Origin of the sequence: Pseudomonas cichorii, assembly GCF_018343775.1 — a bacterium.
In the GTDB taxonomy this organism is placed as follows: Bacteria; Pseudomonadota; Gammaproteobacteria; order Pseudomonadales; family Pseudomonadaceae; genus Aquipseudomonas; species Aquipseudomonas cichorii.
Genome location: NZ_CP074349.1, coordinates 920001 through 976975 on the forward strand (window position 1 = coordinate 920001; position 56975 = coordinate 976975).

Sequence of the window (56975 nt, forward strand, 5' to 3'; positions counted from 1 at the left end):
GCTATTTAGGTAGCGCCTCATGTATCACTGTAGGGGGTAGAGCACTGTTTCGGCTAGGGGGTCATCCCGACTTACCAAACCGATGCAAACTCCGAATACCTACAAGTGCCGAGCATGGGAGACACACGGCGGGTGCTAACGTCCGTCGTGAAAAGGGAAACAACCCAGACCGTCAGCTAAGGTCCCAAAGTCATGGTTAAGTGGGAAACGATGTGGGAAGGCTTAGACAGCTAGGAGGTTGGCTTAGAAGCAGCCACCCTTTAAAGAAAGCGTAATAGCTCACTAGTCGAGTCGGCCTGCGCGGAAGATGTAACGGGGCTCAAACCATGCACCGAAGCTACGGGTATCACCTTCTGGTGATGCGGTAGAGGAGCGTTCTGTAAGCCTGTGAAGGTGAGTTGAGAAGCTTGCTGGAGGTATCAGAAGTGCGAATGCTGACATGAGTAACGACAATGGGTGTGAAAAACACCCACGCCGAAAGACCAAGGTTTCCTGCGCAACGTTAATCGACGCAGGGTTAGTCGGTCCCTAAGGCGAGGCTGAAAAGCGTAGTCGATGGAAAACAGGTTAATATTCCTGTACTTCTGGTTATTGCGATGGAGGGACGGAGAAGGCTAGGCCAGCTTGGCGTTGGTTGTCCAAGTTTAAGGTGGTAGGCTGAGATCTTAGGTAAATCCGGGATCTTAAGGCCGAGAGCTGATGACGAGTGTTCCTAGAACACGAAGTGGTTGATGCCATGCTTCCAAGAAAAGCTTCTAAGCTTCAGGTAACCAGGAACCGTACCCCAAACCGACACAGGTGGTTGGGTAGAGAATACCAAGGCGCTTGAGAGAACTCGGGTGAAGGAACTAGGCAAAATGGCACCGTAACTTCGGGAGAAGGTGCGCCGGTGAGGGTGAAGGACTTGCTCCGTAAGCTCATGCCGGTCGAAGATACCAGGCCGCTGCGACTGTTTATTAAAAACACAGCACTCTGCAAACACGAAAGTGGACGTATAGGGTGTGACGCCTGCCCGGTGCCGGAAGGTTAATTGATGGGGTTAGCGCAAGCGAAGCTCTTGATCGAAGCCCCGGTAAACGGCGGCCGTAACTATAACGGTCCTAAGGTAGCGAAATTCCTTGTCGGGTAAGTTCCGACCTGCACGAATGGCGTAACGATGGCGGCGCTGTCTCCACCCGAGACTCAGTGAAATTGAAATCGCTGTGAAGATGCAGTGTATCCGCGGCTAGACGGAAAGACCCCGTGAACCTTTACTATAGCTTTGCACTGGACTTTGAATTTGCTTGTGTAGGATAGGTGGGAGGCTTTGAAGCGTGGACGCCAGTCTGCGTGGAGCCATCCTTGAAATACCACCCTGGCAACTTTGAGGTTCTAACTCAGGTCCGTTATCCGGATCGAGGACAGTGTATGGTGGGTAGTTTGACTGGGGCGGTCTCCTCCTAAAGAGTAACGGAGGAGTACGAAGGTGCGCTCAGACCGGTCGGAAATCGGTCGTAGAGTATAAAGGCAAAAGCGCGCTTGACTGCGAGACAGACACGTCGAGCAGGTACGAAAGTAGGTCTTAGTGATCCGGTGGTTCTGTATGGAAGGGCCATCGCTCAACGGATAAAAGGTACTCCGGGGATAACAGGCTGATACCGCCCAAGAGTTCATATCGACGGCGGTGTTTGGCACCTCGATGTCGGCTCATCACATCCTGGGGCTGAAGCCGGTCCCAAGGGTATGGCTGTTCGCCATTTAAAGTGGTACGCGAGCTGGGTTTAGAACGTCGTGAGACAGTTCGGTCCCTATCTGCCGTGGACGTTTGAGATTTGAGAGGGGCTGCTCCTAGTACGAGAGGACCGGAGTGGACGAACCTCTGGTGTTCCGGTTGTCACGCCAGTGGCATTGCCGGGTAGCTATGTTCGGAAAAGATAACCGCTGAAAGCATCTAAGCGGGAAACTTGCCTCAAGATGAGATCTCACTGGAACCTTGAGTTCCCTGAAGGGCCGTCGAAGACTACGACGTTGATAGGTGGGGTGTGTAAGTGCTGTGAGGCATTGAGCTAACCCATACTAATTGCCCGTGAGGCTTGACCATATAACACCCAAGCAATTTGCGAAGAGCGGATTGCGGTGTAGTGAAGATGACGAACCGAAAGTTTGCGCCACACACAGATTACCGAAACACCTCTATTACACACCCATTCGCGGGTACGTACCCAAGTACGCACCGGCTACCGAATTTCTTGACGACCATAGAGCATTGGAACCACCTGATCCCATCCCGAACTCAGCAGTGAAACGATGCATCGCCGATGGTAGTGTGGGGTTTCCCCATGTGAGAGTAGGTCATCGTCAAGATTCAAATTCAGAACCCCCATCTGCATATGCAGGTGGGGGTTTTGTCTTTTCATGCCTCATCCAGATTGTCGATATGCCTGAATCGCTCGACCAGGAAATCAATCAAGCTGCGAACCCGGGCCGACAGATGTAACTGCTGTGGATAGACCGCATACACATCCGCTCTAGTCGGAGTCTGGTCCTCCAGCACCAGACGCAACCGGCCGCTGCGCACATACCGGGCGATATCCCATTCGGCCCTGAGCAATATCCCATAACCCTCCAGCGCCCAGTTCAGCGCCACCTCGCCGTCATTACAGCCCAACGCTCCACGTACTTTGATGTTCTGGGTTTTCCCGCCGTTGGTAAAACTCCACACGCCATGGGGCGTTTCGTTCTGCCTGAGGAAAATGCAGTTGTGCTGCTGCAGATCTGACAAGCGCTGCGGCACCCCATGCTTTTCCAGATACAGCGGGGACGCGCATAACAAGCGGCGGTTGGATGCGATTTTGCGGGCATGAAAGGCGGCATCCGGCAGCGTGCCGAAGCGGATGCCCAGGTCAAAACCGTGTGTGGCCAGATCCAGCGGGTGATCGGTGATTTCCAGCTGTATTTCCACTTCCGGGTAACGTGAAAAGAATGCTGCCAATGCCGGCCCGATATAGCGGCGCCCGAAGCCCAGCGATGCATTGACACGAATCAGCCCCTTGGGCGTTGCCCGGCTGCTGCTCACCAACTGCTCGACCTCATCGATCTGAGTCAGGATGCGCGCCGCATGGGAGAAGTACAGCTCGCCCTCGGCAGTCAGGCTCATCGAGCGGGTTGTGCGGTTCACCAGGCGCACGCCAAACCGGGCTTCCAGTGCGCTCAGCCGTTTACTGACGGCTGGAGGTGTGATTCCAAGCTCCCGTGCCGTGGCGGCGAGGCTGCCCTGATTGGCCAGCAAGTAGAAAAAAGACAGGTCCAGAGTCTGATTCATTCGTAACTCAAGGTTATTGATGTAGTTATTTTGAGTAACTCACAGCTTTGTGCTCACTACATATACTCCGCCCACACCCTGCTGAACAGCCTGTTCGGCAGTACAACAAGAACGAATCAAGAGTGGAGTTGAACATGAGCGCATACAAGATTGCTGCAGTTCCAGGTGATGGCATCGGTGTGGAAGTGATTGCCGCAGGTGTCGAGGTTCTGCAAGCACTGTCGAAAAAGTCCGGGTTTGAAATCAATTTCAAACACTTCGACTGGAACTCCGATAACTACCTGAAAAACGGTTACTACATTCCCGAAGGCGGTCTTGAGGAACTGAAAACGTTCGACGCCATTTTCTTCGGTGCAGTCGGTGCCCTGAACGTACCTGACCATATTTCCCTCTGGGGCCTGCGTTTGCCGATCTGCCAGGGTTTCGACCAATACGCCAACGTGCGTCCTGCCCGTGTGCTCCCCGGTGTCAAAAGCCCGTTGCATAACGGCGACCAGATCGACTGGGTCGTGGTGCGGGAAAACTCCGAAGGTGAATATTCCGGTAACGGTGGCCGTGTTCACCGTGGTCTGCCGGAAGAGGTCGCTACAGAGGTGTCGGTATTCACTCGCGCGGGTGTCGAGCGTATCCACCGTTTCGCCTTTGAACTGGCACAAAGCCGTCCACGCAAGCACCTGACCATGGTCACCAAGTCCAACGCCCAGCGTCACGGCATGGTGTTGTGGGACGAGATTTTCTATGAAGTTGCCAAGGATTTCCCGGACGTCAAGATCGACAAGGAGCTGGTCGACGCCGTGACCACGCGCATGGTGCTCAAGCCTTCGACCTTGGACGTGATTGTCGCCACCAACCTGCACGCCGATATCCTGTCCGATCTGGCGGCAGCGTTGTCCGGCAGTCTGGGCATTGCGCCGACCGCCAACCTGAATCCGTCGCGCAAATTCCCTTCCATGTTCGAGCCTATCCACGGTTCTGCCTTTGACATCACCGGCAAGGGCGTTGCCAATCCGGTCGCGACCTTTTGGACCGCTGCCCTGATGCTGGAACACTTGGGCGAAGCTGCTGCGGCCAAGCAGTTGATCTCGGCCATCGAAGCCGTGACCGAAAGCGGCCTGCACACACCTGACCTCGGCGGCAACGCCACCACCCGGCAAATCACCGATGCGGTGATCGAGCTGATCAATCGTTGATTCAAAGTAGTACTGCGGCATAACGCCAGGAGGGCGATCATCGATGCGCCCCCTGGCATTTCCTGACAACAATAAAAAATCAGGGCCCCGTCATGAAAAGAATTCTCTCCAAGCTTTATGTACAAGTGCTTCTTGCCGTCATCCTCGGTGCCGTCGTCGGTGTGCTGGTTCCTGAAACCGGAACAGCGCTCAAACCCCTTGGCGATGCCTTCATCAAACTGATCAAGATGCTGCTTGCGCCGGTGATCTTCCTGACCGTCGTGACCGGCATTGCCCGTATGGAAAACATGAAAGAGTTGGGGCGCGTCGGTTTCCGCGCCCTGATCTATTTCGAGGTGGTATCGACCCTCGCTCTGGTCCTGGGCCTGATCGTCGTCGATGTCTTCAAGCCCGGAGCTGGCATGAACATCGATCCGGCCACGCTGGACACCTCCAGCCTCGCCACTTACACCACCGCAGCCAAACACGCGACGTTCATGGACTTTGTCATGAACATCATCCCCGACACCATCGTGGATGCCTTCGCCAAGGGCAATGTGCTGCAAATCCTGCTGTTCTCGGTGCTGCTTGGCGTTGCCCTGGCGAATGTCGGCCCGCGTGGCAAAGCATTCGTCGACACGCTGGATAGCCTCATGCAAGGCATGTTCAAGATCGTCGGCATGGTGATGCGCCTGGCTCCCATCGGTGCTTTCGGTGCGATCGCCTTCACCATCGGCAAATATGGTTTCGGCTCGCTGTTTTCCCTGGGCAAGCTGATGGCCTGCGTCTACCTCACGTGCGCGGCTTTTGTGATCTTTGTGCTCGGTCCGATCTGCCGTTACAGCGGTTTCAGCCTGTGGAAATTCCTGCGTTTCATCAAGGAAGAGTTGTTCACAGTGCTGGGCACCAGTTCGTCGGAGTCGGTGCTACCGCAGATGATTTCCAAGATGGAGAAAGCCGGTGTTTCCAAGCCGGTGGCCGGGATGATCATTCCGTCGGGCCTGACCTTCAACCCCGATGGGCAGGCGATCTATTACACCATCGCGGCGATTTTCATTGCTCAGGCGACCAACACACCGCTGACTTTGACCGATCAGTTGATCGTGCTCGCCGTGCTGATGTTCACGTCCAAGGGCTCGGCCGGTGTGACCGGTTCCGGGTTCATTATTCTGGCCGCGACACTGGCATCGCTGGGGACCATTCCGGTGGCCGGCATGGTGTTGCTGCTGGGAGTGGATCGGTTCATGTCGGAAGCGCGGGCCATCACCAATACCATCGGCAATGGCGTCGGTACCATGGCAATCGCCAAGTGGGTGGGAGCACTGGATACGGTGAAGATGAACAAGGCGCTCAATGGTGAGCCGGAGGAGATCAAGCCTGAAGCAGCGGCAACGACAACCGGAAATGTTGTCTTGCCAGGTCTGAAAGGCGCTCCCCAGATTTAAAGGAGCACCCTTCATACTTCGGCGCTGTTATTCAGCCAGCGCCGGAGCTTCTTCCTGTTTCACTTCTTCACGACGGCGGATGTATTTCCAGTCCGCCTCGTCGATGTAGATTCCGTTCGGGCCGCTGCCGCCTTCAAGGTCGATGGCTACGTGGGCCGAGACTTGAGGTTTCACGCTCGCCAGAATCGGCACAAAGCCCAGTTGCAGGCTGGTTTCCAGCAACGCTGCCTGGTTCTTTTCATCGATGTCCGCCGCCTCATCCAGGTAGTACGGCAAGCGCACGCGACCGGCCAGATCACGGTCCATCAAGTGCAGCAACAGGTACATGTTGGTCAGCGCCTTGATGGTCATGGTCGTACCGTTGGACGCGGCACCGTCGATGTCGGTGTGGATAACCGGCTGGCCATGAACCTTGGTGATCTCGAACGCCAGCTCAAACAAGTCTTTCAACCCAAGCTGGTTGTGATTGGCCGCGACCAGTCGGGCCAGATACTCCTTGGCTTCTTCGTTCTTGTTGTCCTGCTCGGCACTTTGACTCAGGTCGAAGACGGACAGGGTTTCACCTTCTTCATACTGACCGGCGCTGTGGATGATCTGGTCGATATGCTTGAGGGCTTCCTTGTTCGGCGCAAGGACGATACGGAAGCTGGCCAGGTTGGAAACCTGCCGTTTGTTGATCTCGCGGTTGAACAGCGCCAACTGGTGTTCAAGGCTGTCGTAGTCGCTGCGGATATTGCGCAAGGTACGGGCAATGTCCGTCACCGCTGCACGACGGGCCTTGCCGAGGGTCAGGGCTTCGTCGGTGCGGTGCGCGTAGGCGTTGATCAACAGTTGCAGACGACGCTCCACGTCTTCCTCGCTGTCGAATTTGGCAACACCCTTGAGGCGGACCTGCGCATACAGCGCTTCGATCTGGCCATCGCTGCGCAGCAGGCTTTGCCAACTGTCCTGATAGTCATTGAGCAGCGGCAGCAGGTTGTCCATGGAGTCGTCTACCGGGTCCATGAACGGCGTACCGAATGGCATGTCCGCAGGCAGCAACTGACGGCGGCGCAGCGCGTCATCCAGTGTGCGTTGCTTGGCTTCCATATCGCCGATCTGCCGAGCGACCAGTTGCAGCTTGGCGGACAGTTGCTGGACGCGCTCGGTAAAGGCATCGCTGGAGCGCTTGAGTTCGTCCTGCGCCGCTTCCAGTTGTGCCAGCTCTTCATGCTTGCCGGCTTCTTCCGCGCTCAACGTCTGGCAGCGACGGAAGTCTTCCAGCGCCTTTTGAGCGTCCAGAACCTGTTGATACAAGGCTTCGGTCTGGGTCTTGCTGGCGGCACGGTCGGCAGCGACGGCCTGCTGGGTTTTCAGTTGCTTGAGCTCTTTCTCCAGACGTTCTTTCTGATCGCGCAATGCGGCGCGATCCGCCAGTGCCTGCAAGGCGGGCGGCTCGATATTCGACAGGTTGATGGACAAACCCGGCACCTGGAACTGGTCGCCCTTGAAGCCATCGAGGATGGTTTCCAGAGACTTGACCCACGCGTCGCCGTCGTCCAGCGCAATGCCTTGCTCACCCAGCGGCAGGCTGAACAGCGCGCTGTTGAACAGGCGCATCAGGCGCTCGACGTCCGGTTGCGAGAACTCTTCGCGTAGACGTGCATAGCTGTTGTTGTCGGCGTGATCGAGTTGTTGCTTGACCGACTTCAGGCGTTTTTCCAGATCCCGCAGACGCTCTTCCAGGTCCTCGGCGCTGAACTGACGGGACTGGGCCAGCGCACCGGCCAGTTCGTCGTGAGCATCCTTGGCGGCCAGCAGTTGCTGCTCCAGCACCTTGACGTCATCGACCAGCGCGAAGCGGTTCTTGAGGACCGACAGCTCGCCGATCCAGCGCTGAATGCTGCTGATCTCACGCTCCAGTCGCATCAGTTCCTGAGTGCTGTTGCGCTGATCATTCTGCATCTCGTCCTGCTGGGCACGGTAATGCTCGGCCTGGATGACCAGCTCTTCCTTGCGGGCGCTGGAGTAGTCCGACCAGGTGCCGAGCAACGAGTCCAGCAATGGCGACAGGCGATGCAGCTTGCCGCGCAGGATGTCGCGTTGCTTGACGCCAGCGGCCAGGGCTTCGACCAGCGGGCCGGCGAGTACCAGCGAGTTGTAGTCCTGTTCCATGCGCCGCACGTCGCGGAACGCTTCTTCGCAGGCGGCGATGTAATCGACGCTGCCGGAACGCAGGCTGTGCTCGAAAGCATCCAGGAACAGCTGCTTGAGCTTGGCCGCAGTGATTTCGCGCATGTGCAGCAGGTTGATGAACAGGGCGCGGAAGGTCTTGAGGCTCTGTTCGCTGGTAGAGCGCAGTGGAATCAGCGTCAGGTCCAGCGGGATCGACGTGTGGCCGCCCACCAGCAGGCGACGCAGTTCGTCCGGCTTCAGTTCGTAAGCTTTCAGGCCCTTGCTTTCCAGATTGCTGAACAGCTCTTTCTGTCGAAGGCAGGTGTCGTTCTTCTGGTAATGGCTCAGGTCCAGCTCACCGGCATAGGCGAAGAACTGGTGCCCGAAGCCGCCACCCGGGCCGCGACCGACGACGCCGATCACGTGCGGGCCGTGGGGCAGGGAAACTTCCACCAGAATGTAACTGGTGTCCGAGGCGAAGTAGAAACGGCGCGATTGCTCCAGGCTGTACTTGCCGAAGCTCATGTCCGACATGCGCGCCAGGATCGGGAACTGCAAGGCGTTGATCGAAGCACTCTTGCCCAGATTGTTTGCGCCGTAGACCGACAGCGGGTTTTCCAGCGGGAACAGACCCAGGCTGTAGCCCGCGGTGTTCAACAGGGCAAAACGGCGGATGCCATAACGTTCCTGGCTCATGCGTCCATCTCCTGTTGTTCTTCAGCAATTGCGCGTGCCAGGGCCTGCTCTTCGGTTTCTTCGGCGAACTCGGCCAGATCCAGCGGATCGTCGGTTTGTAGCAGTTTCTCGTCGCTGTCGTCATCGATCAGGATCGGTGTCGGCAGAGGCAGGTCGCTGTGCAGGCTGGCGGCCAGATCACGGTCCTGCTGCACCGACAGGCACACATCAAGGAAGCGATGCATCGGCGGCAGGAAGCGATAGATACCCACTTCTTCACTGGCAAAACCCAGTTGAGTCATGCGGCGCATGATCTTCTCTTCGAGTTCTTCCTGAGTCTGGACTTCAGCCTGCAAGAACAGGTCGCGGTATTTATCCAGCATCGAAGGCAGCTCATCGCGGCCCAGGGTGCCGCCGTCGAGCACGGCCATCGGATCGCGACCCTGGTCGGCCAGATGCTCGACGAGGATGAAGGTGAACAGCGCCAGACGCTGCGCAGTCTTGTTGACCTGTGCGGCGGCCAGCTCCGGGACGAAGTAGTAGAAACCGCGGGTATCGCAGACCAGCTCGAAACCCAGCGCCTTGAACAGCGTGCGGTACTGGTCCTGGGCATTGGAGAGTTGGGCATACAGCTCCGGGTCGCGGCGGCTGATGTGATAGCCCTTGAACAGCTCGCGAAAGATCGGCGCAAGCTGGGACATTTCGGAAAGATCAAGATGCATGAAGGGTGCTCTCGGAATTCTCTGGCTGCTCGTCTCGGGTCGAGAGCAGGGCGAAGGAGCGCAGGCTGACGCGGTGCTCCTGAGTGAAATACTCGCGACGCTCCAGGCGTTCGCGGGCGAAGCGCTTGTCACGGGACAGGCGCGAGAACCAGTACAGCAACTCGTCGGTGGCGCCGTTGGGTTCCTGCTCCAGCAGCCAGACCATCAGGTCCGGCAGCGGCAGAGCGTCTTCGCAGCGTTCGAGCATTTCCTTGACGGTACGCGGTGCCTGAGGCGGTGCGCCCTTGCGTGCAGTGCCGCTGGCCTTGGGGAATTTTGCGGGTTTGGGTTCAAAGCGGGCCAGTGCGTAGACATAAGCCTCGACCTGGCTGGCGCTGCCCAGAAACGTACTCTGCGGACGGGTGAACATCGGCATCGCCGCCTGCGGCACGGCATCCAGCCCTTTGCGGCGAATAGCCGACAAGGCCAGCGCGGCGCCACGGGTTACGGCGTTATGGCGACGGGCTTCCTCGCGCAGCGGCAGCAGCAGTTCACGCGCATGACGCAGGGTGAGCTGGGCGCTGGTCTGCATTTCCAGGATGCGCGCATGGGTGCGCAACAGCATGTCGTCGTCCACCAGATGACCAAGACGCTGCTGTTCGGTCAGCAGGCGCAACAGCACGTTCTCGACCTTGCGCACGCCTTGCTCAAATGCGCCGTCGGCGTTGACCAGCTGAATCATCGGTTCGACGTATTCGTCCCAGGTCGCGAGCACCTCGGCGTAGCGCTGGCGCAGTGGGATCTGACGGTCGCTGGTCTTGGCGCGATCGGCAACGGCCACCAGTGCCTGTTCGTCGTTGGCGAGTTTTTTCAGGACATCGCGCACGCGCATGTCCAGCAGGCGCAACTGGCGGGCCAGATCGCTGGCGTCGCGAATGTCGAAGGCATCCTGAATGTAACCGGCCAGTCGCTCCAGATGGCGCAGATAGGCTTCGATTTCCAGGCATAACCCCAGACGGTGCTCGCGGCGCAGATAGGACAGGAAGTCATGGATCTGCGCATTGAGCTCGAAACGGTTCGGGCTTTTGGCGACAGGCACCAGAATATCCAGACGAATCCACACATCCAGCAGGTTGGTGATGTCTTGCGGTGTGCTGTCCAGCTGCTGAGCGGCCAGTTGCAGACGCAGTTCGCTCAGGCTCAGCGTGCCCTGGTCGAAGTGTTCGCATAAAGGCTCGAGTAGCGCCCAGTGCTCGGCAAGGGCGCGCAGGACGCGCTTGGGTTCGATCATTGGTAGGCCGACTGTTGGCAAGTGAAAAGGAGCGATTGTACTGCATCAGCCACTGAAGATTTCACCTCCCGGCGATCAACTGCGGCGCGAATCTGCGAAGAGCGCTAGAATTGCGCGCTTAACTTATCCACAGGTGGCCGACCTTTGCTCAACGAGTCCCGTCGCCGCGCCTATTTGACTGCCATGCAGGTGGTCAACTGGCTGCCGCGCACTGAACTGCCTTTCGCTGCCCCGTCCCGTGCGGAGCTGCTTGCGCCGTTGCCGGTGGAGGTCGAAAGCATTGCGCCTGTCGTGCCTGAAACGCCGGTTGCCGCCCAATCTCCAGTGGCCCCAGGCGCCGCGCCGGTTGCGCGTCAGGCCGAGCGGCCGAAGATCGAAGTGCCTCGTCCATCCTCCGCCAGTAAAAGCGCTCCAGTGGCTGCGGCAGAAGAGACCGAGGCCACACCGACGGTCAAGGCCGTTGTCGTACCGCCACCGCGTTTCTCCTTGCAACTGCTGCGTGCCGGGCGTTGCCTGCTGCTGGTTGAGCTGCCTACCGGGCAGCCATTCCAGAGTCGCGACCCTGCTTACCTGTTGCTCAAGGACATGCTGCGCGCTGCCGGTTTGCCCGATAGCCCGCAGATTATCGGCGAGCCTGTGCGCTGGCCGCTTCTGGTTCGCGGCAACATGGATCAGGGGCCTGATGCAGCGCGTGATTTCGTGCAGGGCTTTGTTGCTGCCCGCCTTGAAGACGAACCCTGTGCCTGCCTGTGGCTGATCGGACTGCCTGCCGTGCGCTTTGCCGGTGAGGCCGAAGCCGAAGCGTTCAACCGTGAACTGCAAGTCGAAGGTCTTGGAGCCGCGTGGGCGCTGCCAGGGCTTGAATTACTGATGGACGAGCCGCATCGCAAGGCGGACGTCTGGCAAGCCATGCGTCGGCTGATGGCGCGCTGGAAATCCATAGATGAGTGACGCAATAACCTTTCGCCCGATGACCGAAGCAGATCTGGATGCGGTATTGAAGATCGAGTATGCCGCCTTCAGTCATCCCTGGACGCGAGGCATCTTTCTCGAAGGCCTGAAATCCTATGACATCTGGCTGATGTTCGAGGGCGCGCAACAAGTAGGGCATGGCGTCATTCAGGTCATCATCGATGAAGCGCACTTGCTCAACATTACCGTCAAGCCTGAGAGCCAGGGCCGCGGTCTGGGGTTGCGTTTGCTTGATCATCTGATGAAACGTGCCTACGAACTCAACGGACGTGAGTGCTTCCTGGAACTGCGCGACAGTAATCGAGCCGCCTATCGTTTGTATGAAAACTATGGTTTCAACGAGATCGGTCGGCGTCGGGATTACTACCCGGCTGTCGGAGGACGCGAGGATGCAGTCGTGATGGCCTGTACGCTGCTTGAGTAATTGCCACCGGCGCAAATAGCTCGCAAGTAGTGGCACCTTGGCGTGACTTGGCGTGTGGAGCGCGAGTCAAATCTGGGCATCATTATCGAGGCGTCATAGCATGAACGATCTACAAGACCTGATTGATAACAACGAGCGTTGGGCCGATGCGATCAAACAGGAGGACCCTGAGTTCTTCGCCAAGCTGGCTCGCCAGCAAACCCCTGAATATCTCTGGATCGGCTGCTCGGATGCACGCGTTCCCGCCAACGAGATCGTAGGCATGTTGCCTGGCGATCTGTTCGTACACCGCAACGTGGCCAACGTTGTGCTGCACACCGACCTGAACTGCCTGTCAGTCATTCAGTACGCGGTTGATGTACTGAAGGTCAAACACATCCTCGTGACCGGGCACTATGGTTGCGGTGGTGTGCGCGCTTCCATGCAGGACCGTCAGTTCGGCCTGATCGATGGCTGGCTGCGTACGATTCGCGACCTGTATTACGAAAAGCGTGAAGAGTTGGCGAAACTGCCGACCGAGGAAGAGCAGGTTGATCGCCTGTGCGAACTCAACGTGATTCAGCAGGTGGCCAACGTCGGTCATACCAGCATCGTGCAGAACGCCTGGCATCGTGGCCAGAGCCTGTCGGTGCATGGCTGCATCTACGGCATCAAGGATGGCCGCTGGAAAAGCCTGGACACGACCATCAGCGGCCCTGAGCAACTGCCGCCGCAATACCGCCTGCGTCCTCTGTAACCCCGTGGGAGCGAATTCATTCGCGAATGAATTCGCTCACGGTTAAAGCACAAACCTCTGCACCATCATGTTCAGATCCGTGGCCAGCATCGACAATGCGTTGCTGGCTACGGTGGTCTGTTGTGCGCCCGATGCCGTCTGGCTGGACAGGTCGCGAATGCTGCTCAGGTTACGGTCCACTTCACCGGCCACCTGGGCCTGTTGTTCGGCGGCGCTGGCGATCATCAGGTTGCGGTCGTTGATGGTCGTGGTCGAGCTGATGATCACCGTCAGGGCTTCACCCGTTGCTGCTGCCTGTTCCAGCGTCTGGTTGGCCTGGGTCGCGGTATGGCGCAGGGCATTTGCCGTTTCCTGAGTGCTTTGCTGAACACCGTTGATCAACCCTTCGATTTCCGTTGTCGAGGCGCTGGTGCGTTGCGCCAGAGAGCGTACTTCATCGGCGACAACCGCAAATCCGCGACCCGCTTCACCGGCCCTTGCAGCCTCAATGGCAGCGTTGAGCGCCAGCAGGTTGGTCTGGTTGGCGATGGCGCGAATCACATCGAGAATGCTGCTGATATTCTGGGTCCGTTCGGCCAGTCCTTCTGCCTGATGGGAGGAGTCCAGCACATTGCTGGTCAGTTCCTTGATCGAACTGATGGTGGCCGACAACCTGTCCCGACCTTGTGCTGCCGCGTGATTGGAAGCTTCCGATTCGGTCACGGTATTGCTGGCATTGCCTGCCACTTCCACCGCTGCCTGACTCATCTGGTTGACGGCGACGGCGGCCTGTTCGATTTCATTGTTTTGCATCTGCAGGTTGAGCGCGCTGGCCTCTGCGATGGTGCCCATTTCCTGCACGGACTGGGAAAGCTGGGTCGCTGCGGCATAAATCTGGTCGATGGTGCCGTGCAGGTTGCTGCGCATGCGCCCCAGCATCATGAGCAGTTGCGCGGGCTCGTCCTTGCCCTGAGGGATGGCCTGTTCGGTCAGGTCGCCTTCGGCGATGGTATTGGCAATGTGCAGCGCATGACGCACGGGATGGATGATGCTCACGCTCAAGCGCCACGCCAGCAAAAGGGTCAGCGCCAGGGCCAGTCCGATGGCACTCAGGGCGATGATGCGGGTCTGGTTGTAGCTGGCGCTGGCAGCTTCGACGGCAGTCGCGGCGCTTTGCTTGTTGAGTTCGCGCAGCAGTTGCACCTGCATGTCCATCAGGTCGCCCTGCAAGGACAGCATGGTGTTGGACAGCATCCGGGCTTCGTCCAGCTTGTTTTGCTCGATGAGGCCTATCTCGTCCTGAAGGCCGGGCATGAATGCGTTATAGGCTTCCTGCAAGGCGATGATCGAATCATGCTCGGTGCCAGCAGGCACACGGGCCAGATAGTCCGTGAAGCCTTTCTCGACTTCATTCTTGAGTTGTTCGACGTTGATCTTGCTGTTGATCACCGCACCAGGATCATCGGCATTGGCAATCAGGCGCGTGGTTTCGCTGCGCAGCTTCACCAGGTTGATCGCAATGGCATCGGCCATCGCAATACTGGGCAGGGCGCCGCTCTCCACGGCTTCTCCCTGATTGCGAATATCCTGCATCTGAAACAGGCAGAAAGCTCCCAGCGCAACCATCAGCAACGAGGTGATGCCGAAACACAGCACCAGGCGCGAAGTGATCTTGAAGCGGCGCAATACCGTCGTTCCGGATTGCTTGCGCAAAAAACGAGGCAGGAATTTTTTCACGGCAAACAACCCCTATAGGCGGCATTTCGAAGAGCCGTTTATAAGGCTGTTATGTGATGTCTTTATGACATCCAATGGTGTCGGGTGATTTTGGCGTCAAAAATCTGCGACATGCTCAGGACGCGCCTATTTCTTCCATCAACTCATCCAGAAACCGCTTCAATCGCGTATGCCTGACCTGCGCCATTTGCGCGCCGGTAGGGGTCTGGAAGCCATCGGCCAGATTCAGCAGTTTGGTGTGAAAGTGATCGACCGCAAAATGCTTGTCGTCATAAGGCCGATCGGCCGCCTGAGGGTCCTGCGAATCATAGAGAAAACTGCCCATCCGTCCCGATACATAAAACACGCGAGCCACGCCCACCATGCCCATGGCGTCGAGCCGGTCGGCGTCCTGCAGGATTCTGGCTTCGAGTGTCACAGGGGTAATGGCTGCCGAAAAACTGTGCGCTTCGATGGCATGGGCCACAGCGGCGATTCGTGTCTCGTCCCAACCCGTTTCGGTCAGCAGCTCCGTTGCCTTGGCCGCTGCCAGCCGTGAAGCGCTGGCGCGAAAGGGCGAATCCTTTTCGACCGAGACACAGTCATGCAGTACGGTCGCCGCCAGGAGGATTTCCTGATCCCCGCCCTCATGATTGCGAATGGCGCAGACGTTCTTCCAGACCCGCAACAAGTGAGAGATATCGTGTGAACCATCGAACCTCTTCGCTTGAGTGTGCGGGATCAGCAATCTGGCGAGGTCTTGAAAGGGAGCGAAACCGGCGTATGTCATCGATGAAATCCTGAAGAAACCTGTACAAGTAAAGCACCCTCTGCAACGGCGTTCGACAGGGTTGCAGAGCGCTATCCCCCTGAAAACGGAAAAACCCTTTATAATCCATGGTTTTTCCCCACCTTCGATGTGAGAAACGCTGTGAGCTTACCGTCCTGCCCGAAATGCAATTCCGAGTACACCTATGAAGACGGCGCCATGCTGGTCTGCCCGGAATGCGCCCATGAGTGGTCTGCTGACGGCAGCAGTGCAGAGTCTTCCGAAGATGTGAAAGTCATCAAGGATTCTACCGGCAACGTGCTGCAGGACGGCGACACCATCACCGTGATCAAGGACCTGAAGGTCAAGGGCTCTTCGTTGGTGGTCAAGGTTGGCACCAAGGTCAAGAATATCCGTCTGGTGGACGGCGACCACGATATCGACTGCAAGATCGACGGCATCGGCGCCATGAAACTGAAATCCGAGTTCGTGCGCAAGGTTTGAGTCTAGTGCTGCATCGCTTGACCTGAACGCCTCGCCGGTCGCTTCCCGACCGCGAGGCGTTTGTGTTTTAGGTTCATTTGCACCGCGCTAGGGTAGAGTGACGGCTCTTCAAGGAGAGAACCACATGCCTTCAACCCCCGCGCCTTACTTGCAGGCCGATGAGTGCGTCGTGCTGTTCGATGGCGTATGCAAACTGTGTAACGGCTGGGCGAAGTTTCTCATCCGGTACGACACTTCCCGGCGTATTCGTCTGGCCACCGTGCAGTCCACTGAAGGGCAGGCGCTGCTGAAGTGGGCGGGCTTGCCGGTCGATCAGTTCGACACCATGGCGGTGATCGTCAATGACCGCGCGTTGCTGCGCTCCGATGCCTTTCTGTACGTCATGCGACAGATGCCGGAGCCTTGGTCCTGGCTGGTCGCGTTACGCATTGTGCCGCGCCCCTTGCGCGACTGGGGATACGATCGCATTGCCTTGAACCGCTATCGCCTGTTTGGTCGTTACGACAGTTGTCTGCTGCCGACGGCCGACCATGAGCAACGCTTTCTCAAGGCCGCGGCCCGTGAGTGAGTTGCAACGCATTGCCTGGGTCGCCCGTGCCGGTCTGGCACTGATGTTCTTCTACCATGGGCTGGTGCCGAAGATCCTGTGGCTCAGCCCGGGTGAACTGGAAATGATCCAGGCCCACGGTTTTGCTGATGCGCGCTGGGTTGCCATGTTGAGTGGTGCTGCGGAAATCGGGCTGGCTGTCTGCTTGCTTTCGGGGTATTTCAAGCGAGCTTCAGTGATTATCAGTGCGGTCGTGCTCGCCGTGCTGTTGATTGATGTGGCTCTTGTCAGCCCTCACTTTCTTGTTCAGGCGTTCAATCCCGTTTCCCTGAACGGGGCCGGTCTGGCCTTGTGCGCCGTGGCCTGGCTGGCCGAGCGCCCGCAACGAAAGCCGGCAGGCTGAACGGCTACCGGCTGTCACCGCACAGGCTCACGTGTTGTGATCCATGCGATCCAGACGTAGAATTCGCGTCATCTGGTTGTATCCCCCATACCCACAATAATCCACATCGCACGCTGCGCTCGTTCATGCATTCACGGGCGGGGCGTTTTTGCGTTTGTTGCCGAAGGGGGCTGGCCTGATTTTGCGGTACAGGTGCCATGCAGGATTCATATGCATGGCGAACGGCTACTCCTTTGAGCGTTGCACATTCTTGATGAATACCCCTCCAGAGGTTCGTACCGGTAGCTGGCTTGGCGTGATTGCCCTGGCGCTGGCTGCCTTCATTTTCAATACAACCGAATTCGTGCCTATTGGCCTGTTGAGCAATATTGGCGAAAGCTTCGACATGACCACGGCGCAGGTCGGCCTGATGCTGACGATCTATGCCTGGGTCGTTTCGCTGATGTCCCTGCCGATGATGCTGATCACCCGCAACATCGAGCGGCGCAAGTTGCTGATCTGCATCTTCATGCTGTTTGTCGTGAGCCATATTCTCTCGGCCACGGCTTCAAGCTTCGGCATGTTGCTGGTCAGCCGCGTCGGGATTGCCTTCGCTCACGCGATTTTCTGGTCGATCACCGCATCGCTTGCCGTGCGCATTGCGCCGCCGGGCAAGCAGGTCCAGGCATTGGGCTTGCTGGCAACAGGCACTTCGCTGGCCATGGTGCTGGGTATTCCGTTGGGACGTGTGCTGGGCGAGGCGCTGGGGTGGCGCACGACCTTCATGGGCATTGCCGGGATTTCCGCGCTGACTGTATTGCTGCTGAGCCGCACGCTGCCGCTGTTGCCCAGCCAGAACTCCGGCTCGCTCAGAAGCCTGCCGATCCTGTTCAAGCGTCCACGGCTGGTAGCCATCTATGCATTGACCGCGACCGTCGTCACTGCGCATTTCACTGCTTACAGCTACATCGAGCCCTTTGCCCAGACCGTGGCGCACCTGAGCGGCGAGATGACGACCGTGTTGCTGCTGTTGGCTGGCGGCGCGGGGATCATCGGTTCCATCGTGTTCAGCCTGTTCAGCAGTCGCTTCCCCAATGGCCTGTTGATCGCATCCATCACATTGGTAGCGCTGTGCCTGTTGATGCTGCTGCCGTTCTCGAGTCAGGCGGCTGCGCTCGGTTCATTGAGTGTGGTGTGGGGCATGGCCATGATGTGTTTCGGGCTGCTGCTGCAGGCCAGAGTCCTGACCCTTGCGCCGGATGCTACCGACGTGGCGATGTCGCTGTTTTCGGGCATCTTCAATATCGGGATCGGCGGCGGTGCCCTGCTGGGCAGCGTGGTGAGCAGCCAGTTGGGCGTTTCAAACGTAGGGATCGTGGGTGGCCTGGTGGCCGTTGGCGGGTTACTGCTGTGCTGCGTGAGTACTTACCTTTTCAGCAAACAGGATTCTGCTGCTGCGCTGCAGGCCGACAGCAAGTGTTGACCTGATCGGGGCTGTTGAGAGATCAACAGCCCCTGCGTTTCCTTCCTCTGGACTTCAGGCCTTGAGCCTGCCCAGCCACTCCAGGGATGTTCTCCAGATACAGATCCCCATGAAGTAGGCCGACATGGCGAACCACAGCCCCATGATCATCGGCCCATTGTGTGGGTGGTTGATGATCAGCGAGGCGCTGCACAGCAGCCAGACCGTGGTGACCGCGATATTGATCGGCATGAACTTGCGCACGCGGAACGGATGCAGGAATTTCATGCGGGTCAGCGTCAGCAGCGCCAGGCCGACAATGGTCAGGAACGTGACCCAAGGCGTTGGCGACAGAATGTAAAGGCTCAGGGCGACCACGTTCCAGGCGGCCGGGAAGCCCTGGAAATAGTTGTCCTTGCTTTTCATGTCGACGTTGCAGAAGCAGAACAGCGACGAGACCAGAATGATCGAGATGCTTAACAGCAGGGTGAATTCCGGCAACGGGATATAGCGGTAAATGAACAACGCCGGGATAAAGACGTAGGTCAGATAGTCGATCACCAGATCCAGTGCCGAGCCGTCGAAGTGCGGCAGTACCGAGTGAGTGTTGACCTTGCGCGCCAGCGAGCCGTCGACGCCGTCCACGATCAGGGCGACGCCCAGCCAGAGCAGACAGGCCTTGGGCTCATTATTGAACAGTGCAATGGTTGCCAGAAACGCAAGGACTACGCCTGTGGCGGTAAAGCCGTGAGCACCCCATGCGTTAAGCCTGGCTATGCGTTGATTGGTTATCACGGGACGCTCTCCAGAAAGTAATGCGTGTCAGTGTTACAAATAAGACCTTCAGATTGTGTGAAAACGCAGCAACGCCGGGCGTAGCAGTGTTCACAAAATCTGGTAGCTACTATCGACCCGGCAATCGCCGATAAGGTTCAGCGGTGACTATCGCTCGTTTTGCCGTCATTTTCCAGAAAACTGCTGTCCGGCGAGGACCGCTCGTCCTTGTACTCTTCCGGTTCGACGAAGCAGGTGGGCGCAGAGCCATTAGCGTTGAGCTGATTGATCAGGGTCGGTTCGCCACGCTCATTGAAGAAGACCTGGCCGATACCTGCCGAATTCCATAACCGCTCACCGGCCTTGCTGTGTTGCGGCGTGCGCGGAATGACTTTCATGCGCCGACGTTTGGTGAACCAGTTGAGCGGCGAGCGCGGCGAGTAGAGCCAGCGGTTCAGGCGATCGAAGGTGTCGAGCAGGCGGCGGGGAAACTCGTTCTTGATGCCGCTGCTGGTGATCTGCCAGATGCGTGGCCCGCCGCTGCGCTTGCGAATCAGGATTTCGTAGACGAACGAATAATGCACGTCTCCGGAAAGGATGACGTAGTTCCCCGGCGTCCTGGAATGACCAAAAATGTTGAGAATGACCTGTGCGGCCCCGCGATGCGCCATCCAGTTTTCCGCATCCACCAGCAACGGATAACCGAGCCAGCTGAATACCCGCTGGATAGCCTCTATCAGCTTGACCCCGAACACGGGCGCTGGCGACACGATGATTGCGGCCTTGTGGTCGAGCAACTCTTGCTGCAGTTCGCTGAGCGCTTCCCAGTCCATCAGGCCTGAGGGCTGACTGAAGTTCCACTCACTGCGCCAGCGCCGGGTACGGGTATCGAGCACCACCAGCGCCGGGCTGGTAGGTAAAACGTAGTGCCATTGCTGGAAGTGCAGCAGTTTGTCGATCACGGCATCCTGGGTCTTGCTGGCCCAGCGATTGTCATGCTCCTTGACCTCGGTGCTCAACGCCTCGACCTGCTGGATCAGATCATCAAGCGCATCGGGGTTGTTGCCCCAGCCCTGGCACAGCAGATAGGCGAGCAGGGCGTTGCCGATGATGCGTTTGGAGAACGGATGGCCGTAGGCGCTTTCTTCCCAATTGGCCGACAGGTTCCAGTCATCGGTGATGTCGTGGTCATCGAAAATCATCATGCACGGGAGATGCGCCATCGCTCGTGCAGCGCCACCCAGGCTGTTTCTGAAATCGTCGATCAGGTGCTGCTCTCTGGCATAGCGTTCACGCTGTTCGGCGTCGAGCTTCGGCATGTCCGGTTCGATCAGCGTCCAGGGTGTTGGCGACCAGACCAGCAGATACATTGCCATGACTTCAGCCAGCGTGACCAGGTGGTTATCCGCCGAACTGCTGGTGAAAACCGGCTTGCTGACACCGCCAAAGAACCGCTCGCGCAGAGTGTCGTTGCTCTTGAGGGCTGGCAGCAGATCGGCGCGCTGGTAATAGCTGGCCGGATGCTGATAAAGATCGACGCTGTCATCGACCACCGCGCCTTCAAGCCGCTCCCCGAACAGGCCAAGGCGTTCGATCAAGGCATGGATTGCACGCAGCATGGGGCCGGCAACGTCGTCGGCGTAAACCTGATCGCCGCTCATCATCAGCAGTGCCGGGCGATCCAGCGGATCTTTGGTATCGGCCAGCAGACGATCAACACACAACAGGCCGTCAGTCGCAGGATGATGCGGTTTGCGGCATGAGCCGTGGAGCATATGGTCGATCTTGCTGCGCACCACAAAGTTCGGGCTGTCGGTTTCGGCGTACAGCAAATGAGGCGCCCAGTCGGCGATGCCGCTGTGTCGTTCGTCATCGATCAACAGGTCGTAATCGATCAATACATCCTTGGGCAGTTCGGTATCCAGCTTCACGTCAATCAGATGCACAAAGGCATGGCGTCCTACGGCGATGACCTTGCACTGCCCGGCATCAAGAGGATAGTCCGTGCAGGTTCGTGCCCCGTTGGCGTCGGTAAATTGCAAGCGCAAGGTCAGGGAAAGCGCTTGTGACCCTGTCAGCCATAGCACCAGACGGTTTGCTTCCTGACGACGCAAGAGAGGGCCAGCGAGTACAGCGGGTAGGGGTGGAAGCTTTTCGGCGGGGGGTACGGACATCCTGGGTTCAGGCTCTGACTGAATTTCGACCAGAAATGGTAACGCAGGCTGTGTGAAAAATTCCTCCAGGCGCTGTCAGGCATTCGGAACAGAATGTTTCAAAACGATACCGAAGAGCGGGCATGAAAAAGCCGATGCCAGAGGGTCTGGCATCGGCTTTTGTGGAGCGGATCAACTCGTCAGAGGTATCAGAGTGTCCATTTCAGCGAGAACATCAGGTTGCGCGGGTCGCCGTAGACGCCGCTACCGGTACCGGTCGGGATGCCCTGCCAGTATTTGGTGTCGAACACGTTATTGAAGTTGACGCGGCCATCCCAGTGCTCGTCGAACTTGTAGCCAGCCATCAGGCCGACGACGGAGTAAGCATTCTGAGTCGCGTAGCCGGTGCCGACACGGTTGAAGGTTTCGCTCTGGGCAAGAACGTCTGCACCGACGCGCCACTTGCTCAAGTCGCCTTGCAGGTTGTAGCTGGTCGCGGCCTTGAAAAGGTGCTTGGGTTGGTCCGCGGCAAACAGACGGCCTTCATTACGCTCGACGGCATCCTTGACGTACTGGCTCAGCACATAGGTGTAGGCTGCGGAGAACTGCCAGTTCGGAGTCAGGGCACCGCTGATCTCGGTGTCGATACCTTGGCTGCGAACTTCGCCAGAGGCTGCGTAGCAGTTGGTCCCAGGCCGATTGCCGGTGCAGACACTCTGATCCGGTACTTGGTAAGCACGGTTTTGCTGCGTCATGTCGAACAGAGCTACCGAGGCGTTCAGTGCACCCTCAAAGTATTCACCTTTCAGGCCGATTTCATAACTTTCACCTGTCATCGGGTCTAGCACCGAGCCGGAGGCGTTTTCTTCACTCTGCGGTTTGAAGATCTCGGTGTAGCTGGCATAGACCGAATAGGTATCGTTCAGGTCATAGATAATGCCCGCGTATGGGGTGACTTCCTGGGTGACTTTATAGTCGCCCTCGCCAGTACGGTTGTTGTAGTCATACCAGGTCAGTCGGCTGCCCAGGATGACATGCAGTGGATCGATCGGGTTGAAACGGGCCGCTGCATAAACAGCCTTTTCAGTCGATGTGTTTTTGCTTTGGTAGGCATTGCGGTCAGCCCGGGAAGGCTTGGCGATAACGCTATGGCTGAAATTATAGATATCTACGGACGGGGACGCTGACCACCAGCCGCCGACCTGATCGAATTTCTCCTGACGACGGCTCGCGCCGATGGTCAACTCATGTTCGCGTCCGAACAACTGGAACGGGCCGGAGAGGGAGCCGTCGATATTGGTCTGCACATCGGTAGTATCGTATTGGCCGGAAGACTGGGTAAATCCAGTGCTGCCACCGTAGTTCAGGTAGCTGGAAAAGGTATTGGACTCGCCCCAGATCTTCGCGGCTGCCAGCTTGGCGTTCCAGCCATTGTCGAAGCGGTGGGTCAGGTCGGTGAATACGCTGACGTTATCGCGGTCCCAATAGGCCCAGTCGTTACTCAGGAAGGTGGAGCGCGACAGGTGCAGGTTTTCGCCATTCGGGCCGGACGGCAGGCTGCCCCAGTCCGAAGTCGCATCATCGCGCTGCTTGGAGGCACCGATGCTCCAGGTGGTGGCATCGTTCAGGTCGGTTTCCAGAATGCCGTAAAAGGTCTGGCGCTGTTTGTCGCGTTCATCGACAAAACTCTTGTTGTCTTCATAAGCTGCCACAAAGCGTCCACGCACAGTGCCGGACTCGTTCAGCTTGTTGGAGGCATCGACTTCAGTGCGATAGCGATCCCAACTGCCAGCGCTGGTGGTGATGCTGACCTGCGGCGTTGCGGTAGGACGCTTACGCACCATATTCAAAGTTGCCGACGGGTTACCTGCGCCGGTCATCAGGCCAGTAGCACCGCGCACCACTTCAACGCGGTCGTAGATGGCCAGATCAGCTTCGGAAATGGTGTCTTGGGTGAAGGTTCCAAGACTGCTCGGCAAACCGTCGTACATCACATTATCGATGGTAAATCCGCGTGCCAGGAATTGCTGACGATCCTGACCGAACTTGCGCAGGGTCACGCCCGGTGCGTATTTGACGACGTCGTTGAGGTCATTCATGCCTTGGTCATCCATTCGCTGGCGCGTGATGACACTGACCGACTGAGGTGTTTCACGGATCGACAATGGCAGTTTGGTCGCTGTACTCATCGAGCCTGTGGTGTAGGACTTGGTGCCTTCGGTGGTCGCAACCCCGGCAAGGCTTGTATCGGCATTGATATTCACGTTACCCAGCGATACCGGACCTTCTGCCTGCTGCCGGAAGACCTGAGCAGAATTGCCCTGCACGGTTGCGCCGAGACCGCTACCGGCCAGCAACTGATTCAGCGCTTGCGCCGGCTCCAGATTGCCGCGTACGGCTGGCGCCTGCTTGCCTGCGACTGACTGGGCATCGAAGGTCACTTGCATGCCACTGACCTGACTCAGTTGAGTCAGAGACGACGACAGGGATTGAGATGGCAGGTTCAAGCTGACAGGAGCAGCCAGTGCAACGGCCGAAAGGCCTAGTGCCAGGGCACCGGTCAACGTGGGAATAAAGGGACGAAGCATCTCGTGATTCCTAGAGGGGCATGAAGACTTGGCAGCTTTGCGAGAGGCGTAGCGGGGGGCGCTCGACATGGCAAAGGGCAGCGTGAAGCGCAGGATTTAACAATTTTTTCACAAGTATGTAAATACAAACGATTTGCAATTGCTCCTTTATTTGTGTTCGTTTCTGCGCCGATGCCTTGCGTGCCTGATGGTGAGGCATTCTGTGATGCAAGCCTGGCTGGGTTGTGGGCCTGCTGAGGATGAAGAAGCTCAGTCTAGAGCCTTGGCTTTATCCGACAGGTGGTGGAATCAGAAGACAGTGGCTCAGGATTATCGAGCGGGTGAATTGGAGTATTCGAGGGTGTGGGAGAGGATTGCTGAACGCCAAAAACAAGAAAGCCCGCACGAGGCGGGCTTCTTGTTGAACTTGGTGGTACACAGTCATTTGAACCTGATCAGTAATATACTGAATTTAAAGTAGTTTTGTTTTTTGTGTTTTTGTAGGGATACACATGGGGATACACGGTGCCGATTGCTGGGTGGGATTTTGGACTTCCCGGATGCTGATTCTTCACGCTAAGACGCCTATTTATTCCCTCCGACGAATGGTATCTGCGGAGCCTACTTCGCTTTATTGGGCTGCCATTTTGGTACTGGCACCTGATCTGTTTTTGATCCCTGTCCTGTGACGGCGTAAACCGTGACACACGGCCATCCATTCATCTTGACAGTGTGCCTGATCCCGTTTTTCTTCAGGTTCAATATCTGGCCTGCTTTGGTACGGGCACCGGTGAGTTCGCACACTTCTTCATGGGTGAGAAATTCAATCATCAACGCTCCTCGATTATTCCTGTCCACTCCGTCGAGCAATCGGCTCCGGATCGACCGGCTTTTACGAGCAGATCGCAAAACTACCCTGCATCTGGGTAGTTTCCCAATTTCGGTATAGCGGCAGCCATCCAGATAACTCAGCCGGTTGCCAAGCAATTCCGTGGCAACCTGTGTGGAAACCTTGCCCTGGAAACTGTCGCGTGACGCACGACATGTTACACGCCCACCGGCGTAACCTTGCCCGTAACCATGGCAGCGTAACCGGCAGTGGTAACCAGGCAGATCCGTGGATACCGAGTGGATACCAGCACCCTGTATCGAGGGAGTGGTTATGTTCACCACTCCTGCAGGCGGCCAACTCGCCACCGGTTAAATGTGAGCCTCGATCACCTTTACCAGCCCAGGGCGGCACTGGCTGCCGGATCTGGCGCAGAGTGCTGATTCTGGCTGGCCAAGGTCGAGACTACCAATATTGGTAATTTCGACTCCCCAGACCAGACCAGTGAACTGAAACCCGGTGTTTCAATCTGACCCGGCTGGCAGGTCCAAATACGGGAAAATCCCGTATCTAGGCCCAGCCAACCGCATATGACTTCGGACGAATTTCGTACGGAGTCATCAACCGGACGCAATACGTACGCTTGCTCAAAAGTACGTTTCACGTTGATTTGAAATCTGTCCCCAGGACACATCTGTTCCGACGAATTTCGTTGGAACATTCCCAAATGAGTACTGGGCCTGTCCACCGCTGGTGGATGGTCCAAATCTGGACCATGGGCCTGGCCCCCCATTTCGGCATGGCAGGTGCTGGCGCTGGAAGCCTGTCGAGTCGCCGCACGTTAGAGCACGGTGCTTTAACAGTAGGTTAACGTTAAGGGGGGGGGGGAATTGAGCTCGCTAACGCCCAAGTAACGGTATGAGCGTTACCGTACATGATCTCGCGTGTACGCACGTAAAGCCTGCGTACCTCACTGCGTACCAGTTGAGTGCGTACTCCCTTGGTCGAGGAGATCGGCTGAAAATTTAGCCGATGTTTTACTGTGCCAGCGCGGGGCTGAACGATTCGTTCACTCCTGCCAACGGAGTGCTCGCGCTCGTAGGGGGTGTTGTCGCGATGTACAACGGTGTTGTCTATCTGCCCATCATCCAGCAGGACTTATTTGCCGATCGGCCAGAACTTGTCCTGCCCGGCAGGCACAGTTGGACGAGTCTTCGCGCACTCCAGACTGCGCGAAATCAGTGCGCGAAATTGAGCAGCATTCCGGCTCAGGCCGCGTCGAGCCGTTAGCCGTGCATCCGCCAGCCCGACATGAACGTGGTCCTGCGCAGCTCTGGTGCCAAGGCCTCTGTCCAGTTGTCTCCTCGATGCCTGCGCATCTTCACCGTGGACCATTTCAGCCCCAGCCTGGTCGCCCATACCATCGCTGGCATCGTCTCGCCGTTCAGGGTGACGGGAGTAGCACCAGCGCACACGGTGGGGCGCTTGGGCATGCGAGGGAATGAGAACGCTGTGTTTTCTAAGGTCACTGCTTGCATGGCCAGCCATCCGATGAGATCGAGATGGGCCGGACATTATGTGACTGGAACAGGCGCGAACCGGTGGGCTTGTATTCAGGAAGTGCGCGGCCAAGAGCACGTGAGTCTGTGAAGGTCTGCACGGCTCTGCTGCGGATGAGCAGAGTCGCGCCATGTATCAGTGAACCGGGTGAGTTTCGTACTTTGGCCCAACCTTGGTTGCCGCCTGCCACACCGCATCAGCAACGGAGATGCCCGAATCTTCCAAAGCCTTGGTCAGATCCAGGGTTTCTCTGATCGCTTCAAAGTTCGCCTCTGCGCTGGCGTCGTTCAGGAACGGATAACGCGCATAGACCTGTGCCAGGCTTTTGTCGAACTCAGCTGCCTGCATTGCTTGTGACTGTTCAGCCGCCACCTGCTGCTGATGTGCCGCGCCCTGGCGCTCGGCCATTTTCAGAAAAACTCGCTCGGCCAGATCGTCCGCCATACGGTCGACCAGCTTGTCAGCCAATTCGTTGAGTTGCGCATCAGTGAGCGCTGGCAGGGCGTTTTGGGTACGTGCTTTTTTTGCGTTGCTCATGGGTAATTCCTCGGAGTGATTTTAAGTGGTGTGCGGATCAGTTGGTCTTGCGGCGGATCGCCCAGGCGCCAGTTCCATCGGCCCGGTAGGATTCATAGCCATCTTTGATACCCGCCTCGCGTAGAGCAGCATTAGCTGCGAGCTGGGTCTGGTAGTAGCCGGTGGTAGCCGCTTGAATCTCGATCCGTCGGCGTTCTTCACGGCGCCTGGCTGGTTCGTTGCGCCGCTCTGCCACTCCGGCCCCATACTGACCAGCAGCGACCCCGGCAGCGGCAGGCGCCTCACGCCCGACCATTGCTCGCGGCAGCACGCCGTTCAGGGCGTCCAGGCCCGACGTGGAGGTCAAGGCATTGGCGAGAATGCGGTTAGACCGCTCATTGATCTTCGCGCCCGCTGCGCGTGGTAGGCGGCGAAGCAGCGTGTGCAAGATGCCTGTTGTTGCCGATCCTGGAGCGAGCGCCGCCACGGCAAGGTCTTCGATAATCCCGCTGGCATCATCCCTTTCCGCAATTCGGCGAGCAGTAGCAGAGCCCGACGTGGCGCGGCGCGTCAGTCCGGAGACTCTGAGCTCTTGATCCAGGGTCTGCGTCCACTGCTTTCGAGCAGCATCATCCGGGAGTATGGCGGCGATTTTCTTCCTGCCTTCAGGGGTTCTCAGGAAGCCAGCCACATCGGGCAATTCCCCTCGCGCATTGCCGATCTTGTCGACAATGGCCTGGAGGGCTCCGATGCGGACAGCCTCTTGTTCAGATGCGCTGAGTCGCGACACCTCTGCCGCCCATTGTTCTGAGTTCTTGCCGCTGCCCAGGATAGTCTTGCCGTCCTCGATAGCGTTCTTGTAGGCGGTGTGCCCGGCAAATGCCGCCCGCGCCTTGGCGTAGGTTGGGGCGCTCGCGTCCATGATCGAAAGGAGCTCGTTTTTGATCGCGATGATGTCTCGCGCCTTTGAGCGCTGGTTAGAACCCAGTAGCCCCTCAATTTGGTCATCAAGGTTCTGCTTGATGATGTCCAGGTCGCCAATGCGCGGCACGGTCTTGGTGGCGATCTTGCCGTCAGCACCAATCTGGGCAAATGTTCCATCGAATTGCCGGCCTTGGTTGGCTGCTTTGACCTCGGCAGCCCTGTAGGCCTTCTGCATGGCGGGTCTGGTCATTAGGCTTTCTAGTGCTTCGCTCCACGGCACCTCCTCGGCATGAGCGGCGGCATACAGCGGGGCTGCTGTGGCTGCACGTTCTCTCACCACATCCTCAGTGGCTTGGTACGCCGATTTATGGGTACCGGTGAGTTTTTGCAGAGCGGCCTCGATGCGATCGCGCTGCCCGGCCTGCCGACCAAACAGCGTGTCGGTCACGGTTGTGCGGGATTGGCCTGGTGTGTTGGCCAGCCGCTCCACCACGCCGCGCACGTTCTCTCCACCAGCGTCAGCAGGTATTGCTGTTCCTGGGTGCAGGGTGTCCAGTTCATCGAATTGGTTGCGGAATTGCTCCGGGGTGAGGTTGTCCCGTTCCAGCGCTCGGTTGAGCTGCGACTGCGCACGGACCTCTGGGCTGGACACTGCGTTTTTCACGCCCTTGACCGCGCCAATCACCCCTGGCACAGCGCCGCCTACAACCGCACCCAAAGCCGCGCCTTGCAGCGCGCCAGGCACACGGTCACCAATGTCACCTTCTGCAGTGCCCAGCCCGTACAGCCCGCCATAGGCTGCGCCAGTGGTAGCGCCTTGCACCATTGCGCGTCCAGTTGTCTGGCGGGCCGCTGCGGCGGCGCCACTTCCCGGCAGCGACATACCACCAGAGGCCAGGGCCGGAACAATGCCGCCTACTACGGCGCCTGCAACTGATGTGATTGGGTGCTGATCTTGGCCTGCCCTCAGCAGTGCCCGCTGGCTGGCAACGTTCTCGTCGTATCGCTCACTCCATGTAGGCGCAGATGATCCGTTTTCAGGGATGGGGATCAGAGGCTGAACAGCCGCATCCAGGCCGGCCAGAATCTCGTCCTGAAACCCAAACGTAATGCCGTCACCCACGCCACGAATGGCTGCTGTGCCCGCACCCTGGTTCTCCTTGGTGTCGCTGAATGGCTGGCTGTACCAAGGCTTTTCCGGCTGTGGTGCAGGTTGAGCAGTTTGACCTGCAGGCGGCGGTGTCGGTTGTCGCTGGCTGGCTGGGGTGACGATGGGGGCGGCTTCCCACGCAAAACCTTGGCCAATCTGTTGCGCTTGCTGTGCGGGCGCCTGGGGCTGCGGAGCTGGTTGCTGCCGAAGATCTGATGCCGGCGTAATGATCGGTGCGTCGTCCCAAGAGGCCATTATGGTTTCCTCCTGTGATTCCCTTGTGGGTCGATGAACTCAGCCCCCGAAGGTAGGCGGGCGAATTGCTCATCGGTCGAGATGGTGTAGACCGGTCCTTGAGAGGGTGACGGGCTGGGAACCTGCTGCTGCGCTTGGGGCGGTGTAGCGGGTGAAGCCTGCATTGTGCTGTCGAGCAACCCGTCTACGTCGAGCGCATCGAAGCCTTGGTTTGCCCTACGGTTATTGATGGTTGCTCTGCGAAGCGCCGCGGCCTGGCCGTTGTATCCGTTGATCTCCTTGATTCGCTGCTGGACGATCTTCGGATCTCGAATGTTGGTAAACAGCTCGTTCCATGCGCGTTGCGCATCCCCTTCGGTCTGGGTGCCTTTGTTTAGGCGCAGGCTCTCGTTGCGCAGCTTCTCCATGGTCGCCAGCATCGAGGCATAGTTGGCGCTGGTCTGGTCACTATCGCCGAACGCATTTCTGACCGCACTGGTGGCGTTGTCGACCAGGCCCAACTTCAGCGTTCCATCGCTGATCTGAGAGTCGATCTTGTCCAGCGCTCCGGTCATGGTCCTCACAGACCCTACGGCCTCAATGTCAGCGTCTTCCAGCTTTTGCAGGGCGGCAGGCAGGCCGCGGACGTTACGCTGGGCCTTCGCGGCTTCGGCTCTGTCCCGTTCCGATCTGGCATTTTTGGCATCGATGTCCGCTTGGATCTGCTGGCGCTTGAGGCCTTTCTCGTTGAGTGGGTCAGCCAGTCGCTGGTAGGCGGCCTGCTGCTCGGGCGTTGCATTCGGCGACGATGCCGCCTGAAATGCATCTTCCAGCCTCAGAGCCTGGCGCTGCTGCTGATCGGCAGCACGACCGGCGCGACCGGCATCGATCTGGCCTTGCGCCGAGGCAACTGCACCCTGGAGGTTCTGTGTGTTTTGTTGGCGACCCTGATCGTAGAGCGCGTCACTCAGGCTTGGTCGGCGACTGCTGTCACGAACCACGGTGAAATTCTGGTCCTGGGCGAGACGAGCATTGGCGAGGTTAAGCCGCTGGTTGTCTTGGTACTTCTGGCGCTCATCGTTTGCGCGTTGGAAGCGTGTCGAGGCCAATGCAGCATCACCGGGCTCTGCCTGGCTGAATGTGCCTATGCCATCGCCCATGTTTCTTACGGTGCCAAGATCGGCCAGGGTTCGAGGCTGATTAACTGCAGGTTGCTGTCCTGCACCAGATCGCCAGCCATCAGCCAGCGATGTCATGCGCTGAGCCTGTGGCACGTCGGGGGCAGTGAAGTTCGGGCCAACGGTGTTGATGCTTGAGGGGGCATCGCTGAATGATGCTTCGCCATTGCCTCCCACACCGGCATAGATTGCTCTCTTGCCGTCACCAATGCCTGTTGGATAAGCATCGGCAAGACTGCGCGCAGGCGAGGCAGCGGCCATTTGTTGCGCGGCGCGACCAACAGGGCCGGTAGGTGCTGGCGTTGCGACTGGTACAGGCTTCGACAGGTACTGGGGGGAGTTGGTGGCGTCGAACGAGGTCTGTTTGCGCTTCGCGTCTGCTGCCTGGACGATATCGCCGGCCAGAATCGGGTCGTAGTCTTTGCTGGTCGCCATGGGAGCGCTCCGGCTGAATGAGTGGGTGAGTCACAATTAGAGAATTTGTGACTCATGACCCGCTCACAACCGGTATCTGCGCTGATTCAGTAGGCCGCCCGTTGCGGTCGTGGGCCGCGCCGAACCTCACCCAAAGCTTCGCTCCAGCTCATGCCCCGGTAGCGCCGCATCCTGAGCGCCTGCCACTTGATGCCCTGGATAAGCGCCCACTCTTTGGCTGGCCGTGTTTGGCCCGCAAACACCACAAGAGTGCTTGCTGAGCAGAAGGGATGATTGGTGATGTGCTGCATGGTCGGCCTCCAAGCTTGTGATGGCCTGTGTATATGTGACCGGGGCGGCTTTGGAACTCAGCCTGTTCTGGCCTATATCTAAGGCGGACAGACATGACTGTGGGAGGAACAGAGGCCAAAGCCCGGCTAAGGACGGGCTTAAATTATCTTTTGCGTGCAGCTCTTTTCTTGGGAGGGCTTGGCTGCTCAGACCTAGCGGCAGCACGCTGCTCAAAAGCTCTCGGCACTACAAATATCCCTACCATACCGAGTAAGTCTAGAGTGCCAATTATGGCAGCCGCGACAGCGCTATATTGTGCAATCCATGCTGCAGCGCCTAAACCTGCGAGTGCTATACCGAAACCGAAGGTTTGCCCGATCCGATCCTTCCAAATTGCGCCTGACAAGCTTTTCGACTGCATATGATGGTAATGCGCCTGCTCTCGCACTGCCATCTCAACAATAAGGCGTCTTGTATGCTCATCGTAATTATTTAGCTGGTCGGGGTGAGGGAGCGGACCAGCATAGACTTCTTGCTGAAAGGCTATCTGAGCAACCATCTCTGGCTCTTTTTTTGCTGCGGCTGACAAAACGTTCTCTAGAATCGAGTGCTGTTCAGCAGTCAGTTCATCCCCAGATTTCAGGGATTTCATGAGTTGGGCTAACTCTTGTGAGTTGGCTTGACCCGTTTCAGGAGGCTCTGCAGTCCGCCGCATGCCCGCTATGCTTTGACGTCTCGTCGTGCTGTTCAATGGCTTTCCCTAAGTACTTCCCTGTCTCCTTCCAATAAGTGGCTATTGCCATGGAAGGACTGCTCGGTTTGGAGTGTTCCGAATAGTCACCTACTGGATACACATCCATGGCGCTGCCAATTGCACGCACCGTTCTGTTTTTCATGAAACCTGTGAGCATGTGATTCTCCTGGTCTGTCTCCATGGTTCGTTACCACATCCAGACTCATTACCTATTTCTTCCCAGAAATCGGGCGATGGATTCTATACACCTAAACATGTTCCATCAAACAAACCTAGTGAATTTACGCGCCACGAAATACGATCTCACGAAAACGTGGCGCGCTATGAACTATAGCTTAGTCGGATGCTGAGCAAAGGGGTTCCATCATTGCTTCGACTAATCGAGACGATTCTGAATGTCTATGGTTAAATACTTACGTTGGTAATGGTTTTTATCCTACAAAATCTCCTGATAGCGGCCTGTCATCCTTCATTTCTAGAGCATGGCAGGTGTCACGCGCCACGAAACGTGAGCAAGCGAAAACGTGGCGCGAACGACCGAGGCGCTCCGGTCTACCTCAGCCAATCAGATTACACAGAATGGCCTCACTCTCTGCCATGTCGTCCCGCTCGCTGCTGACCAGATACCGGAAAACTGCCAGAGCTTCGGTCTTGTTCCGGGGCCGGATCTCCGCCAGCAGGCCGAACACAAACCAGTCCCGAGCGGTTGACTCGGCCCAGCCGTCGCTTGCGTCACGGTCGACCGCGTTGCGTAGCAGATAGAGCTGGTTCCAATAGCCCAGCTCATGCAGGCAGTCGGCCAGGGTGTTGGGCATCAGATCCGGGTGCGCCTTGAACCGCTCGGCCACCTCAGCCTTGTCGAAGTCTCCGAACTTCCCCGCCCGCTCCAAGCTTTGCAGCCCCGTGATACAGAACATGTCGGGCTCAGTTTCAGCAAGCGGGTCATCAAAGCGTGCATATGCCTCCAGGTGCAAGCCACGCGCACGAGTGGAGCTTTCAGCCAGCCGCTCCAGATCGCCAAACCCGAACGACGACAGAGCGGCGAATGGATTGCCAGGATTGGTCATGACAATGAAGTCCCGGTACCGCTTTTCCAGTACATCCAGCGGCGTCTTGATCTTCTTGGCCGCCTGCATGGCCAGGTCGATCATGGCCGTCTGGCCGGTCTTGATTACGGAGTGGAGCCACAACACTGCGTCGACCTCCTTGTCACCTGTAACCCTCTGTTGCGGCGGCAGCTCCGGCACGCTGGGCAGTGTCTCGGTGCTGGACCTGATGGGCGGCAAGGTGAAGAAAGCGCGGTGGTGGGCGTTGTCGCGGCCGGCTCCCGATCTGGAAACGATCGTCTTCACCGTGCCTATGGCCAGCCCGGTCATGGCGGCAACCTCCCGGTATGAATGGCGCTTGCGCAGATCGATGACCCGTTGGCGCTGGTCTTCTGCAACCCCCTGTTTCAGCCTCTGCGCTTTGCAACCCGGTGTTTCAAAGCTCATCGGCTTGCCTCCTGCAGAGCCTCGATCACAGACTGGACGCCCGCCACGTAGCTGGGTGGTTTGCCATCCGTCGCACCGGTCAGGCGCTCGATCACTGTCGCCACCGGCATGGCGCTCAGTGATGAGGCCATATCGCAGGCCCAGGCGCGGCCCTTTAGGAACGTGTAGCGATCCGTCGGGCCGGTGGTGACGTGCCCGGTACTGCGTATCGGCGCTGGCGCAAGGGGGTGCAAAACTTTTGCAGACCCCGCGGTAAGGCGCTGGCGGGAGTTCTCCAGTGCTTGATCGGCAAGGCGGCTCAGAGGCTGGCCAGCCTCACACAGTGGCGATGGGGTGGGTACGGATTGGGTGCTCATTGGGCTGGCTCCATAGGCGTGTTTTCGTAGGTGGCGCGCAGGGCGGCGCCAGTCGGGCAGTAGCGAGCTGAGGGCGCGTAACAGCTCTGACAGGTCAGAACGTGATTCAGGTACTGGTCGCGTGCCTTGCGCCATTCAGGTGAGGCGCTGGCGGCGTTTGGGCAGGTGTTCGGAATCGGCTTTGTGCTGTCGCGTGCAGGACTTGGTGCTGGAGCGCGCCCACCAGCCACAGGCGCCGCACTACGCTCGACCAGCGCCAGCCGCGGCCGGCTTTCCTGTCTCGGTTTTCCAGCGCCAGCAGAAGTCGGCGGTAGGCTCGCCAGCAGATCGGAAAGGAGGCTCATGGCGCCACCTCGACCGATTTGCAGCTATGCCCAAATGTGCCTGTGAAAAAAAATCGGGGGAACGGGGGAACAGTGGGAACAGCCAATGTTTCCGGGGCTTTCAGACGGGGTACGTGTTCCCCATCCGAAAAAGTGGGGAACAGTGATAACCAAATATCAGGAAAGACATGCGGCTTTATATTCAAAAACATGTTTGTGTTCCCCCTGTTCCCCAAACACTTAATAAGGGGGAACAGCTCAAAGCCCCGTATTTTCTGGCTGTTCCCCCGTTCCCCCTGTTCCCCAAGAAAATAGGTTCCTGTGTATTCGGGCATTGCGGTTTGGCGTGTCATTGAGCTGCGCCCTCGGTGTCTGCCGCCTCAGCATCGACGACGTAAAGGCGCGCTGAGCCGTTGCCAGGCAAGCGGTACTTCTTGGTCTTGCGGCTCTCCCGGTCGGTGTCTCGCTTGGCCAAGACGCCAGCGGCTTCCAGCGCCTTAACCACCCGGCTCAGACCGTAGCCGTTCGCGGCCTCAACCAGTCCGGACTTGTTGAACAGATACAGCCGCTTGGTGCCGATCACTTCCCAGTACCCGGCACGGTTGAATACCTTGGTGTCGGGCATGGGGTCATCCACGTCCGAGAATCGGCTACTGCCGTGCTTGTCGATGAAGTCCAAGATGCCGGCGAGGATCTGGCGGTCTTCGGCGTTGCCGCTGCCTACTCGGTCCAGCCATTCCCCGTACAGCAGAAGGCAGTCGGCCAGGGCGCTGCCCGGCGCCCAAGGAAGCAGGCCGTACTCGATGGCCATTTCCCCGGCCAGAGCGATCACTGCGAATCGATCCGCCACCCGGCCGGCCTGGGCGTTGTCCTCGGTGAACCGGACGCGCACGCCGGCGAAGTCCTGCAGCAGCCCGGCCTTGTCGAAGTCGATCAGCAATTTCTCTACAAAAGCCGGCCCAAGGTGGCCGTGGTGGGCGCCCACTGCGACAGTCAGCGAACGGTGAAAGTCCGCGCCCAGCAGCCCGTGGAGTTCGTCGAAGGCACGGTGCCTGCGGGTGCCGGCGTTCACGTCGACCATGCGCAGCTCGGCGCCAGCGTGGGCGCTGTTACCGCTGATGGCCGCATGTTCGGACAGGGACCGTTCGCCGCTGGAGAGCGCCAGCAGTCGCCAACTCAGCTTGCCCCTGGCGCCACGGTCGCGGGTCATGGTGCCCTTGCCTTGCCCGTTGGCGAGGCTGTAAGCCATCTCCTGTACGCGCTTGGGATCGGCGCGCTTGATCTCGTCCAGCGGCAGCATGGTGTCATTGCGGCTCGATGCCTCAATCTCCAGACCACCCTTGCTCAAATCCCAAGACGCGGCGAACACTCCGGGGTCGCCCCACACTGACGAGCCGATCAGTTGCGCCAGCGACTTGCCGCTAGAACTGTCTCCCACCAGGTGAACACCGCCGCCCAGCACGCCCACCAGACTCAACAAAGGGCCGGCCAACGCGCAACCGATTGCCAAGGTCAGTACCGGGTTGCCCTCGCATTTGGCTGCGACCTCGGTTTTCCAGCCCTCCAGTTCGCCGCGGCGACTGAATAGCACTTGGGCCTGGGCACTGGCCTGATACCGCACCTTGTCACTGCCAATGGTTCGACCAGGCAGCACGAATGCCCCCGACTCATGCCACCCCGGTCTGCTGGTGGTGGCGAATACTTCGGCCGGGCGCTGATCGAGCAGGTACTCCATGAACAGGCCGCGCTTCTTGATGGCGATGATGACGCCCATGCCGAACAACTGGCGCCGGGCGTCCTCTCCGCTGCCGCCGAACACTTCCATGGGGATGATCCATTCTTTGGCGCCGCTGTCGGTCAGCAGGCGCAGCAATCGGCCCTCGCTGCCGTCGTCGCTATTGGTGGTGCGCGCAACCACGGTTACAGGAGTGGAGACCCACTCATCGACAGTGGGCCTGCCGGTGTCGTCTTCTGACTCATCGTCGCCGGCCGGGCGCTTGTAGCCGTGCCAGTACACGCCGGGCTTGAGGCGACGCCCCTTCTCATTGGTAACCCACTGCTCGTACACCGCCCAGCAGGGCCGCTCAGGCTCGACTGCTGGCGCGTCCGGGCGCAGGTTGATGACGTTGTTTTCAGGCGATGCCATGGGCTTTGCTCCATACGGCGAGATCGTTGTAATCCGTCAGGCTCAGCGGCGCATCGGCGGGCCATTCTGGGAAGGTCACGAGCGCCCCGGCAGCGGCTGCGGCGGCATTGGCGAAAGTGCGGCCGGGGTTGCCGTCGGTTTGGCGGTCGTCGTCGCCAGCGATGATGATCTGCAGGTCGGGGTACTTGGCTCGGAGCGCCAGCGCCACCGGTTTGAGATTGCCGGCGTTCATCGCGGCGGCTACGGCATAGCCGCTCTGGTGGAGCGTGGCGGCGGTGGCCCAGCCTTCGCAGATGCAAAGCGCCTGGCCTGGCACGATGACGCCCAGCGGGGAATGGCAACCCTGAATCTTGCCGCCGAACAGGAAGCGCTTGCCGCCGTCCCGGGCGATCCGCTGCAGGTTGACCAGCAGACCGTTGGCGTAGAGCGGGATCAGCAGGTCATCACCGCGCTGGCGCAGCCCGTGCGCTCGAACACCCTTGGCCACCAGATAGGGATGCGTCGGATCTGCGCGGCGAGCGCTGCCCCACCAGCGCTGTGCGACCTCTGCCGCCTGCCGCTGCCGGCGCTGGCGCTCTACCTCTCGCCGGCGCCGGGCCTCCTCGATGCGCTGGCGCACCTGCTCAGCTTCGTGCGGGTCGGCCGGCTCTCGGCTACACCAGGTGCTGGTGCCGCCTTCCTTCCAGCTACCGAACGCGCCGGATGCGATTGTGTCGAGGAACAGCACATACCAGCCGTTCTGCGAGCCTTTTCGGTCGCCCGGAACGTGGAACCGGTGAATCTCGCCATCGCCTTCGGGCAGCCAATCGAGCCGGCCAGAGGCGGCCTGCAGGGCGTCACGGAAAAGAACGGCCGCATCATTCATGGGCTACCCCCGCAAACACCCGGCAGACTTGACCGTTATTGACGGCATGCCAGTGGGTGGTGTCGTCGATCCACGCGGCAGGGCGAGACTCTACGACAGCGCCAGCACTGCGGATAACTACCCGACCGCACTCTGCATCGGCAGCCGTCAAAAATGGCCCCAGCAGCGGCTTGGGCACTTTCGGATGAACTACAAAAAACAGCTCGTTGGCTTTTTTCAGGCAAGCCGATCCCGTCGGCGCAAGTGCGCCGTTTTGAACTTTCATGTTTTTCTCCCTGGGCCTATACGGCCAGGTTGCTATTCAGCGAAATGAGTCAGGCGCGTATTTCTGATTCGCCAAGGCGTTCGGCCAGGCTCTTAACCTCGCCCTCAAGCTGGTATTTGTAGTCGTCAGTCAGATACTGAGCGGCTTCTGCGAGACGTAGAGCATTCTCCGGCCTGTTGTTTTCCAGCGCCTGAGTGATCGCCCATGCAATCGAGTTCAACCAGGAGATCTGGTAGCTCGCGCATTCCAATTGATCGCAGGCCTCACTGGCGATGCTCTCCAAGTTCTGGACGGTTTTCTTGCTCACATTGCACCTCCGAGGTCTTGAGCTTCGGTTGCGAGCAGATCGGCCCAAGCCATGGCGGTGTTCTGCATCATTACGGCGATCACCTGGGCGAGCAGCGGGGGCGTGCCTGGGCTGGCGATTACGGCAGAGCCAAGCGCCAGCAGGATCAGGATCTCTTTGAGGTCTTGAGCATCGTCTGTATTGAGGCGAGCGTCTGATTGCTGATTCATTCCGTACCTCCGACATCCGTCGCAGAATGGGCGGCGCCAAGGTTTCGATGTGGCCACAGGAAGTTTTGGCTACGAAAAGTGATCTTCTCGATCCGGCTTTCAATCTCGACAGCAAGCGGGTTTTTCCATCCGCCCAGGGCCGGTACCACTTGGGCAAACAGGATTGTCTTTAGCTCTCTGAAAGCAGCCCGGGCTTCATTCATCCGCGCCATATCTTCAGGGCTGACGAATGCATCTGAGAGAATTTCACCCTCTACTGCATGCAATAGGGGGGCAAGACGGTTCATTGCGCACCGCCTTGAATGCTGCCAGCTACAAAGGCTTCGGCCTTGTTGATACGTTCGTGGATCTGATCGCCAACAATGGCCATGCCTTTGGCGAGCCCTGATATAACAAGCTCTGACATGGGAATGTCCGAATCACCGTCGGCACCGGCCTCCAAAAGCACTGACACGGCTTGAACAAACTCCCCTGCATTCCGCATGAATGCGAACGTGTTGGATAGAGCTGCAATGTGGTTTTCGCTTATCGATGCGGAAATCTTGGGCGGCTTGGTTGTGCTCATGCGCCACCGCCTTGCTCGCTGTCGAGCTTGGTGGGCGCTACTGGCTGGCGCGACAGCTCGCTAAACTCCCGGATCGCTGCCGTGACATTGCCGAAGCAGGTATCGCTCAAGTAGTTGGACAGCCCAATCAGTCCTTCGCCGATCTCACCACGTCCATGGGTGTGCGCGAGTTGAATAGCGCGAGCCAAGGCAAGCAACCAGGTCGTCTGTTCCATAGCGCAGATGAGCTGATACTCGGCTTCAGTAGCGCAGTCTTGCAGGGTTTCGATAGGGGTGTTCATTGGGCATCTCCGTTGGCTTCAAGGGCGCGGGCGATGCTCATGTGATGGCTATAGCGAGACAGCCTTACCGACAGGCTGGAGTCGGAGCTGAGGGCTGCTATTGCCATGGCTTTATGAGCAGCCGCACGCTTGAAAAGCGTAGAAATGCAGTCAGTGAGCTTTCGGCTGATGGCTTGACCAACATTGCCAGAAAGCGCTGGCTTTGCTGTAGGAGGCGTCTTGCAGGCTTTTGTTACATGCCTGACAAGGAGTGATGACTGGGGGCGGCAAACAGTGCCGGATTTTTTGGACGGATTGAGGGCGTGTTTCATGGGTGAGGCTCCTTGTACTTAGGAACCGCCACGTTCTGCCGCCAAGCAGATAGGGTGGCGGGTTGCGCAGGATTGGCGGACCGGCGTACAAGGAGACCGGCGCACCCAAGGGTGCTCCTGCGCAACCCGCCATAACACAGGAATGCGGGCACAAAAAAAGCGCCTGCAATCGTAATGGGGGCGCTGTTGCGCCTTGTACAGTTCGGGCCGCCAAGCCCGTTCGCTGGATTTACAGCGACGGGCAGACAATACCGAGCATCAAGGTTGCTTGCAACCCCCGGTTTTAGGTTTGTGGTTTGAGGGGAGAGGTGGGCGAGGCTGGTCATGCGGCAGCACCTCCCAGCAACAGGGTGCCAGCGGATTCCATGTAGGCCAGCACCGCCGCTTTGGCCTGGCGTCCAGCTTCGCGATGGTCAGCGCCAGCCTGCAGGGATTGGCGCAGGTGGCGCTGGTAGATTGCCTGGAGCGTGGTCAGGATCAGACGCTGGCCAAGATCCAGTTCGGCGCGCTGACCGCTCGCAATACCCATGGCGGTATTCAGCGCCTTGTTGGCGTTGATGTGGAAGACGTGCTCTGGCGTGTTGCTGCCAAGATCCTTGGCCCGCTGCGCCAGCGCGGCAACCTCCTGATGCATGCTGTGGTACAGCGGCAGGTATTGGGCGTCGGTGACGCTGGCCCGGTCGCGGGCTTCGCGGAAGGCTTTCACCAAGTTGATCTTGAGGGCGCGGACCTTTGCCGTATTGCGGCTGTAGGTCAGCAGCAGGTAACACTGATCCTCGTTGAGCATGGCGAACTGTTCAGGCTGACCGCGCCCGCTGATTACTCCTGTTTCAAATCGGAGTATTCCAAACTGCTTGAAGTCGCCCGAGTATTTTTTCAGGAGCTGGGTCACGTTGTCGTGCTGATTGCCCAGTTGCCCGGCCAGCACCCGCGTATCAACACGAGCTTCACCTTTGACCATGCTCAGGGTGATGCTGGCGTTGTCGGTGCTTGTGATGTTCTTGGCAGTCATGCGGCGCTCCTTGGCTCAGCCATCAGCGTGTACATGGCGATCCCGGTGTGCTGACGGCCCCACTCATCTGTGAGGCTGATGCGGTCGGTGTGGATCTGGTAACCCCGGTTACGCAGGTCGCAGATGCGGGCACCAGGCCGGCAGATGTTCAGCTCTCGCATTGCTGTGAAGGTGTCCATAGGGCCTTGGCGCAGACGCTCAATAAACCGTTGGTTCTGGGCGTTGATGGAGGTATTCTTGAGGCCTTCGGATGTATTTGGGCTGGCCTTTGGGTCGGCCTTTTTCTTTTTCATACCTACGCCCCCTGCATCACGGTAATGCGTGCGCTCAGTACCTCGCGGCGCTCTGCTGCCGAAACGCCGTCACCCATCATCACTTGATCGATCTTGCGCAGCACTTTCAGTTCAGCGGCGCTGACCTCATCCGCGAAGCTAATTGCGACTTCGTGCTGAGCGGCAGGCTTGGCCAAGGTGCTCGGGGACAGGTGCTTTTCCAGGAAGATGGTCAGGGGAGACTTGCGCTGAAGATGCTGGCGGCTATCCCTCCAGCGGGACCATGGCAGTACCAATTCTTCTCGTATCCACAGACCTGGGCCGTAGTCGATCTCGCCGCGAATGCCTCCGAGCTCAGCAAGTTTGGCGGGGCGTCCAGTATCACCCTTGACCAGCTCCACCATGCCCATGGCGATCAATTCGCGCCAGAAGTCGTCCGGCTGAGATGTGACGTTCTCTAGGGCGAGCCACTTCGCAGGAAACTGCTTGCCCATGGCAGCAGCAAGTTGATGTAGCGAGGGCTGGGTGTCGTTGAGCCTGAAGAAGTCGGAGATAACAAACCGTTGCGACATCGCTTGCAGTACTGAGGTGTTCACCAGGTTGTTGCGTCGAGCCAGGCGGTGCTGGCCTTCGCTGGTAACAAGAATTCCTTCGTTGATCTTTTTCATCAGGCAGCCACCTCGCGCAGTGCGATGCGCTGGCGCACCCAGGCTTGAACTTCGGCGAGGACGAAGCCTACTGGCGCACCTCGGTACTTGCTGTTGCTCAGTGGTACCGGACGGGGGAATGTAGGGTCGTCTTTGAGGCGCTTATAGACGGTAGGGCGCTTGATGCCGGTAATGGCTGCAAGCTCATCCATACGGATGATTGTAGTTGCAGGGTCGTAGGCGCTGCGTGCGTCGGCGCTGGTGGGTGTTACCTGAGTGATGCTGCTCATATCTGTTTCCCGATGTGGATGAAGACGGGAGACAGCTTCCTTCAGGCGGGGTAGTGGGATGCAAAGTGGGAGAAGTGGGTTATTTTGGTCTTCGAGCGTAAGCGTCTCGGTTTTCGACGCGGACTATGCCGAGTTTGCTGGCTTCTTTCCATGCGCTGTCGAATGTGGAGTCGGTGAACCTCACAGCAGTCTGATTCAGACATTTTTCCTTGATTGCGCGTTTCCCTCCATACGGGATCGCCAATGCATCGAATCCAAGCTCCGCACATGTGGAAAGGATTTTTGTGTTTCGCGTTTGGAGTATTGACTGCGGATTACCGACAGCCGCTCGGAAGTTTTCGGGCAGGCAGCCATAGAGATCTCCCGATACGTCTTTATCGAAAAAATCCACCAGCTCTTGAGGCGTGCAGGGGAAGGTAAGATTGGACTTGTTATCTTGCCGCATTTGTTTCTGGCTTTGGGCCTTGGCCAATACCGGCTTAGCTTGGGATAGAGCTAGCGAGCTGGGTTTTACGTTTTTATCAACTGCATAAGTAGGGCCTGCTGCCTTGATCTGCTCAGCGCTCCAACCATGCTCCTCTGATTTCTCGTTGGGATGGAAAAAGACACCTGAGCTGTCAACTCGATACGCGCCGAATTGTCCTATTGCTACTTCTGTGAGCTCCAGCCAGTCATCGATATCCAAGTCATGTTTTTGAGCGAAGGCTGATGCTTGCGTGATATCCATGTATGTGAACTTCCCAAGTTATCTATAAGGCAGCATTTCTGCCCGTCGACTCATGCCGTTTTACCAAAGTCGCCTTGAATAACCACGCCACCCGCCAGCCCGTCGAGGTAGTCCGCATACCACTGCATCATGGTTGTGCGCTGGTCGAGATACTTCGCTTTGTTGTAGACGCCGCGTACACCTGGCGCTTTATGGCTGAGCTGCGCCTCGATATGGTCGGCTACGAATCCATGCTCGTTCAGCACGGTGCTGGCGATATGTCGGAAACCGTGGCCCGTTTGTCGGCCCTCGTAGCCCAAGCGGCGTAGCGCCATCAGGAACACGGTATTGCTGCGTGGCTTGCTCCTATCGCCCCGCCCAGGGAACAGGAGGGCATAAGCACCGGTCAGTGTGCGTAGCTCTGTCAGCGCTTCGATGGCCTGGCGACTAAGCGGCACCAGATGCTCCCGGCCCTTCTTGCGACCTTTGCGCTCAACCGGAACGGTCCAGATCCGCTTGTCGAAGTCGAACTCTGACCATTGGGCTTCGCGCAGTTCGCTGGGGCGTACTGAAAACAAACTAAGCAGATGCAGCCCCAGCTTCACATCGCGGGCATGGGGGTAGGATCGAATGGCGCGGAGCAGGGCGGGCAGCTCCTCGACTGAGACGTGGGCGTAGTTCTCGGCCTTGCCGGAGGACAGGAACTTGTGAACACCCTCCAGCGGGTTATTCACGGCCCGGCCTGTTACCCGAGCCAGGTCGTACACATCCTTGCAGTAGGAACGAACCCGGCTCATTTGTTCCAGGATGCCTTGCTTCTCCATGCCGCGCAGCAGCTCCATCCACTCCATAGACAGAATGCCTGTGTACTGGCGTTGGCCGAACGTAGGGAAGACGTGCCGTTCCAGCGCACCCATGATCCGCTTCGCGGTGCCGGAATCCCAAGAAGTGATGCGGGAGGCATGCCACTCCCTGGCCAAGACCTCGAAGGTATCTTGGGCGGCCTCGACCTCAATGGCCTTGCGGGCCTTCTTGGTGGCCATAGGGTTCTTGCCATCGGCCGCATCGGTGCGCAGGTCTGCAGCTTTCTGCCTGGCCAACGCCCCGCTGACTTCTGGGTAACCACCCAGTCCCAGCCAGGACCATTTTCCGTCCGGCTTTTTGTAACGGAGCTGCCACGACTTCTGGCCGTCAGGTTTCACGCGAAAGTACAGGCCGTTGGCGTCGAGCTCTCGGTACTCCTTCAGATCCGGCTCAAGACCCGCCAGAGTCGTATCGGAGAGCGGGCGGCGCTTGATTTCGGATCGTTTCACGGCTTGTATCCCTTCGGTTCAATTATTTTGAAAGGATACACGGGGGGATACACGGCGGGAAGGTATAGGGGTGAACAGATATGAACAGCCAGAAACAAGAAAACCCGCACTAGGCGGGCTTCTTGAGGTTGCTTATAGACATCAGGAGACATCTATAAACAGGTACTTGGTGGCTACACAGGGACTTGAACCCCGGACCCCAGCATTATGAATGCTATGCTCTAACCAACTGAGCTATGTAGCCAAGTGGCGCGCATTATTCGCGTAGAACGACTATGTGTCAAGCGTCGATATGAAAAATAATTTCGATTGATCAATCGGTTAGCTCGGATCTGCTGCAGCGCCTCTGTTTTCGGGGGCTTTGGAGGGTACGGCTATTTGTCTTGCGGCCTGGCTAACCTGCTCGCATTCGGTGGCGCGTGTTGGTCGAGAGCGCCTCCTGCCATTCACTTCGACTGTTTCTTCCAGTGACATGTTACGGGACTCGTTTTTCAGGCCGCTGCGAACGCCGTTTTCGAGCGGCTGATATTCGGTTTTCCGAATGCTGGAAGGTGTTTCTGTCGGTGGGGCAACTGGCGTTTTTCCTCAAAGGGAACCGCAGGGCCCGTGTTGTCCACGCAGGTCGTCCACTTTATGCGCTTTGGATAAGTTTTCTGCGTCATTTGTGGGGTTTTTCTGCAAGAAGGCCTGCTTCGGTCCAGATCTTGCTTTGTTCCGCGCAATGCACTGAGCAAGATGCTTTTCGTGCCTTTAAAACATGGACGACTTCGCGTTTCGGATAAACGAGTAGCGATGGCTATCGTCATTAAATCAATAACATGGCATTTTGCTATTTGGCTTTTTTGAAAAAGGGCATCTGCACGGGTTTACCCGGTTTTTGCAGGGTGTCACAGGGGGATGGCGGACATGAGTGGGCTTTTATCACCAGGTATGCGCCTGATGGGGCATTTTGGTTTCGCGCGTAAGTTTCAGGTCCTGTTCTTGTTGTTCATGCTGCCTCTGGTGGGCAGCGTATGGATGATTGCTCAGGATTATCGCAACAAGCTTGCGGTGATTACGGGCGAACAGTCAGGTGTGCGTCAGTTGCTGGTTCTCGATGACCTGGATTTCGAGCTATCGGCTCAGCGTGATAACGCGGCGCGCTGGAAAGCTGCCGACATTCTTCGTGAGCCCACTCCTGCCGCCAAGGCTGCGATTGCGAAGCTTGATGCGAATGTTCAGAAAATCTCCCAGGCACTTGATGCCGTAGGCGCCAAATTGGCGCAGGAAGATGCCACTGCTGAAGCCATGGAGCGTTACAGGGCATTGCAGGCGTCCGTGAAGGGCCTGGACTCTGCTTCGTTGCGCACGGTTGGCTGGTGGCCGGATGGTTATGATCGCTTTACTGCGTCACTGAGCCTGACCCAGGCCTTGCGTGAGCAGATCGCGATGGACAGCGGCCTGATCCTCGATCCCTGGCTGGAAACCTACATGCTGATGCAGCTTTCCACTCAGCAGATGCCGGATCTGATCGAGCGTATCGGCCGTATGGCCAGTATCGGCCAAACTTCCGTGGCCACGGGTCAGTTCAGTCTGCAAAGTCGTTTGCAGATGCGTGACTTGCGCAGTCGCATTGATGATGCCAAGGATCAAATGCACAAGGCGGGCAATCTGCTGTTGTCCAAGCTGCCGCCGGAGCTGGAGCCCTGGGCTGTAAAATACAAGGCGACTTCCGCGATGCTGGACGCCGAGCTGAAAGTGCTGGATGAGGGCGTATTCGGTGGCACCATCAAGCTCAAGCCCGAAGAGTTCGAGCGCAGCATTGATACCCTGCTGGGCGGGATGGCTCAGTTGCGCAAGCAGTCGCTGGTTTCTCTGAACGATAGGCTCGAGTACTACCGCGATACTTCCAACATGCAGTTCATTCCGATGGCCGTGACCTTTGGTGTGCTGCTGCTGGCAGCGCTCTATCTGTTCGTCTGCCTGCAATCTTCAATTCGCCGCAGTGCCAGCGGTATTACCACGCTCGCCGAGTCGCTGCGTGACGGTAATCTGTGCGTCGAGGTTTCGGTTCAGGGGCGTGACGAGCTGGCCGCAATCAGCAAGGCGCTGAACGTTGCGGTGGTGCAGTTGCGTACCAGCCTGTTGGGTGTCAATCATGAAACCCGGCAACTGGGTGATGCAGTGCTGACCCTCAATACCCAGTCAAATGGCACGCTCAGTGAAGTCGAGGAGCAGCAGTATCAGATCAGCCAGATTGCAGCCGCGGCCACCGAGCTGGCGGCAACCTCTCAAGGGGTGGCCAGAAGCTGTGAACAGGCTTCCGACAGCGCACGCCAGACCCGCAAGATTGCAGAAGAAAGCAGCCGCGACAGCCGACGTACCACTGACAGCATCCAGCAGCTCAATCAGCGCCTGACGGATACGGCTGCGGCTCTGGGGCGTGTCAGCGAGCAGGGTCAGCAGATCCAGTCGGTCGTTGATGCGATTCGTGGTATTGCCGAACAGACTAACCTGCTGGCGCTCAACGCGGCCATCGAGGCGGCGCGGGCGGGCGAGCAGGGGCGTGGGTTTGCGGTGGTGGCCGATGAGGTCCGTAGCTTGTCGCAGCGTACTCAGGCTTCAACGGCAGAAATCGCCGGTACTGTGGACAGCTTGCGCTCTACCGTGACTCAGGCCGTCAATCTGATGGAAGCGGCTTGTGGGCAGGCGGTCAACGATGCTCAGTCCGTGACCGGGCTGGGTTTGCGGTTGGGTGAAATTGCTTCTGCCGTGCAAGGCGTGACGGACACCCTGGTGCAGATTTCCACTGCGGTCGAAGAGCAGGCTTCGACGGCCGATGAGGTCAGCAACAATATTCAGCAGGTGGATCAGGCAGCAGGTCGTTTGCTCGAGGGTGCCCGCGCCGTCAATCAGGCGGCCGATACCCTGAGCAAGGGCAGCCGTGCGTTGAACGACAATACAGCGCGCTTTCAGTTGGGTTGATAGGGTCTTACCGAACGCTTCACTCAATGACACCTCAATCGCCAGGTCCGGCGGTTGAGGTGTTTTGCATTGGGGAGCAGGGTCTTGCGTTTGACTCGTGGGGCCGTCAAACGGCTAATGCAGGCTCGTTGATCCAGGTGGGTGCAATGCTTTGTAGCTGCACCCAGGGTTGCGGTTTACCCAGCAGGTAACCCTGGAATTCGTCCACTCCCATTGCATGCAGGCATTGCGCCTGGGTATGGGTTTCGATCCCTTCGGCAACGATCTTCAACGAAAAGCGCTTGGCGATGAGGACTGCACTTTCCACCACGGCCAGTGCCCGGTCATCAAGCTGGGCGACGAATGAGCGGTCGATCTTGATGCCATCGATGGGCAGCTCACGCAATCTGGACAGTGAGGAATAGCCGGTGCCGAAGTCGTCGATGTGGATATGCACACCCAGTTTTCTCAAGTGATGCAGCGATTCGAGAATGCGATCCTTCCAGGCTTCGTCAAACACCGACTCGGTGACTTCCACAATCAAGCGGGCAGGAGACAGACGCTCTATCGCGAGCGTCTGGGCGACGAAGCGGGTGAAGCCCGGCGTCACCAGTTGGCGAATGGATACGTTCACGGCAATCGACGGCAGTTCCGGGCCGGTTTTCTCCCAGGTGACGGCTGCGCGGCAGGCCTGCTGCAATACCCAGGCGCCGAGTTCGACGATCAGATCGGACTCTTCGGCTATGGGAATGAATTCCTGCGGGCCTACAGCGCCTAGCAGAGAAGGGTTCCAGCGCAGCAAGGCTTCGATGCACATCACTTCGCCGGTTGTTGCCGAGATCAGGGGCTGGAATACCAGGGACAGGCTTTCATCATGCACGGCCTGGCGCAGGGCGATGTTGATGTCCAGCTTGCGACGCTGAATGCGCGCCAGTTCCTGATCGTAAAACACGATGCGGCCACGGCCCTGTCGCTTGGCTTCCGCAGATGCCAGGTCGGAGGCTTGCAACAGGGTTTCAATGTTGTCGCCATCGTCGCCCTGAATGGCAATGCCGATGCTGACGCCGATGCGCAGGGAGGCAGAGGCGACCTCAAAGTTCTTTATCAGCGCTTCCCCGAGGTTCTCAGCCAGTTGCCAGGCCTGGGTGCGGATATCGAGTAATGCTGGCGTCACGACAATGAATTCATCACCTCCCCAGCGGGCGATGGAAGAGCCGTCTGGCAGCAGGGATTTCAAACGCTTCGCAACGCCCTGAAGGATTTCGTCGCCACAGGCATGCCCCAGCCCGTCATTGATCTGCTTGAAGTGATCCAGGTCGAGAAACAGAACGGCGCGCAATTGGGGAGCGGAATCCGGCAGCGGGCTCAAGTCGTACATCAGGCCACGGCGGTTAGGCAGGCCGGTGAGTGGATCGTGATGAGCCAGATTGTGCAGGGAGCGTGTTCGGTCGGCGACGCGCTCTTCAAGCTCTGCATTGGTGGCGAGCACTTCCTCGGTGCGCTGGGTCAACTGTTCGACCAGGTCCGAGTTTTCATACTTCAATTCGATGGAATTGCGCAGCCGTTTATAGTTGTTGCGGTGCCCGGCAAGCATCAGGCCATAGAACGCCACGCCAATGACGCTGAGTATCCACTGCGATGGAGTCTGTACGGCCAACTGGTAGCAGACAGGCAGCATCATGAGCCCGAAATACACCGGGCCCATCACGCGCATGGGCGCAAGTATTCCGCTGGCACCGCCTGCCATGGCCGATATCACCATGGTGATCAGATACTGTTGGGCAGGTGGATAGGTATTGAATTCGCTCAGGATCAGGACTGCCCACAGAAAGCCGGTGGCAAACAGGCCGGCTCCCTGAAGCTCCCAGGCTCGATCAAGCCATTCGATCGATTGACCTCTGGGAGTATTGGCGACTTTGAGCAGGTAGTGATGCAAGGCATACCTGCACCCCAGAGTGGTCACGACGATTGCCAGCCATGTCCAGTGACATTCGCGGTCGACTTCCGATGTCTGGACCAAGAGCACCATACCGATTGCCGCGATCAGTTGAGCCCATAGACCTGCAAGGTTGCTGCCTAACGTGTATTGCAGAAGCTCAGCCTTCAGATGGGCCTTGTTCATCTTGTCTTTCCCGACAGGTACTTTCTATGGGAGTCCGTGTGTGAAGTGAGATCCATGAGTGAAGGCAGACTGCATTCCTGTAGCGAGTCTGGCCAGATGCGATGCAAGGCTCTGGGCTGAATGCATCTTTGATCTAAGTGATGGCTAAATGCAATCACTATAAGGCAGTGGTGGGTGGGGTTTTTAAATGCGCGGTTATGTCGTTATCGGCCGCAAGCGTTCAGAGCTTGAGGTGCCGGTCATCGGACAGATGGTAAGAGGAAGGCGTTGCAGAGAGATCGCCTTTGGCCACGTGATGCAGCCAAAGGCAGAGGCGGAGCGCTGCGGGTCAGAACGAACCGTGTTTCAGCAGCTTTTGCAGGTATTGGCCGTAGCCGGTCTTTTTCAGTTTTTCAGCCTGATCACTCAGTTGCTGAGCCGTGATCCAGCCATTGGAGTAGGCGATTTCTTCGAGGCATGCCACTTTCCAGCCCTGGCGCTGTTCGATGGTATGCACGAAGTGGCTCGCTTCCAGCAGCGATTCGTGGGTGCCCGTGTCGAGCCAGGCGAAACCGCGGCCCAGAATTTCCACCGTCAGGCTTTTCTGTTCCAGATAGGCCCTGTTCACGTCGGTGATTTCCAGTTCGCCACGCTCGGAAGGCTTGATGTTCCTGGCGATCTCGACAACCTGGTTATCGTAGAAATACAGCCCGGTAACGGCATAGCTGGATTTCGGATTGGCCGGTTTCTCTTCAATGCTCAGTGCCCGACCGCTGTCGTCGAACTCCACCACGCCAAAGCGCTCGGGATCGGAAACGTGATAGCCGAATACCGTCGCACCGCTGCTTTGCCGGGTGGCGGCGTGCAGTTTTTCCGAGAAGTGCTGACCGTAGAAAATGTTGTCGCCAAGGATCAGGCAGCATGGATCCTTGCCAATGAACTCTTCACCGATCAGGAAAGCCTGTGCCAGGCCATCGGGACTGGGTTGCTCTGCATAGGTGAGTTCGATGCCGTACTGGCTGCCGTCTCCCAGGAGCTTGCGGAAAGAAGGCAAGTCGTCCGGCGTGGAGATAATCAGGATTTCACGCATTCCTGCCAGCATCAGTACCGACAGAGGATAGAAAATCATCGGCTTGTCGTAGATCGGCAGCATTTGCTTCGAAACGCCGAGGGTCAACGGATGCAGACGAGTGCCCGAGCCTCCGGCCAGGATGATGCCTTTACGGTTGGTCGTGATCATTTATTCAGGGTTTCCATGAGCATTCGGGTTACACCACTTTGCCAATCCGGCAAGTGCAGGGAAAAGGCGCTGCGCAGTTTTGTTGTGTCCAGACGCGAATTCAAAGGCCGTTGCGCGGGTGTCGGATAGTCGACGGTCCCGATGGGATTGACGGCTTCTACTGCCAGTTGCTCGCCATTGGCCCGGGCAAAGTCGATGACATATTGCGCGTAGGCATGCCATGACACTTCGCCTGCCGGCGCCAGATGATAGATCCCGCCGAGTTGCGGGCGCGCCAGTGTCTGTTGCAGGGCAACTGCCGTTACATCCGCCAGCAGCTCGGCGCCTGTGGGCGCGCCGATCTGATCGCTGATGACACTGAGCGTCGGACGATCCTTGGCGAGTCGCAGCATGGTCTTGGCAAAATTGTTGCCACGTGCCGCGTACACCCAACTGGTACGAAAGATCAGGTATTTGCAGCCCGATGCAGCAATGAGCTGCTCACCTTCGAGTTTGGTTGCGCCGTAATGATTGATGGGCGAAACCGCATCGTTTTCTTTCCAGGCGGTTGTGCCTGTGCCATCGAACACATAGTCGGTCGAGTAGTGAATCAGCAGAGCGTCTAGCTGGCAGGCTTCTTCGGCCATGACCTGGCTGGCCAGGGCGTTGATCCGGTGTGCCGCTTCCCGCTCGCTCTCGGCCTTGTCGACAGCCGTGTAGGCCGCGGCATTGACGATGACCTGGGGCTGGACACGACGAATCGTATCCCGCAGGTCGGTCAGATCAGCCAGGTCGCCAGCGAGCTCGCCGCAAGTGGTCTGTGCAGGATGTCTATCCAGCGCTATCACTTCGCCAAGCACTGCCAGCGAGCGCTGCAATTCCCATCCGACCTGACCGTTTTTCCCAAGTAGAAGTATTTTCATGCTTTCCCGGTGCGCGATGCGTAGTTTTTATCGATCCATTGTTGATAACTACCGCTTTTCACATGAGCGACCCACTCAGGGTTATCGAGGTACCACTGCACGGTCTTGCGGATGCCGGACTCGAAACTTTCCTCGGGAACCCAGCCCAGCTCACGCTGAATCTTGCTGGCGTCGATTGCATAGCGTAGATCATGCCCGGGGCGGTCCTGAACATAAGTGATCAGGTCGGCATGGGGACGGAAGGCCGAGTCGGGGCGCAACTGGTCGAGCAGGGCGCACACGGTATGCACCACTTCGATGTTCTGCTTTTCGTTGTGACCGCCGATATTGTACGTCTCGCCTATCTCGCCCTCGTTCACCACCTTGTAGAGTGCGCGTGCGTGATCTTCCACGTAAAGCCAGTCACGGACCTGATTACCCTTGCCGTAGATAGGCAGCGGCTTGCCTTCCAGTGCATTGAGAATGATCAGCGGGATTAGCTTCTCAGGGAAGTGGCAGGGGCCGTAGTTGTTCGAGCAGTTGGTGACCAGCGTCGGCAGGCCGTAGGTCCGGCTCCAGGCGCGCACCAGATGGTCGGAGCTGGCCTTGCTGGCCGAGTACGGCGAGCTTGGCTGATAAGGCGTGGTCTCGGTGAACAGGTCTTCAGGCCCTTCAAGGTCGCCATACACTTCATCGGTGGAAATGTGGTGGAAGCGGAAGGCTGCCTTGCGCGTATCGTCCAGTCCGTTCCAGTAGCCGCGAGCAGCTTCCAGCAGCGCGTAAGTGCCGATGATGTTGGTCTGGATGAATTCCGAAGGCCCGCTGATGGAGCGGTCGACATGGGACTCGGCAGCCAGGTGCATCACTGCATCGGGCTGGTGATCGCGAAAGACCCGGTCGAGCTCTTCACGGTTGCAGATATCCACATGCTCGAAAGCATAGCGCTCGCTCTTGTCCGCCGACTGGAGGGATTCGAGATTGCCGGCGTAGGTCAGCTTGTCGACATTGACCACAGCGTCGGTCGTGTTGGCGATGATATGGCGAATGACCGCCGAGCCAATGAAGCCTGCACCACCTGTTACTAAGATCTTCACGAGAGTTTTTACCTTGGATTCTGACAAGACTTGAGTGCGCCAACTGGAGGTCGCGACTGTAAGGGACAAGCTGACCTGACGATAGTACAAGGCAGCATTTTACATGGAAAAATCGCTATCGCAGGCCTGAAGCAGCAATCGCTCGATCTGTGCCAGCTCCCAGGTGCTCAGCAGGCTGACCGGATCTGTACCGTAATGCTGAGTTTCCAGGTTCCACTCCCTGCCGTCCGGAGCCCGGCAGCGTTGGCAATGGTGCAGATGCCTGTCACTGAAGTCGAGGGTCAGGCACCAGTCTTCGAGAGTGATTTGCAGCAGCCCTGAGTCAAGATGCTGCGCCAATTGCAGGGAATGAATGCCCTGAGCCGTGTCCCTCAATTGCTGATAAACCTCGCGTGCGCTCAAGGGTTGCATCTATTTCACTCCCTGCAAACGGTTTTCCTCGAACTGGCTGCAACTGTTCCAGAAGCGTTCGAGCCCTACGGAGATGAATTTCTCCCGATGGCGAATCATGAAAAAGCGTCGGGTAAAGGGCGGAATATCGCCACTCAGCGTCTTCAACTGCTTTGATGCCAGAAGATCGGCAACCACCCAGCGCGACAGGCAACTGATGCCGATGCCCTGAGCCAGCGTGTGCTTGATGGCTTCGGAACTGCCGATCTGCCGGATATCGGACAAGCCATGCAAATGCCTCAGCAGCAATTGCTCGACGACTTCACGAGTGCCTGAGCCAGGCTCGCGAAGCAGCCATTCGGCATCCTGCAGATCGCCCAGCGTGACGTCCTTTTGCCTGGCCAGTGGATGCTGGCTGCCGGCAACAATCAACAGTTCATCCACCAGCCATGGCTCGGCGCTGAGTTCGGGCAGATGACACGGGCCTTCGATCAACCCCATGTCGATTTCAAAGTCGGCGACTTTTCGGGCGATGGTCATGCTGTTGCCCATCTCGACATCTACCTGCAGCAGAGGAGCCGACTGCCGCAGCTCGCCAAGAATCAGCGGCAGTACATAGTTGCCGATCGTGGTGCTGCATCCGACTCGCAGGCGGGTTTTCATCTCTGCGTTGCCGGGCTGAAAGCCGGCTTCGATCTGTTGCGCGCTTTCGAGCATTTTTCGGGCTTGAGGCAGCAAGGCGTGGCCGTTGTCGTTAAGCACCAGACGCTTGCCCACTCGGTCGAACAGTCGGGTTTCAAGGGCGCTTTCCAGCTCATTCAATGCTGCGCTGGTTGCCGATTGCGACAGCGATACCGCCAGTGCAGCGCTGGTGGTGCTGCCATGCTGGCTGATAGCGCAGAAAATCTGCAATTGACGAAGGCTCAGTTTCACTCGATCTACCTGTAAAACGGGTAAGAGAAACCTATATTACCCGTTTTTATAATTGTTTTGCTTTCCCTAGACTTTGCTTATGTCATCAGGCGGGAGCACTCACATGATCAACATCGGACCAGCAGCGATCACGGGACGCGGTCGACCATTGGCTGCCCTTTCGAGTCCTCGGGAAGCCATCCGGCAATTCACTCCCAACTGGTTCGCCGTAACGATGGGCACCGGTATTCTGGCCTTGCTGCTGGGGCAATTGCCTTTTTCCGTTCCATTGCTCAAGACCTTGGGCGAGGCCCTCTGGCTTTTCAACATTGGATTGTTCGTGCTGTTCAGCGTGATGTATGCGAGCCGTTGGGTACTGTTTTTCGATGAGGCCAAACAGGTTTTCGGTCACTCCACTGTCTCGATGTTCTTCGGGACGATCCCCATGGGGCTGGCCACGATCATCAGTGGGCTGCTCCTGTACGGACTGCCGCGCTGGGGCGTTTCCGTAATTGCCCTGGCTCAGGCCTTGTGGTGGATCGATGTGGCGATGGCGCTGGTTTGCGGGGTGCTGATCCCTTTCATGATGTTTACCCGCCAGCAGCACAGCATCGACCAGATGACGGCGGTATGGCTCTTGCCTGTCGTGGCCGCCGAAGTCGCCGCTGCCAGTGGCGGTATGCTTGCCCCTCATTTAGCCGATGCCAGCGCTCAGTTTTCCATACTCATCACCAGTTACGTGCTGTGGGCGTATTCGGTGCCGGTTGCCCTGAGCATTCTGGTGATCCTGCTGTTGCGCATGGCCTTGCACAAGTTGCCTCACGAAAGCATGGCCGCCTCAAGTTGGTTGTCGTTAGGCCCGATTGGAACCGGCGCCATGGGCATGCTGGTGCTGGGCACCGACGCGCCAGCCATCTTTGCTGCTCATGGTCTGGCAAGCATCGGCGACGTTGCCAAAGGGCTCGGCCTGATTGTCGGCATTCTGTTCTGGGGGCTTGGCCTGTGGTGGCTGACGCTCGCCCTGTTGATCACCTTGCGTTACTTCAAGACCGGTATTCCGTTCAACCTGGGCTGGTGGGGATTCATCTTCCCGTTGGGCATATACGCAGCCACGACCCTGAAGTTGGGGGCGATGCTGGATCTGGTGTTTTTCAGCGTGATGGGCGTCGTGCTGGTGATACTGCTGGCAGTGATGTGGCTGATCGTTGCTTCCAGAACGTGGGCCGGGGCTTATCGTGGCAACCTGTTTGTGTCGCCTTGTATTGCGTCGTTGGGGAGGGCGGGTAATTAGGTGTGCGGGCTCAGTTCCAACTGATCGATGGAGGAAAGTTGGTAACGTACAGGGTTTTTCAGCTTTTTCACCTGTCCCTCTTCGATGGATTGTTTAAGCCAGTTATTGATCAGTGTTTTAGGGATGGCCCATTCTTCCGCCAGCTCATCTACCGTAACGGGGCTGCCAATCTTTTCGAGTTTCAGCAAAAAGATCTGATAGAAACTCAAGTCAGGGGCATCGATGGGGGGCTCAGGTTTTTCAGCGCCATACTCTGGCAACTGACTTTCCTGCTCTGTCACTTGGGGAAACTCAGATGCCTCTACAGGTGTAGAGGTCAGTAAGTCGGCAATCGGTTTCACACTATCGTTGTGCGAAAGCAATGCCCTGACATCAAGCGACTCCGTATTGTCATCCAGCCACTGTCCGCCCTCACTCACCAGTAACGAGTTACCGGACTCAGTATCCATGCTGCGATGCACCCAGAGGGGAACCCAGGACTTCTTGATATTCTCCATTGCCCCAGTCCAGGTGCCACCCTTACGACCGGAATGCACGACAACCGAAGCCTGGCTCATCGCGTAAATGTACTTGTTACGGGCCATGGCATTACCAGCATTGAAACCTGCTTCAGGGCTGAAAGGGGAAACCAGCACCAGGTTATTGTTCATCAACCCCTGACGCCATTTGGAGGATGTAGCCGCTTTAAATAAGCTGTCGGCCATTACCCCGACTGCCGAACCTTCGCCTTCCAGTCCGCCCAGCATCGATTCTTCATCAATACCCTTGGCTGCTCCGGATATCACGCTGAGTCCTGCTTGCGCGAGGCACTGTCCAAATGCCCGCGCATAATCAAGGTCTGCGCTACTGGCATTTCGTGAACCAACGACACTGATACCAAGCAGGTTCAGCAGAGATGCATTACCGCAGCCAAATAGCACTGCTGGTGCTGCGGTACGTAGTCTTTGCTTGAGCAGTTTTGGATAGTCATTGTCCGAGCGAGTCAGCACCCATATTCCGGCCCGGCTCCACTTTTCAAGTGCAAAGGCCAACGCATGGCCGCGATTGAGCAATTGCTCTATGCGCTCTAGCGTGATTTCAGGGTCGGACCATGTGTGCAGGATGTGGCGTGGGTCTTCGATGACCAGGCTTGCTGGAGTGCTGCCTTGCTCATTCAGCCAGAGCGCAAAACGCCCCCACTCCGTAGGTGAGAGTGGTTTTACGTCGTTTTTTGCAGACTTGGAAAAATGGCAAGTCAGCAAAAGAATGGCCTGGTTATTGGTGTTCATCATGCTTCTTTGTTTGCAGTGGAGGAGATTGCCAAAGGAAAAACCGGACCACTGCCTGCGCGACGCAGCAGGGTGGCTATCACTGTCAGCGTCCAGCGGGAGTCGACCATGTCATCGACCAATAGCACTGGGCCTTCGGGTAGCTCCTCTGAAAGAGCGAAGACACCATCGAGATTTTTGCATTGATGGAAGCTGTTGTTCTGGTGCTTCTGCTGCTGGTTTTCCTTGATCTTGCTGACGGCGTTGAAAAAAGGAATTTTCAAGGCCGTTGCCAGCCTGTGAGCAAAAGACGGTACCAGATCTGGATGCCCAAGCGATGGAACGCAACACACCCAGGCGGGACTCGGTATAGGTTGCCAGCGTTGGGTGATCATTTCCACCATCGCGTCTACCAGCGCATCATCGAAGTGATTCTGTTCCTTGCCCGTAGCTGCCAATTGTCCCCAACCGCCATCCCGCCAGCGTGACAGTATCCGCCCTTCTTCGGCTAGCCAGGCAGATGGAAGATGGGTAGGAAAGCCATACTCCACGAAAGCGCCTTTGGCGACCTGTTTGCGGGGTTCTATTGGAAACTCGGCATGGCGGATAAAGGTTGCTGCACGATGTATCAGTTCAGCATTGATCCGTGCAGGCACAATCTCGCTTTCCAGACAATTAGCACACTTGCCACAGTTTTCATGGGCTGGATCATTTAGCGCTCCGCGGATAAAGGCCATCAGGCAATCCTTGGAGTCCAGATATGTATTGACCTCTCCCCATTCCTGCTCGCGAAGCTGGGTCAATTGGGAGATACGTGCTTCATCGAGGTGGTAGTCAACGGCGACAAAGTGCCACTTGCTGTTGGTCTTGATCACGGGCGGTTTTTTTTCCGCGCTCAGGTATTTCAGGGTTTTTTCGATCTGGCCCTTCGCAAGGTTGCTGTGCTCTTCCAGGTCACGAATGCCCAGGCCATCGGATTGCTCCAGCTTGCCCAGAATATGGCGCACTTGTCCCTGATTCGGGAAGGCAGAGCGGCGGAAGAAATCATGAATATCTTCGTCCTCCTTGCCTGACATCAGTATGCCAACCGAGTAATCAATCCCTCGGCCAGCTCGGCCAACCTGCTGGTAGTAGGTAACAAGAGAGCCCGGTGCCTGATAGTGGATGACAAAACCCAGATCGGGTTTGTCATATCCCATGCCGAGAGCGGATGTGGCAACCAGTACTTTCAGGTCGTTATTGAGCAGGCGGGCTTCAAGATGCTGGCGGTAGTCATCGCTTTCGGGGAAGTCAGGATGTGTGACGCTGCCATAATAGGCTGCTGCGCTGATGCCATTGTCGTTCAGCCAGTCAGATACCTGATCCGTATCGCGCTGTGTCAGCGTATAGACAATACCGGTGCCGGTGAGCTGCGGGATGTTTTCGGCCAGCCATGCCAATCGGCTTGCCTGGTCCGGGAGACGAAGGTTCTGTAAGGCAAGGCTCTCGCGTACCAAGGGGCCGCGCTGGATAGTGATTTCACCTAACTGATCGAGAATGTCTTCGATCACGCGATTGTTTGCCGTGGCGGTGGTGCCCAGTACGGGCGTATTGGTTGGCAGAAATTGCAGGATATTGAGGATGCGGCGGTAGTCTGGCCTGAAGTCATGTCCCCAGTCAGAAATGCAATGAGCTTCATCAATGACCATCAAGCCGATCCGGTCAGCAATCGGTTGCAGTGTACTTTCGATAAAGTCATCGTTGGCCAATCGCTCTGGGGATATCAACAGGCAATCGACTTGATTGGCAAGTATTTGCTGTCTGGACTCTTCCCACTGATCCCGATTCGTGGAGTTGAGCGTGACTGCACGAATACCCAGCCGAGTAGCCGATTCGATCTGATTCCGCATCAATGCCAGCAAGGGGGAAACGATGATTGTCGGACCCTGTCCGCGATCTCGCAGA

53 protein-coding genes, 1 tRNA gene, 2 rRNA genes and 1 pseudogene (2 of these 57 cut by a window edge) are annotated in these 56975 nt (G+C 57.8%); 13 read left to right on the forward strand and 44 right to left on the reverse strand.

The window, feature by feature from the left end; genetic code table 11:
• Together KGD89_RS04095 and rrf are read left to right on the forward strand one after the other, a co-directional pair.
• A 23S ribosomal RNA gene (locus KGD89_RS04095) occupies nucleotides 1–2080 on the forward strand (it extends 812 nt beyond the left edge of the window).
• 147 nt (nucleotides 2081–2227) lie between these two features.
• Nucleotides 2228–2343: ribosomal RNA gene (gene rrf, locus KGD89_RS04100) — 5S ribosomal RNA — on the forward strand.
• A 49-nt stretch (nucleotides 2344–2392) separates the two neighbouring features.
• On the opposite strand, the gene KGD89_RS04105 is transcribed toward rrf, so the two are convergent.
• A complete protein-coding gene (locus KGD89_RS04105; protein ID WP_025258543.1) occupies nucleotides 2393–3301 on the reverse strand; it encodes a LysR family transcriptional regulator in 909 nt (302 codons plus the stop codon).
• A 134-nt stretch (nucleotides 3302–3435) separates the two neighbouring features.
• On the opposite strand from KGD89_RS04105, the gene KGD89_RS04110 reads away from it, so the two are divergent.
• Both KGD89_RS04110 and KGD89_RS04115 read left to right on the forward strand, forming a co-directional pair.
• Nucleotides 3436–4491 carry a tartrate dehydrogenase gene (locus KGD89_RS04110; RefSeq protein WP_025258544.1) on the forward strand — a complete coding sequence of 352 codons (1056 nt, stop codon included), beginning with the start codon at nucleotides 3436–3438 and terminating at the stop codon, nucleotides 4489–4491.
• Nucleotides 4492–4583: 92 nt separating this feature from the next.
• A complete protein-coding gene (locus KGD89_RS04115; RefSeq protein WP_025258545.1) occupies nucleotides 4584–5915 on the forward strand; it encodes a dicarboxylate/amino acid:cation symporter in 1332 nt (443 codons plus the stop codon).
• A gap of 27 nt (nucleotides 5916–5942) precedes the next feature.
• On the opposite strand, the gene mksF is transcribed toward KGD89_RS04115, so the two are convergent.
• From mksF to mksB, 3 genes are read right to left on the reverse strand one after another with little or no spacing between them, the layout of a single operon-like run.
• Nucleotides 5943–8765: an Mks condensin complex protein MksF gene (gene mksF / locus KGD89_RS04120; RefSeq protein WP_025258546.1), complete on the reverse strand. Its 2823-nt coding sequence runs from the start codon at nucleotides 8763–8765 to the stop codon at nucleotides 5943–5945.
• Nucleotides 8762–9466: an Mks condensin complex protein MksE gene (gene mksE / locus KGD89_RS04125; RefSeq protein ID WP_025258547.1), complete on the reverse strand. Its 705-nt coding sequence runs from the start codon at nucleotides 9464–9466 to the stop codon at nucleotides 8762–8764. The genes mksF and mksE overlap by 4 nt, the downstream gene beginning before the upstream one ends.
• Nucleotides 9456–10736, reverse strand: a complete 1281-nt coding sequence (gene mksB / locus KGD89_RS04130) for an Mks condensin complex protein MksB (RefSeq protein WP_025258548.1) — start codon at nucleotides 10734–10736, stop codon at nucleotides 9456–9458. Before mksB ends, mksE begins: the two co-directional genes overlap by 11 nt.
• Before the next feature lie 144 nt (nucleotides 10737–10880).
• On the opposite strand from mksB, the gene KGD89_RS04135 reads away from it, so the two are divergent.
• The 3 genes from KGD89_RS04135 to can all read left to right on the forward strand — a co-directional run bounded on the left by KGD89_RS04135 (nucleotide 10881) and on the right by can (nucleotide 12868).
• On the forward strand, nucleotides 10881–11687 hold the full coding sequence (locus KGD89_RS04135; RefSeq protein ID WP_025258549.1) for a hypothetical protein: 807 nt from the start codon (nucleotides 10881–10883) through the stop codon (nucleotides 11685–11687).
• A complete protein-coding gene (gene rimI / locus KGD89_RS04140) occupies nucleotides 11680–12132 on the forward strand; it encodes a ribosomal protein S18-alanine N-acetyltransferase (RefSeq protein ID WP_025258550.1) in 453 nt (150 codons plus the stop codon). Before KGD89_RS04135 ends, rimI begins: the two co-directional genes overlap by 8 nt.
• A gap of 100 nt (nucleotides 12133–12232) precedes the next feature.
• Entirely contained in the window at nucleotides 12233–12868 is a 636-nt protein-coding gene (gene can / locus KGD89_RS04145; protein WP_038399747.1) for a carbonate dehydratase, read from the forward strand.
• 42 nt (nucleotides 12869–12910) lie between these two features.
• On the opposite strand, the gene KGD89_RS04150 is transcribed toward can, so the two are convergent.
• The 3 genes and pseudogenes from KGD89_RS04150 to KGD89_RS04155 form a co-directional block, all read right to left on the reverse strand.
• A complete protein-coding gene (locus KGD89_RS04150; protein WP_404940689.1) occupies nucleotides 12911–14062 on the reverse strand; it encodes a methyl-accepting chemotaxis protein in 1152 nt (383 codons plus the stop codon).
• A pseudogene (locus KGD89_RS26305) lies at nucleotides 14042–14473 on the reverse strand (MCP four helix bundle domain-containing protein); the annotation flags it as partial. The pseudogene KGD89_RS26305 and the gene KGD89_RS04150, both read right to left, overlap by 21 nt.
• A gap of 226 nt (nucleotides 14474–14699) precedes the next feature.
• Nucleotides 14700–15353, reverse strand: a complete 654-nt coding sequence (locus tag KGD89_RS04155; protein WP_025258552.1) for an HD domain-containing protein — start codon at nucleotides 15351–15353, stop codon at nucleotides 14700–14702.
• A 141-nt stretch (nucleotides 15354–15494) separates the two neighbouring features.
• Here KGD89_RS04155 and KGD89_RS04160 point away from each other — a divergent pair, with 141 nt between their 5' ends.
• The 4 genes from KGD89_RS04160 (at nucleotide 15495) to KGD89_RS04175 (ending at nucleotide 18248) form a co-directional block, all read left to right on the forward strand.
• Nucleotides 15495–15836 (forward strand): zinc ribbon domain-containing protein YjdM, encoded by a 342-nt coding sequence (locus tag KGD89_RS04160; protein WP_025258553.1) that lies wholly within the window; start codon nucleotides 15495–15497, stop codon nucleotides 15834–15836.
• Between the two features lie 124 nt (nucleotides 15837–15960).
• Nucleotides 15961–16404, forward strand: coding sequence for a thiol-disulfide oxidoreductase DCC family protein (locus tag KGD89_RS04165; RefSeq protein ID WP_025258554.1), 444 nt, complete (start codon nucleotides 15961–15963; stop codon nucleotides 16402–16404).
• Nucleotides 16397–16786: a DoxX-like family protein gene (locus tag KGD89_RS04170; RefSeq protein ID WP_025258555.1), complete on the forward strand. Its 390-nt coding sequence runs from the start codon at nucleotides 16397–16399 to the stop codon at nucleotides 16784–16786. Before KGD89_RS04165 ends, KGD89_RS04170 begins: the two co-directional genes overlap by 8 nt.
• Before the next feature lie 253 nt (nucleotides 16787–17039).
• Complete coding sequence (locus KGD89_RS04175; protein ID WP_117148178.1) at nucleotides 17040–18248, forward strand: sugar transporter; 1209 nt, start codon at nucleotides 17040–17042, stop codon at nucleotides 18246–18248.
• A gap of 54 nt (nucleotides 18249–18302) precedes the next feature.
• Here the strand turns inward: KGD89_RS04175 and pcsA are convergent, their stop codons facing one another.
• From pcsA to KGD89_RS04320, 29 genes are all read right to left on the reverse strand, one after another.
• Complete coding sequence (gene pcsA / locus KGD89_RS04180) at nucleotides 18303–19022, reverse strand: phosphatidylcholine synthase (protein ID WP_025258557.1); 720 nt, start codon at nucleotides 19020–19022, stop codon at nucleotides 18303–18305.
• A gap of 137 nt (nucleotides 19023–19159) precedes the next feature.
• Nucleotides 19160–21175: a metallophosphoesterase family protein gene (locus tag KGD89_RS04185; protein WP_025258558.1), complete on the reverse strand. Its 2016-nt coding sequence runs from the start codon at nucleotides 21173–21175 to the stop codon at nucleotides 19160–19162.
• 188 nt (nucleotides 21176–21363) lie between these two features.
• Nucleotides 21364–23742 (reverse strand): TonB-dependent siderophore receptor, encoded by a 2379-nt coding sequence (locus KGD89_RS04190; RefSeq protein WP_025258559.1) that lies wholly within the window; start codon nucleotides 23740–23742, stop codon nucleotides 21364–21366.
• A gap of 600 nt (nucleotides 23743–24342) precedes the next feature.
• Nucleotides 24343–24552 carry a DUF4224 domain-containing protein gene (locus tag KGD89_RS04195; RefSeq protein WP_038399748.1) on the reverse strand — a complete coding sequence of 70 codons (210 nt, stop codon included), beginning with the start codon at nucleotides 24550–24552 and terminating at the stop codon, nucleotides 24343–24345.
• A 1693-nt stretch (nucleotides 24553–26245) separates the two neighbouring features.
• Nucleotides 26246–26647, reverse strand: coding sequence for a hypothetical protein (locus KGD89_RS04200; RefSeq protein ID WP_025258564.1), 402 nt, complete (start codon nucleotides 26645–26647; stop codon nucleotides 26246–26248).
• A gap of 37 nt (nucleotides 26648–26684) precedes the next feature.
• Nucleotides 26685–28955, reverse strand: a complete 2271-nt coding sequence (locus KGD89_RS04205) for a hypothetical protein (protein ID WP_025258565.1) — start codon at nucleotides 28953–28955, stop codon at nucleotides 26685–26687.
• Nucleotides 28955–30547: a hypothetical protein gene (locus KGD89_RS25940; protein ID WP_025258566.1), complete on the reverse strand. Its 1593-nt coding sequence runs from the start codon at nucleotides 30545–30547 to the stop codon at nucleotides 28955–28957. The genes KGD89_RS04205 and KGD89_RS25940 overlap by 1 nt, the downstream gene beginning before the upstream one ends.
• An 86-nt stretch (nucleotides 30548–30633) precedes the next feature.
• Nucleotides 30634–30837 (reverse strand): hypothetical protein, encoded by a 204-nt coding sequence (locus KGD89_RS04215; RefSeq protein ID WP_038399749.1) that lies wholly within the window; start codon nucleotides 30835–30837, stop codon nucleotides 30634–30636.
• Nucleotides 30838–30980: 143 nt separating this feature from the next.
• Nucleotides 30981–31469: a DUF2335 domain-containing protein gene (locus KGD89_RS04220; RefSeq protein WP_200995351.1), complete on the reverse strand. Its 489-nt coding sequence runs from the start codon at nucleotides 31467–31469 to the stop codon at nucleotides 30981–30983.
• A 37-nt stretch (nucleotides 31470–31506) separates the two neighbouring features.
• Entirely contained in the window at nucleotides 31507–31728 is a 222-nt protein-coding gene (locus KGD89_RS04225) for a hypothetical protein (protein WP_162883707.1), read from the reverse strand.
• A gap of 400 nt (nucleotides 31729–32128) precedes the next feature.
• A complete protein-coding gene (locus tag KGD89_RS04230; protein WP_025258569.1) occupies nucleotides 32129–33064 on the reverse strand; it encodes an RNA polymerase sigma factor sigma-70 region 4 domain-containing protein in 936 nt (311 codons plus the stop codon).
• The gene (locus KGD89_RS04235; protein ID WP_025258570.1) at nucleotides 33061–33420 is read right to left on the reverse strand and encodes a hypothetical protein; all 360 of its coding nucleotides are present in this window, start codon (nucleotides 33418–33420) and stop codon (nucleotides 33061–33063) included. The genes KGD89_RS04230 and KGD89_RS04235 overlap by 4 nt, the downstream gene beginning before the upstream one ends.
• On the reverse strand, nucleotides 33417–33764 hold the full coding sequence (locus KGD89_RS04240; protein ID WP_074569153.1) for a hypothetical protein: 348 nt from the start codon (nucleotides 33762–33764) through the stop codon (nucleotides 33417–33419). Before KGD89_RS04240 ends, KGD89_RS04235 begins: the two co-directional genes overlap by 4 nt.
• 328 nt (nucleotides 33765–34092) lie before the next feature.
• Nucleotides 34093–35889, reverse strand: a complete 1797-nt coding sequence (locus KGD89_RS04245) for a DUF927 domain-containing protein (protein ID WP_025258571.1) — start codon at nucleotides 35887–35889, stop codon at nucleotides 34093–34095.
• Nucleotides 35876–36754, reverse strand: a complete 879-nt coding sequence (locus KGD89_RS04250; protein WP_025258572.1) for a toprim domain-containing protein — start codon at nucleotides 36752–36754, stop codon at nucleotides 35876–35878. Before KGD89_RS04250 ends, KGD89_RS04245 begins: the two co-directional genes overlap by 14 nt.
• The gene (locus KGD89_RS04255; RefSeq protein ID WP_025258573.1) at nucleotides 36747–37019 is read right to left on the reverse strand and encodes a hypothetical protein; all 273 of its coding nucleotides are present in this window, start codon (nucleotides 37017–37019) and stop codon (nucleotides 36747–36749) included. The genes KGD89_RS04250 and KGD89_RS04255 overlap by 8 nt, the downstream gene beginning before the upstream one ends.
• A gap of 49 nt (nucleotides 37020–37068) precedes the next feature.
• The gene (locus KGD89_RS04260; RefSeq protein WP_025258574.1) at nucleotides 37069–37326 is read right to left on the reverse strand and encodes a hypothetical protein; all 258 of its coding nucleotides are present in this window, start codon (nucleotides 37324–37326) and stop codon (nucleotides 37069–37071) included.
• Entirely contained in the window at nucleotides 37323–37535 is a 213-nt protein-coding gene (locus KGD89_RS04265) for a hypothetical protein (RefSeq protein WP_025258575.1), read from the reverse strand. Before KGD89_RS04265 ends, KGD89_RS04260 begins: the two co-directional genes overlap by 4 nt.
• The gene (locus KGD89_RS04270; protein ID WP_025258576.1) at nucleotides 37532–37822 is read right to left on the reverse strand and encodes a hypothetical protein; all 291 of its coding nucleotides are present in this window, start codon (nucleotides 37820–37822) and stop codon (nucleotides 37532–37534) included. The genes KGD89_RS04265 and KGD89_RS04270 overlap by 4 nt, the downstream gene beginning before the upstream one ends.
• Nucleotides 37819–38100, reverse strand: a complete 282-nt coding sequence (locus KGD89_RS04275; RefSeq protein WP_025258577.1) for a hypothetical protein — start codon at nucleotides 38098–38100, stop codon at nucleotides 37819–37821. The genes KGD89_RS04270 and KGD89_RS04275 overlap by 4 nt, the downstream gene beginning before the upstream one ends.
• Nucleotides 38097–38381 (reverse strand): hypothetical protein, encoded by a 285-nt coding sequence (locus KGD89_RS04280; RefSeq protein ID WP_025258578.1) that lies wholly within the window; start codon nucleotides 38379–38381, stop codon nucleotides 38097–38099. The genes KGD89_RS04275 and KGD89_RS04280 overlap by 4 nt, the downstream gene beginning before the upstream one ends.
• Nucleotides 38378–38692, reverse strand: a complete 315-nt coding sequence (locus KGD89_RS04285; protein ID WP_074569152.1) for a hypothetical protein — start codon at nucleotides 38690–38692, stop codon at nucleotides 38378–38380. The genes KGD89_RS04280 and KGD89_RS04285 overlap by 4 nt, the downstream gene beginning before the upstream one ends.
• Nucleotides 38693–39014: 322 nt before the next feature.
• Entirely contained in the window at nucleotides 39015–39704 is a 690-nt protein-coding gene (locus KGD89_RS04290; RefSeq protein ID WP_074569151.1) for a Rha family transcriptional regulator, read from the reverse strand.
• Nucleotides 39701–39997, reverse strand: a complete 297-nt coding sequence (locus KGD89_RS04295; protein WP_025258579.1) for a helix-turn-helix domain-containing protein — start codon at nucleotides 39995–39997, stop codon at nucleotides 39701–39703. The genes KGD89_RS04290 and KGD89_RS04295 overlap by 4 nt, the downstream gene beginning before the upstream one ends.
• Nucleotides 39998–39999: 2 nt before the next feature.
• Nucleotides 40000–40644 carry a hypothetical protein gene (locus KGD89_RS04300; protein ID WP_025258580.1) on the reverse strand — a complete coding sequence of 215 codons (645 nt, stop codon included), beginning with the start codon at nucleotides 40642–40644 and terminating at the stop codon, nucleotides 40000–40002.
• On the reverse strand, nucleotides 40644–40913 hold the full coding sequence (locus tag KGD89_RS04305; protein WP_025258581.1) for a helix-turn-helix transcriptional regulator: 270 nt from the start codon (nucleotides 40911–40913) through the stop codon (nucleotides 40644–40646). Before KGD89_RS04305 ends, KGD89_RS04300 begins: the two co-directional genes overlap by 1 nt.
• A gap of 79 nt (nucleotides 40914–40992) precedes the next feature.
• Nucleotides 40993–41640, reverse strand: a complete 648-nt coding sequence (locus tag KGD89_RS04310; protein WP_025258582.1) for a hypothetical protein — start codon at nucleotides 41638–41640, stop codon at nucleotides 40993–40995.
• A 50-nt stretch (nucleotides 41641–41690) separates the two neighbouring features.
• On the reverse strand, nucleotides 41691–42932 hold the full coding sequence (locus KGD89_RS04315; RefSeq protein ID WP_025258583.1) for a tyrosine-type recombinase/integrase: 1242 nt from the start codon (nucleotides 42930–42932) through the stop codon (nucleotides 41691–41693).
• 167 nt (nucleotides 42933–43099) lie between these two features.
• A tRNA-Met gene (locus tag KGD89_RS04320) sits at nucleotides 43100–43176 on the reverse strand.
• Between the two features lie 662 nt (nucleotides 43177–43838).
• Between KGD89_RS04320 and KGD89_RS04325 the strand changes: the two genes are divergently transcribed.
• Nucleotides 43839–45896: a methyl-accepting chemotaxis protein gene (locus KGD89_RS04325; RefSeq protein WP_025258584.1), complete on the forward strand. Its 2058-nt coding sequence runs from the start codon at nucleotides 43839–43841 to the stop codon at nucleotides 45894–45896.
• Between the two features lie 106 nt (nucleotides 45897–46002).
• On the opposite strand, the gene KGD89_RS04330 is transcribed toward KGD89_RS04325, so the two are convergent.
• From KGD89_RS04330 to KGD89_RS04355, 6 genes are all read right to left on the reverse strand, one after another.
• Nucleotides 46003–47997, reverse strand: coding sequence for a putative bifunctional diguanylate cyclase/phosphodiesterase (locus tag KGD89_RS04330; RefSeq protein ID WP_025258585.1), 1995 nt, complete (start codon nucleotides 47995–47997; stop codon nucleotides 46003–46005).
• Between the two features lie 328 nt (nucleotides 47998–48325).
• Nucleotides 48326–49216, reverse strand: coding sequence for a glucose-1-phosphate thymidylyltransferase RfbA (gene rfbA / locus KGD89_RS04335; protein ID WP_025258586.1), 891 nt, complete (start codon nucleotides 49214–49216; stop codon nucleotides 48326–48328).
• Nucleotides 49213–50118, reverse strand: a complete 906-nt coding sequence (rfbD, locus tag KGD89_RS04340) for a dTDP-4-dehydrorhamnose reductase (protein WP_025258587.1) — start codon at nucleotides 50116–50118, stop codon at nucleotides 49213–49215. Before rfbD ends, rfbA begins: the two co-directional genes overlap by 4 nt.
• Entirely contained in the window at nucleotides 50115–51191 is a 1077-nt protein-coding gene (rfbB, locus tag KGD89_RS04345; RefSeq protein WP_025258588.1) for a dTDP-glucose 4,6-dehydratase, read from the reverse strand. The genes rfbD and rfbB overlap by 4 nt, the downstream gene beginning before the upstream one ends.
• Nucleotides 51192–51290: 99 nt before the next feature.
• On the reverse strand, nucleotides 51291–51602 hold the full coding sequence (locus tag KGD89_RS04350; protein ID WP_025258589.1) for a DUF7693 family protein: 312 nt from the start codon (nucleotides 51600–51602) through the stop codon (nucleotides 51291–51293).
• Nucleotides 51603–52514, reverse strand: a complete 912-nt coding sequence (locus KGD89_RS04355; protein ID WP_025258590.1) for a LysR family transcriptional regulator — start codon at nucleotides 52512–52514, stop codon at nucleotides 51603–51605.
• Nucleotides 52515–52617: 103 nt separating this feature from the next.
• On the opposite strand from KGD89_RS04355, the gene KGD89_RS04360 reads away from it, so the two are divergent.
• A complete protein-coding gene (locus tag KGD89_RS04360; protein ID WP_025258591.1) occupies nucleotides 52618–53784 on the forward strand; it encodes a TDT family transporter in 1167 nt (388 codons plus the stop codon).
• Here KGD89_RS04360 and KGD89_RS04365 read toward each other — a convergent pair.
• Together KGD89_RS04365 and KGD89_RS04370 are read right to left on the reverse strand one after the other, a co-directional pair.
• On the reverse strand, nucleotides 53781–55052 hold the full coding sequence (locus KGD89_RS04365; protein ID WP_038399750.1) for a DNA-processing protein DprA: 1272 nt from the start codon (nucleotides 55050–55052) through the stop codon (nucleotides 53781–53783). The genes KGD89_RS04360 and KGD89_RS04365 overlap by 4 nt on opposite strands.
• A protein-coding gene (locus KGD89_RS04370; protein ID WP_025258593.1) for a RecQ family ATP-dependent DNA helicase crosses the window boundary here: on the reverse strand, nucleotides 55052–56975 show its 3' portion. 176 nt of this gene lie beyond the right edge of the window; 1924 of the gene's 2100 nt are visible here — the last part of the coding sequence; its start codon lies off the right edge, out of view; it ends in the stop codon at nucleotides 55052–55054. Before KGD89_RS04370 ends, KGD89_RS04365 begins: the two co-directional genes overlap by 1 nt.

Coding starts and splice junctions, on each gene's coding strand:
- KGD89_RS04105 (WP_025258543.1), bottom strand. CDS start 3,301: ATGAATCAGACTCTGGACCTGTCTTTTTTCTACTTGCTGGCCAATCAG.
- KGD89_RS04110 (WP_025258544.1), top strand. CDS start 3,436: ATGAGCGCATACAAGATTGCTGCAGTTCCAGGTGATGGCATCGGTGTG.
- KGD89_RS04115 (WP_025258545.1), top strand. CDS start 4,584: ATGAAAAGAATTCTCTCCAAGCTTTATGTACAAGTGCTTCTTGCCGTC.
- mksF (WP_025258546.1), bottom strand. CDS start 8,765: ATGAGCCAGGAACGTTATGGCATCCGCCGTTTTGCCCTGTTGAACACC.
- mksE (WP_025258547.1), bottom strand. CDS start 9,466: ATGCATCTTGATCTTTCCGAAATGTCCCAGCTTGCGCCGATCTTTCGC.
- mksB (WP_025258548.1), bottom strand. CDS start 10,736: ATGATCGAACCCAAGCGCGTCCTGCGCGCCCTTGCCGAGCACTGGGCG.
- rimI (WP_025258550.1), top strand. CDS start 11,680: ATGAGTGACGCAATAACCTTTCGCCCGATGACCGAAGCAGATCTGGAT.
- can (WP_038399747.1), top strand. CDS start 12,233: ATGAACGATCTACAAGACCTGATTGATAACAACGAGCGTTGGGCCGAT.
- KGD89_RS04150 (WP_404940689.1), bottom strand. CDS start 14,062: ATGGACATGCAGGTGCAACTGCTGCGCGAACTCAACAAGCAAAGCGCC.
- KGD89_RS04155 (WP_025258552.1), bottom strand. CDS start 15,353: ATGACATACGCCGGTTTCGCTCCCTTTCAAGACCTCGCCAGATTGCTG.
- KGD89_RS04165 (WP_025258554.1), top strand. CDS start 15,961: ATGCCTTCAACCCCCGCGCCTTACTTGCAGGCCGATGAGTGCGTCGTG.
- KGD89_RS04175 (WP_117148178.1), top strand. CDS start 17,040: ATGAATACCCCTCCAGAGGTTCGTACCGGTAGCTGGCTTGGCGTGATT.
- KGD89_RS04185 (WP_025258558.1), bottom strand. CDS start 21,175: ATGTCCGTACCCCCCGCCGAAAAGCTTCCACCCCTACCCGCTGTACTC.
- KGD89_RS04190 (WP_025258559.1), bottom strand. CDS start 23,742: ATGCTTCGTCCCTTTATTCCCACGTTGACCGGTGCCCTGGCACTAGGC.
- KGD89_RS04195 (WP_038399748.1), bottom strand. CDS start 24,552: ATGATTGAATTTCTCACCCATGAAGAAGTGTGCGAACTCACCGGTGCC.
- KGD89_RS04200 (WP_025258564.1), bottom strand. CDS start 26,647: ATGAGCAACGCAAAAAAAGCACGTACCCAAAACGCCCTGCCAGCGCTC.
- KGD89_RS04205 (WP_025258565.1), bottom strand. CDS start 28,955: ATGGCCTCTTGGGACGACGCACCGATCATTACGCCGGCATCAGATCTT.
- KGD89_RS25940 (WP_025258566.1), bottom strand. CDS start 30,547: ATGGCGACCAGCAAAGACTACGACCCGATTCTGGCCGGCGATATCGTC.
- KGD89_RS04215 (WP_038399749.1), bottom strand. CDS start 30,837: ATGCAGCACATCACCAATCATCCCTTCTGCTCAGCAAGCACTCTTGTG.
- KGD89_RS04220 (WP_200995351.1), bottom strand. CDS start 31,469: ATGAAATCCCTGAAATCTGGGGATGAACTGACTGCTGAACAGCACTCG.
- KGD89_RS04225 (WP_162883707.1), bottom strand. CDS start 31,728: ATGCTCACAGGTTTCATGAAAAACAGAACGGTGCGTGCAATTGGCAGC.
- KGD89_RS04230 (WP_025258569.1), bottom strand. CDS start 33,064: ATGAGCTTTGAAACACCGGGTTGCAAAGCGCAGAGGCTGAAACAGGGG.
- KGD89_RS04235 (WP_025258570.1), bottom strand. CDS start 33,420: ATGAGCACCCAATCCGTACCCACCCCATCGCCACTGTGTGAGGCTGGC.
- KGD89_RS04240 (WP_074569153.1), bottom strand. CDS start 33,764: ATGAGCCTCCTTTCCGATCTGCTGGCGAGCCTACCGCCGACTTCTGCT.
- KGD89_RS04245 (WP_025258571.1), bottom strand. CDS start 35,889: ATGGCATCGCCTGAAAACAACGTCATCAACCTGCGCCCGGACGCGCCA.
- KGD89_RS04250 (WP_025258572.1), bottom strand. CDS start 36,754: ATGAATGATGCGGCCGTTCTTTTCCGTGACGCCCTGCAGGCCGCCTCT.
- KGD89_RS04255 (WP_025258573.1), bottom strand. CDS start 37,019: ATGAAAGTTCAAAACGGCGCACTTGCGCCGACGGGATCGGCTTGCCTG.
- KGD89_RS04265 (WP_025258575.1), bottom strand. CDS start 37,535: ATGAATCAGCAATCAGACGCTCGCCTCAATACAGACGATGCTCAAGAC.
- KGD89_RS04270 (WP_025258576.1), bottom strand. CDS start 37,822: ATGAACCGTCTTGCCCCCCTATTGCATGCAGTAGAGGGTGAAATTCTC.
- KGD89_RS04275 (WP_025258577.1), bottom strand. CDS start 38,100: ATGAGCACAACCAAGCCGCCCAAGATTTCCGCATCGATAAGCGAAAAC.
- KGD89_RS04280 (WP_025258578.1), bottom strand. CDS start 38,381: ATGAACACCCCTATCGAAACCCTGCAAGACTGCGCTACTGAAGCCGAG.
- KGD89_RS04285 (WP_074569152.1), bottom strand. CDS start 38,692: ATGAAACACGCCCTCAATCCGTCCAAAAAATCCGGCACTGTTTGCCGC.
- KGD89_RS04290 (WP_074569151.1), bottom strand. CDS start 39,704: ATGACTGCCAAGAACATCACAAGCACCGACAACGCCAGCATCACCCTG.
- KGD89_RS04295 (WP_025258579.1), bottom strand. CDS start 39,997: ATGAAAAAGAAAAAGGCCGACCCAAAGGCCAGCCCAAATACATCCGAA.
- KGD89_RS04300 (WP_025258580.1), bottom strand. CDS start 40,644: ATGAAAAAGATCAACGAAGGAATTCTTGTTACCAGCGAAGGCCAGCAC.
- KGD89_RS04305 (WP_025258581.1), bottom strand. CDS start 40,913: ATGAGCAGCATCACTCAGGTAACACCCACCAGCGCCGACGCACGCAGC.
- KGD89_RS04310 (WP_025258582.1), bottom strand. CDS start 41,640: ATGGATATCACGCAAGCATCAGCCTTCGCTCAAAAACATGACTTGGAT.
- KGD89_RS04325 (WP_025258584.1), top strand. CDS start 43,839: ATGAGTGGGCTTTTATCACCAGGTATGCGCCTGATGGGGCATTTTGGT.
- KGD89_RS04330 (WP_025258585.1), bottom strand. CDS start 47,997: ATGAACAAGGCCCATCTGAAGGCTGAGCTTCTGCAATACACGTTAGGC.
- rfbA (WP_025258586.1), bottom strand. CDS start 49,216: ATGATCACGACCAACCGTAAAGGCATCATCCTGGCCGGAGGCTCGGGC.
- rfbD (WP_025258587.1), bottom strand. CDS start 50,118: ATGAAAATACTTCTACTTGGGAAAAACGGTCAGGTCGGATGGGAATTG.
- KGD89_RS04350 (WP_025258589.1), bottom strand. CDS start 51,602: ATGCAACCCTTGAGCGCACGCGAGGTTTATCAGCAATTGAGGGACACG.
- KGD89_RS04360 (WP_025258591.1), top strand. CDS start 52,618: ATGATCAACATCGGACCAGCAGCGATCACGGGACGCGGTCGACCATTG.
- KGD89_RS04365 (WP_038399750.1), bottom strand. CDS start 55,052: ATGAACACCAATAACCAGGCCATTCTTTTGCTGACTTGCCATTTTTCC.